52 protein-coding genes, 1 tRNA gene and 2 riboswitches (2 of these 55 cut by a window edge) are annotated in these 57,671 nt (G+C 62.3%); of the genes, 43 read left to right on the top strand and 10 right to left on the bottom strand.

What is annotated here, in order from left to right:
* From AC6CHO_RS12395 to AC6CHO_RS12375, 5 genes are all read left to right on the top strand, one after another.
* Positions 1 to 421, top strand: the final stretch of a protein-coding gene (locus tag AC6CHO_RS12395) for a LysR family transcriptional regulator (protein WP_498215288.1). Its footprint begins 521 nt before the window's first position; 421 of the gene's 942 nt are visible here — the last part of the coding sequence; its start codon lies off the left edge, out of view; the stop codon is at positions 419 to 421.
* Between the two features lie 232 nt (positions 422 to 653).
* Positions 654 to 744: riboswitch (SAM riboswitch) on the top strand.
* A gap of 87 nt (positions 745 to 831) precedes the next feature.
* The gene (locus tag AC6CHO_RS12390; protein WP_498215287.1) at positions 832 to 2,133 is read left to right on the top strand and encodes an O-acetylhomoserine aminocarboxypropyltransferase/cysteine synthase family protein; all 1,302 of its coding nucleotides are present in this window, start codon (positions 832 to 834) and stop codon (positions 2,131 to 2,133) included.
* 1 nt (position 2,134) lies between these two features.
* Positions 2,135 to 3,349: a cystathionine gamma-synthase gene (locus tag AC6CHO_RS12385; protein WP_498215285.1), complete on the top strand. Its 1,215-nt coding sequence runs from the start codon at positions 2,135 to 2,137 to the stop codon at positions 3,347 to 3,349.
* Between the two features lie 71 nt (positions 3,350 to 3,420).
* Positions 3,421 to 4,290: an AraC family transcriptional regulator gene (locus AC6CHO_RS12380; RefSeq protein ID WP_498215283.1), complete on the top strand. Its 870-nt coding sequence runs from the start codon at positions 3,421 to 3,423 to the stop codon at positions 4,288 to 4,290.
* A 63-nt stretch (positions 4,291 to 4,353) separates the two neighbouring features.
* A complete protein-coding gene (locus tag AC6CHO_RS12375) occupies positions 4,354 to 6,003 on the top strand; it encodes an HNH endonuclease signature motif containing protein (protein WP_498215282.1) in 1,650 nt (549 codons plus the stop codon).
* On the opposite strand, the gene AC6CHO_RS12370 is transcribed toward AC6CHO_RS12375, so the two are convergent.
* Complete coding sequence (locus AC6CHO_RS12370; protein ID WP_498215281.1) at positions 6,000 to 6,518, bottom strand: gamma carbonic anhydrase family protein; 519 nt, start codon at positions 6,516 to 6,518, stop codon at positions 6,000 to 6,002. The genes AC6CHO_RS12375 and AC6CHO_RS12370 overlap by 4 nt on opposite strands.
* A gap of 37 nt (positions 6,519 to 6,555) precedes the next feature.
* On the bottom strand, positions 6,556 to 7,398 hold the full coding sequence (gene purU / locus AC6CHO_RS12365; protein ID WP_498215280.1) for a formyltetrahydrofolate deformylase: 843 nt from the start codon (positions 7,396 to 7,398) through the stop codon (positions 6,556 to 6,558).
* A gap of 216 nt (positions 7,399 to 7,614) precedes the next feature.
* Between purU and AC6CHO_RS12360 the strand changes: the two genes are divergently transcribed.
* Positions 7,615 to 9,471 carry a hypothetical protein gene (locus tag AC6CHO_RS12360; RefSeq protein WP_498215279.1) on the top strand — a complete coding sequence of 619 codons (1,857 nt, stop codon included), beginning with the start codon at positions 7,615 to 7,617 and terminating at the stop codon, positions 9,469 to 9,471.
* A gap of 9 nt (positions 9,472 to 9,480) precedes the next feature.
* Here the strand turns inward: AC6CHO_RS12360 and AC6CHO_RS12355 are convergent, their stop codons facing one another.
* Positions 9,481 to 10,515, bottom strand: coding sequence for an FAD-dependent oxidoreductase (locus AC6CHO_RS12355; protein ID WP_498215278.1), 1,035 nt, complete (start codon positions 10,513 to 10,515; stop codon positions 9,481 to 9,483).
* A 53-nt stretch (positions 10,516 to 10,568) separates the two neighbouring features.
* Positions 10,569 to 10,645: riboswitch (ZMP/ZTP riboswitch) on the top strand.
* Positions 10,646 to 10,685: 40 nt separating this feature from the next.
* Here AC6CHO_RS12355 and AC6CHO_RS12350 point away from each other — a divergent pair.
* From AC6CHO_RS12350 to AC6CHO_RS12330, 5 genes are all read left to right on the top strand, one after another.
* Positions 10,686 to 11,549, top strand: coding sequence for a bifunctional methylenetetrahydrofolate dehydrogenase/methenyltetrahydrofolate cyclohydrolase (locus tag AC6CHO_RS12350; protein ID WP_498215277.1), 864 nt, complete (start codon positions 10,686 to 10,688; stop codon positions 11,547 to 11,549).
* 121 nt (positions 11,550 to 11,670) lie between these two features.
* Positions 11,671 to 12,774 (top strand): sensor histidine kinase, encoded by a 1,104-nt coding sequence (locus AC6CHO_RS12345; RefSeq protein ID WP_498215276.1) that lies wholly within the window; start codon positions 11,671 to 11,673, stop codon positions 12,772 to 12,774.
* A 10-nt stretch (positions 12,775 to 12,784) separates the two neighbouring features.
* Positions 12,785 to 13,441, top strand: coding sequence for a response regulator (locus AC6CHO_RS12340; protein ID WP_498215491.1), 657 nt, complete (start codon positions 12,785 to 12,787; stop codon positions 13,439 to 13,441).
* Between the two features lie 94 nt (positions 13,442 to 13,535).
* Positions 13,536 to 13,874, top strand: coding sequence for a TM2 domain-containing protein (locus AC6CHO_RS12335; RefSeq protein ID WP_084793125.1), 339 nt, complete (start codon positions 13,536 to 13,538; stop codon positions 13,872 to 13,874).
* A 136-nt stretch (positions 13,875 to 14,010) separates the two neighbouring features.
* Positions 14,011 to 14,244 carry an SHOCT domain-containing protein gene (locus AC6CHO_RS12330; protein WP_498215274.1) on the top strand — a complete coding sequence of 78 codons (234 nt, stop codon included), beginning with the start codon at positions 14,011 to 14,013 and terminating at the stop codon, positions 14,242 to 14,244.
* Positions 14,245 to 14,293: 49 nt separating this feature from the next.
* Here the strand turns inward: AC6CHO_RS12330 and AC6CHO_RS12325 are convergent, their stop codons facing one another.
* Positions 14,294 to 15,679 (bottom strand): MFS transporter, encoded by a 1,386-nt coding sequence (locus AC6CHO_RS12325; RefSeq protein WP_498215273.1) that lies wholly within the window; start codon positions 15,677 to 15,679, stop codon positions 14,294 to 14,296.
* A 123-nt stretch (positions 15,680 to 15,802) separates the two neighbouring features.
* Here AC6CHO_RS12325 and AC6CHO_RS12320 point away from each other — a divergent pair, with 123 nt between their 5' ends.
* Positions 15,803 to 16,702: a LysR substrate-binding domain-containing protein gene (locus AC6CHO_RS12320; protein WP_498215271.1), complete on the top strand. Its 900-nt coding sequence runs from the start codon at positions 15,803 to 15,805 to the stop codon at positions 16,700 to 16,702.
* Between the two features lie 32 nt (positions 16,703 to 16,734).
* Positions 16,735 to 17,091, top strand: a complete 357-nt coding sequence (locus tag AC6CHO_RS12315; protein ID WP_498215270.1) for a VOC family protein — start codon at positions 16,735 to 16,737, stop codon at positions 17,089 to 17,091.
* On the opposite strand, the gene AC6CHO_RS12310 is transcribed toward AC6CHO_RS12315, so the two are convergent.
* The gene (locus tag AC6CHO_RS12310; protein ID WP_498215268.1) at positions 17,039 to 17,704 is read right to left on the bottom strand and encodes a response regulator; all 666 of its coding nucleotides are present in this window, start codon (positions 17,702 to 17,704) and stop codon (positions 17,039 to 17,041) included. The two genes, AC6CHO_RS12315 and AC6CHO_RS12310, sit on opposite strands and share 53 nt — an antisense overlap.
* The gene (locus tag AC6CHO_RS12305; protein WP_498215266.1) at positions 17,701 to 18,867 is read right to left on the bottom strand and encodes a sensor histidine kinase; all 1,167 of its coding nucleotides are present in this window, start codon (positions 18,865 to 18,867) and stop codon (positions 17,701 to 17,703) included. Before AC6CHO_RS12305 ends, AC6CHO_RS12310 begins: the two co-directional genes overlap by 4 nt.
* Positions 18,868 to 18,890: 23 nt before the next feature.
* On the opposite strand from AC6CHO_RS12305, the gene AC6CHO_RS12300 reads away from it, so the two are divergent.
* The 5 genes from AC6CHO_RS12300 to AC6CHO_RS12280 all read left to right on the top strand — a co-directional run bounded on the left by AC6CHO_RS12300 (position 18,891) and on the right by AC6CHO_RS12280 (position 22,794).
* Positions 18,891 to 19,766: a GAP family protein gene (locus tag AC6CHO_RS12300; protein WP_498215264.1), complete on the top strand. Its 876-nt coding sequence runs from the start codon at positions 18,891 to 18,893 to the stop codon at positions 19,764 to 19,766.
* Positions 19,767 to 19,835: 69 nt separating this feature from the next.
* Entirely contained in the window at positions 19,836 to 20,333 is a 498-nt protein-coding gene (locus tag AC6CHO_RS12295) for a hypothetical protein (protein ID WP_060700817.1), read from the top strand.
* Positions 20,334 to 20,423: 90 nt separating this feature from the next.
* The gene (locus AC6CHO_RS12290; protein WP_498215262.1) at positions 20,424 to 21,263 is read left to right on the top strand and encodes an exodeoxyribonuclease III; all 840 of its coding nucleotides are present in this window, start codon (positions 20,424 to 20,426) and stop codon (positions 21,261 to 21,263) included.
* Between the two features lie 8 nt (positions 21,264 to 21,271).
* Positions 21,272 to 22,288: a tryptophan--tRNA ligase gene (trpS, locus tag AC6CHO_RS12285; RefSeq protein WP_498215260.1), complete on the top strand. Its 1,017-nt coding sequence runs from the start codon at positions 21,272 to 21,274 to the stop codon at positions 22,286 to 22,288.
* Positions 22,288 to 22,794 carry a 2'-5' RNA ligase family protein gene (locus AC6CHO_RS12280; RefSeq protein WP_498215259.1) on the top strand — a complete coding sequence of 169 codons (507 nt, stop codon included), beginning with the start codon at positions 22,288 to 22,290 and terminating at the stop codon, positions 22,792 to 22,794. The genes trpS and AC6CHO_RS12280 overlap by 1 nt, the downstream gene beginning before the upstream one ends.
* Before the next feature lie 102 nt (positions 22,795 to 22,896).
* On the opposite strand, the gene AC6CHO_RS12275 is transcribed toward AC6CHO_RS12280, so the two are convergent.
* The 4 genes from AC6CHO_RS12275 to sdhC are packed head-to-tail and all read right to left on the bottom strand — an operon-like array spanning position 22,897 to position 26,386.
* Entirely contained in the window at positions 22,897 to 23,679 is a 783-nt protein-coding gene (locus tag AC6CHO_RS12275; protein WP_060700823.1) for a succinate dehydrogenase iron-sulfur subunit, read from the bottom strand.
* Entirely contained in the window at positions 23,679 to 25,466 is a 1,788-nt protein-coding gene (sdhA, locus tag AC6CHO_RS12270; protein WP_060700824.1) for a succinate dehydrogenase flavoprotein subunit, read from the bottom strand. Before sdhA ends, AC6CHO_RS12275 begins: the two co-directional genes overlap by 1 nt.
* A gap of 56 nt (positions 25,467 to 25,522) precedes the next feature.
* Entirely contained in the window at positions 25,523 to 25,969 is a 447-nt protein-coding gene (locus tag AC6CHO_RS12265; RefSeq protein WP_060700825.1) for a succinate dehydrogenase hydrophobic membrane anchor subunit, read from the bottom strand.
* Between the two features lie 3 nt (positions 25,970 to 25,972).
* Positions 25,973 to 26,386: a succinate dehydrogenase, cytochrome b556 subunit gene (gene sdhC / locus AC6CHO_RS12260; RefSeq protein ID WP_498215257.1), complete on the bottom strand. Its 414-nt coding sequence runs from the start codon at positions 26,384 to 26,386 to the stop codon at positions 25,973 to 25,975.
* Between the two features lie 246 nt (positions 26,387 to 26,632).
* On the opposite strand from sdhC, the gene AC6CHO_RS12255 reads away from it, so the two are divergent.
* From AC6CHO_RS12255 to ilvA, 25 genes are all read left to right on the top strand, one after another.
* The gene (locus tag AC6CHO_RS12255; protein ID WP_498215255.1) at positions 26,633 to 27,748 is read left to right on the top strand and encodes a mannose-1-phosphate guanylyltransferase; all 1,116 of its coding nucleotides are present in this window, start codon (positions 26,633 to 26,635) and stop codon (positions 27,746 to 27,748) included.
* Positions 27,749 to 27,908: 160 nt separating this feature from the next.
* Positions 27,909 to 30,134: a choline BCCT transporter BetT gene (gene betT / locus AC6CHO_RS12250; RefSeq protein WP_498215253.1), complete on the top strand. Its 2,226-nt coding sequence runs from the start codon at positions 27,909 to 27,911 to the stop codon at positions 30,132 to 30,134.
* Entirely contained in the window at positions 30,127 to 31,677 is a 1,551-nt protein-coding gene (locus tag AC6CHO_RS12245) for an aldehyde dehydrogenase family protein (protein ID WP_498215251.1), read from the top strand. Before betT ends, AC6CHO_RS12245 begins: the two co-directional genes overlap by 8 nt.
* 16 nt (positions 31,678 to 31,693) lie before the next feature.
* Positions 31,694 to 33,265, top strand: a complete 1,572-nt coding sequence (locus AC6CHO_RS12240; RefSeq protein ID WP_498215249.1) for a GMC family oxidoreductase — start codon at positions 31,694 to 31,696, stop codon at positions 33,263 to 33,265.
* Positions 33,266 to 33,407: 142 nt separating this feature from the next.
* Complete coding sequence (locus AC6CHO_RS12235; RefSeq protein ID WP_498215248.1) at positions 33,408 to 34,604, top strand: amidohydrolase; 1,197 nt, start codon at positions 33,408 to 33,410, stop codon at positions 34,602 to 34,604.
* 286 nt (positions 34,605 to 34,890) lie between these two features.
* Positions 34,891 to 35,979 (top strand): BMP family lipoprotein, encoded by a 1,089-nt coding sequence (locus tag AC6CHO_RS12230; protein ID WP_498215247.1) that lies wholly within the window; start codon positions 34,891 to 34,893, stop codon positions 35,977 to 35,979.
* A 140-nt stretch (positions 35,980 to 36,119) separates the two neighbouring features.
* A complete protein-coding gene (locus AC6CHO_RS12225; RefSeq protein ID WP_444660687.1) occupies positions 36,120 to 37,721 on the top strand; it encodes an ABC transporter ATP-binding protein in 1,602 nt (533 codons plus the stop codon).
* Positions 37,718 to 38,929, top strand: a complete 1,212-nt coding sequence (locus AC6CHO_RS12220; RefSeq protein WP_498215245.1) for an ABC transporter permease — start codon at positions 37,718 to 37,720, stop codon at positions 38,927 to 38,929. The genes AC6CHO_RS12225 and AC6CHO_RS12220 overlap by 4 nt, the downstream gene beginning before the upstream one ends.
* Positions 38,930 to 38,952: 23 nt before the next feature.
* A complete protein-coding gene (locus tag AC6CHO_RS12215) occupies positions 38,953 to 40,197 on the top strand; it encodes an ABC transporter permease (protein ID WP_498215243.1) in 1,245 nt (414 codons plus the stop codon).
* Between the two features lie 9 nt (positions 40,198 to 40,206).
* Positions 40,207 to 40,617 (top strand): cytidine deaminase, encoded by a 411-nt coding sequence (locus tag AC6CHO_RS12210; protein WP_060700834.1) that lies wholly within the window; start codon positions 40,207 to 40,209, stop codon positions 40,615 to 40,617.
* Positions 40,618 to 40,660: 43 nt separating this feature from the next.
* Positions 40,661 to 41,974 (top strand): thymidine phosphorylase, encoded by a 1,314-nt coding sequence (locus AC6CHO_RS12205; RefSeq protein ID WP_498215241.1) that lies wholly within the window; start codon positions 40,661 to 40,663, stop codon positions 41,972 to 41,974.
* Positions 41,975 to 42,260: 286 nt separating this feature from the next.
* Positions 42,261 to 42,935 carry a DedA family protein gene (locus AC6CHO_RS12200; RefSeq protein ID WP_498215239.1) on the top strand — a complete coding sequence of 225 codons (675 nt, stop codon included), beginning with the start codon at positions 42,261 to 42,263 and terminating at the stop codon, positions 42,933 to 42,935.
* A gap of 91 nt (positions 42,936 to 43,026) precedes the next feature.
* Positions 43,027 to 44,229: an adenosine deaminase gene (locus AC6CHO_RS12195; protein WP_498215237.1), complete on the top strand. Its 1,203-nt coding sequence runs from the start codon at positions 43,027 to 43,029 to the stop codon at positions 44,227 to 44,229.
* 107 nt (positions 44,230 to 44,336) lie between these two features.
* A complete protein-coding gene (locus AC6CHO_RS12190) occupies positions 44,337 to 45,035 on the top strand; it encodes a MazG nucleotide pyrophosphohydrolase domain-containing protein (protein ID WP_498215235.1) in 699 nt (232 codons plus the stop codon).
* Positions 45,036 to 45,125: 90 nt separating this feature from the next.
* The gene (gene eno, locus AC6CHO_RS12185) at positions 45,126 to 46,406 is read left to right on the top strand and encodes a phosphopyruvate hydratase (RefSeq protein WP_146277811.1); all 1,281 of its coding nucleotides are present in this window, start codon (positions 45,126 to 45,128) and stop codon (positions 46,404 to 46,406) included.
* Positions 46,407 to 46,530: 124 nt separating this feature from the next.
* Complete coding sequence (locus AC6CHO_RS12180) at positions 46,531 to 47,370, top strand: FtsB family cell division protein (RefSeq protein ID WP_498215233.1); 840 nt, start codon at positions 46,531 to 46,533, stop codon at positions 47,368 to 47,370.
* Between the two features lie 30 nt (positions 47,371 to 47,400).
* Complete coding sequence (locus tag AC6CHO_RS12175; protein WP_498215231.1) at positions 47,401 to 48,102, top strand: DUF501 domain-containing protein; 702 nt, start codon at positions 47,401 to 47,403, stop codon at positions 48,100 to 48,102.
* Positions 48,102 to 49,040: a Ppx/GppA phosphatase family protein gene (locus AC6CHO_RS12170; RefSeq protein WP_498215229.1), complete on the top strand. Its 939-nt coding sequence runs from the start codon at positions 48,102 to 48,104 to the stop codon at positions 49,038 to 49,040. The genes AC6CHO_RS12175 and AC6CHO_RS12170 overlap by 1 nt, the downstream gene beginning before the upstream one ends.
* A 32-nt stretch (positions 49,041 to 49,072) precedes the next feature.
* Positions 49,073 to 50,605: a S8 family serine peptidase gene (locus AC6CHO_RS12165; protein ID WP_498215227.1), complete on the top strand. Its 1,533-nt coding sequence runs from the start codon at positions 49,073 to 49,075 to the stop codon at positions 50,603 to 50,605.
* Positions 50,606 to 50,796: 191 nt separating this feature from the next.
* Positions 50,797 to 52,164 carry an NAD(P)/FAD-dependent oxidoreductase gene (locus AC6CHO_RS12160; protein ID WP_444660676.1) on the top strand — a complete coding sequence of 456 codons (1,368 nt, stop codon included), beginning with the start codon at positions 50,797 to 50,799 and terminating at the stop codon, positions 52,162 to 52,164.
* A 117-nt stretch (positions 52,165 to 52,281) separates the two neighbouring features.
* Positions 52,282 to 52,366 (top strand) — tRNA-Leu (locus tag AC6CHO_RS12155).
* 261 nt (positions 52,367 to 52,627) lie between these two features.
* Positions 52,628 to 53,440, top strand: a complete 813-nt coding sequence (locus tag AC6CHO_RS12150; protein ID WP_498215225.1) for a Bax inhibitor-1/YccA family protein — start codon at positions 52,628 to 52,630, stop codon at positions 53,438 to 53,440.
* Between the two features lie 343 nt (positions 53,441 to 53,783).
* The gene (locus AC6CHO_RS12145) at positions 53,784 to 55,223 is read left to right on the top strand and encodes an APC family permease (protein WP_498215223.1); all 1,440 of its coding nucleotides are present in this window, start codon (positions 53,784 to 53,786) and stop codon (positions 55,221 to 55,223) included.
* A gap of 186 nt (positions 55,224 to 55,409) precedes the next feature.
* Entirely contained in the window at positions 55,410 to 56,717 is a 1,308-nt protein-coding gene (locus tag AC6CHO_RS12140; RefSeq protein WP_498215221.1) for an AI-2E family transporter, read from the top strand.
* Positions 56,718 to 56,720: 3 nt separating this feature from the next.
* Positions 56,721 to 57,671, top strand: partial view of a threonine ammonia-lyase gene (gene ilvA / locus AC6CHO_RS12135; protein ID WP_060700845.1) — the 5' portion only. 321 nt of this gene lie beyond the right edge of the window; the window shows 951 of its 1,272 coding nt (coding positions 1–951); the start codon lies at positions 56,721 to 56,723; its stop codon lies beyond the right edge, outside the window.

Here is a 57,671-nt window from a genome sequence, read left to right as displayed (position 1 = left end):
GCTGTTCCTGGCCGACCCGCACATCTTCATCTCGCGCAGCAACCCGCTGGCCACCCGAAGCCAGGTCACGCTCGAAGACCTCGAAGACCTGCCGCGGCTGACCTTCGACCAGGGAGCGAATAATTCCTTCTACTTCGCCGAGGAGGTGCTCTCCACCCGCTCCAGCCAACGCGAAATCCAGGTCTCGGACCGCGCCACGATCTTCAACCTCATGATCGGCCTGGGCGGGTACACGATTTCCACCGGCATCATCAGCGACGAGCTGGATCCCTCCATCGTCGCCATCCCGCTGGCGATCGAGGAGCGCATCGAGATCGGCTGGATCGGCCACGCCGCGATCCCGCTCACCGACCAGGCCCAGCGCTATCTGCAAGAAGTCCGCACCGTGGTCGCCAGCTTCGGCGTCGAGGTGCTCGGCTGAGCCGCCCCAGGCGTAACTCTCGGTCATCGAGCGCCGGTCCATCGTCACAAACTTCCAGCAGAACCCCTAAATCGCAACCAATCAGCCCAAAAGCTCGCGTCATAAAGTGATGCCAGCCACCGCGTCATCATGACAACGAGAAGTCATATGAAGCCTGGCGGCCTTGTATGAAGCGCAGGGCTGTTGGCCGCTTGCGCCGTCTGCGAGCCATGGTCAACCATGGAAGAACAACAAACCATCAAGAGCGACTAAGAGATCTGGCTCGTTGACGTCGCAGCAACCATCGGGAAACCGAAAGGTGCTAATGCCAGGAACGATGGAGCAGTTCCGAACGCGCTTTCGCGCTGTGCTTCGTGCCTTTGCACGATGCCTAATCGGTGCACTCCCTCGCAGAGAATCGAGGAGGAGCTATGAGCCAAGGAACCGACGCGGTCCACGCCGGATATCGCCCGAGCGGAGACTTCCGCCCGATGCTGCCGCCGCTGCACAATTCCGCAGCCTACCAATTCCAGTCGCATGCCGAGGCGATCGAGAAGTTCGCGCTGCGCCAGGCCGGTTTCACATACTCGCGCACCGGCAACCCCACCGTCTCGATTCTCGAGCAGCGCGTGGCCGCGCTGGAAGGCGGAGCCCAGGCGGTAGCCACCGCCACCGGCCAGTCCGCCGTGGCCTTGTCCCTGCTGGCTCTGACCCAGGGACCCAAGCACATCGTGGCCTCCTCCTCGCTCTACGGCGGCACCGTGGACCTGTTCACCGACACCTTTGCCGACTTCGGCATCCGCATCAGCTTTGTGGATCAGGCCGATCCCACCGCCTGGGCCGGCGCCATCGAAGAGGACACCCGCGCCTTCTTCCTGGAGTCCGTGTCCAACCCGCTGTGCACCGTGGCCGATCTGCCCGCCATCGCGGCGATCGCCCACGAGCACAACATCCCGGTGGTGGTCGACAACACCCTGGCCACCCCGCTGAATGTGCGGCCGCTGGACTTCGGCGCGGACATCGTGGTGCACTCGGCCACCAAGGGCCTGGCCGGACACGGTTCTGTTTTGGGCGGGATCGTCGTGGACTCGGGCAAATTCGACTTCTCCGACACCGCCCGCTGGCCGCAGATCGCCGCACCGCGGGTGCGGCTGAACAACACCTCGCTGCTCGAACGCCACGGATCCGCTGCCTACGCGATGCTGGTGCGCTCCAAATTCCTGCACGATTTGGGCCCGACCCTGGCCCCGGCCAGCGCCCAGGGGATCCTCGCCGGCATCGAAACCCTGCCGGTGCGCGCCGCCCATGTGCAGCGCAGCGTCACCACGCTGATCGGCGAACTCCTGGCGCACCCGGGCATTGTGGCCATCCACCACCCCTCGCTGTCCACCCACCCGAGCCACGAGCTGGCCAAGAAGATCACGCCCAAGGGCACCGGCTGCGTGCTGGCCATCGAGCTGGCCCACCCCACACTGGTCTCCCCGCTGATCGACGGGCTCAAGCTGATTTCGCTGGCCGCCAATGTGGGGGACACCCGCACCATGATTTCGCACCCGGCCACCATGACCCACTGCCGGCTCTCCGAGCAGCAGCTGGCCGCCGCCGGGCTGAACACTTCCACCCTGCGGCTCTCGGTCGGCCTGGAAGACCCCGCCGACCTGCTCGCAGATCTCACCGGGGCACTGGATCACGCCCTGGCCCAGGCCCTGGCCCCGCAAACCCAAGGAGCATGAGATGACCGGCTTCAACACCCAGGCCGTGCACGCCGGCCAGCCCAAGGACCCGCACACCGGCGCCGTGGTCCCGCCGATCTACCAGACCAGCACCTTCATCCAGGACGGCATCAACGTGCTGCGCTCCGGACACGAATACTCCCGCGGCTCGAATCCCACCCGCGACGGGTTCCAGGACCAGCTCACCGCGCTGGAAGGCGGGGCCGCCGGATTCGCCTTCGCCTCGGGCATCGCCGCCGAAGACGCGCTGCTGCGCGCGGTGCTCGAACCGGGCGACCACATCATCCTCGGGGCCGATGGCTACGGCGGCACCAACCGGCTGATCTCCAAGCTGCACAGCAAGTGGGGGATCACCTCCTCGGCGGTGGACATCACCAGCCTGGACTCGGTGCGCGCCGCGGTGCGCCCGAACACCGCTCTGCTCTGGGTGGAGACGCCCTCCAACCCGCTGCTGGGCATCGCCGACCTGGCCGGCTGGGCTGCCATCGCCCGCGAGCACGGCGCCCTGCTGGTGGTGGACAACACCTTCGCCACTCCTTATCTACAGCGCCCGCTGGATTTTGGCGCCCACGCGGTGGTCCACTCCACCACCAAATACATCGGCGGGCACTCCGATGTGCTCGGCGGAGCGGTCATCGTGGCCGACCACTTCTTCCGCGGGCAAACACTGGCCGAAGCGGTGGGCTACCAGCAGTTCGCCGGGGGAGCGGTGGCCGGCCCGCAGGATTCCTATCTGGCCGCCCGCGGGCTGAAAACCCTGGGCCTGCGCATGGAGCGCCACTGCGCCTCGGCCAGCACCCTGGCCCGCTGGCTCGATGCGCAGCCCGAGGTCACCCGGGTCTACTACCCGGGGCTGGAACACCACCCGGGCCATGCGCTGGCCGCACGCCAGCAGCGCGGATTTGGCGGGATCGTCTCGCTGGCCCTGGAAGATGAGGCCGCCGCCCGTGCCTTCGCCCAGTCCATGGAGTACTTCCAGCTTTCGGTCTCCTTGGGCGGGGTGGAATCCCTGGTCTGCTACCCGCGCGAAATGACCCACGCCTCGCTGATCGGCACCGAGCTGGAAATCCCGGCCAACCTGGTCCGCCTCTCGGTGGGCATCGAAGAGGTCGAGGATCTGATCGCCGACCTCGAACGTGGCCTGGCTGCTGCCCGGGAGGCCCGGCCTGCACGCCAACCTGCCACGGTGCGCGAGAAGGCCCTGGAAAACGCCTGATAACTTCGAACCGCAAAGATCGGGCGGCGCGCCCCTTCCCTGGAGAATAGTAGTTGGGGAAGGGTGGAATCATGATCGGAATTCTCAATCGGCTCGTCGAGCACATCGAGGCGAACCTGCGCGCCGAGATCAGCCTCGCGGATCTGCTGCGCAGCGAAGGCACGACCGAATACCACGTGCGGAGGATGTTCTCCGCGCTGGCCGGCATGCCGGTCTCCGAGTACATCCGCCGGCGCCGCATGACCCAGGCCGCAGCGGACCTGCTGGCCGGGGATGACCTCTTAGCTATCGCGATCCGCTACGGTTACGGTTCGGCCGAAGCTTTCGGCCGGGCCTTTCGGTCCGTGCATGGCGCGAGCGCGGGCGAGGTCCGCGAGAATGGTGGCCCCCTTCGAAGCCAGCCAATCATCAGGTTCAGCCTGAAAGTCGAAGGGAAACGCCCCATGGATGCACGAATAATTGAACGAGATAACTTCCAGCTCATCGGATACGCCGCACAAGTGCCGCTGATTCATCAGGGAGCAAACCCGCACATCCAAGCGCATATTGCTTCGATCCCAGTCACCGAGCACGCCCGGCTCAAGGAATTGTCGGCCGCCGAGCCCGGCGGGTTGCTGCAGGTCAGCGACCAGGTTGATGCGGACTATCAGGAAGGAACCGAGCTGACCTACCTGCACGGGGTCGCGGTGCCAGCCGATGCCACGGTGCCTGATGACCTGGATTCCATCCAAGTCCCCGCTGGCCACTGGGTGGTTTTCAGCGTGACCGGGCCTTACCCGGCGGCCTTGCAGGAGCTCTGGGCGGCCACCGCCACCTCGTGGTTCCCGTCCAACCCGTGGCGTTTGCGCCCCGGCCCGTCCATTGTCGCAGTGCTCGATCGGGCCGCGGATTTCAGCACCGCAACCTGCGAGCTTTGGCTGCCGGTGGAAGCCGACCGCTGAGCTTATCCACACACCGTCACTGCCTGCCCCGCGGATCAATTCCCGCGGGGCATGCTCGTGTCTATGGATACAGCGCAGGCACTGAAGAATCTGGCTGAGGCGAGCGAACTGATCGCCTCGGCCACGGCTGTGCTCTCCGGCGACCTGCCCGCCGGCCACGCCGCCTACTTCGCGCTGCTCACCGAGCACTTGGGCCAGCAGCAGGCCCGTGCGCAGATCGAAGCGGCCCACGCGGTGCGCCGCACCGGCGCGCACAAGCTCGACCGGGATTCCTTCCAAGCTATCTCCGATGCCGGCACCCATCCCACTCTCGAGCAGATCGAGGCAGCCCGCGGCCACAGCACCACCGGACGCACCCACTTTAATAGCGCCTCCGGGTTGCTGCAGGACTGGTTGGATATTCCACGGGCCACCGCTTCGTCCCGCCTGATCCAAGCCGACTGCTTGATTGGTGGGGTGAATGAGGCAGGTCAACCCATCGCCCCGTGGTTGCCTCAGCTCGCCGAACAATTCATGGATCCTGACGTCGACCCACGCCCGGTCGCTGCCACGGCCACGAAACTGCATTCAGCCCGCAAAGATCTGGGCGAGGGCAAAGCCGGGCGTAAAAAGAAAGAACAACTCCAAGCCGACGCACTGGCTTTCCTGCGCACCGAACCGAAGTCCGCACGCAAACACATTAACGCGCTCATAGCCGAGGTGAAATCCGGCGAACGCCCGATCAAGGCCCTGCTTGAGTGCATCGGTATTTTTAGACGCGGCATGCGCCAAGGCCTGGTCGAATATGTGCTGCGCTTACTTCCTTCGCAGGCGGCTTTTATCGAGGCCTACCTCGCCAAGATGGACAATCCGGCTACCGTGGCCGGTAACCGCGAGCACTTGAAGGACGCCGAAGCTCATTTCACCGGGGAACCGGGGAGCGATTGGGACGATGAGGAGTCGATGCCAGACTGGGCCAAGGGCGGGAACCGTTCCGGACCCGCCGAGCCGGAGCAATCAGCACCACCGGAAACATCGCAAAGTTCGCCGAGACCGGATGAACACAAACCATGGGAAGACATGAAGCCCGAACGCCGCCGGCTACTGGGACTGCTAACCCTGTTGATGGGAAGTTCTCCTACCGGTTCCGGTATATCAACACCGCCCGCAGCGCAGGTCAGCATCGTGTTGAACTGGGAAAAGATGCAACAGCAGCTCAAGGACTTTGCTGTCACTTCCAGCGGATTGCCCCTCACCCCCGGTGAAGCACGAGCCGCACTCTGTACCGCCGGCGTTTACCCGCTGGTACTCAATGGCACTTCTCTGCCCTTGGACCTTGGTCGAACCCAACGGCTTTTTTCCAAGGCCCAAGGTCGAGCCATCCGCGCCGCCTATCGAGGTTGCTCCTACCCGGGCTGCTCTATGCCTGCGCAACGTTGCGAACTGGACCACCTAGATCCGTGGGAGAAGGGCGGCCGTACCGACATCGCCTCAGCGGACCTGAACTGCCCGATCCACCACATCAGTCGGCACTGCGGACTCTTTAGGACCGTCAAGGTCTCCGGAAGTCGGCCCCTGGTACTACTATCTAGGGAGCTCGACCCGGAACAACGGCTAAGGATCAATACCTATTTCATGACCCCAGCTGAAGCGCTGGCCGCCGAAGCCCTGGCTGAGCGGATGACAACCCAATGGCGTTCGGGGCTGCTGGCCGTAGAGTTCGCTGCGGCTTAGGAGTTCGCAGCCAAATGCTTGGCCGCCAATTCGAGATAATGCTCGGCGTTGACGTTCAACCCTGCAACCTCTTCATCGCTGAGTTCACGGCGCACCTTGGCCGGAACGCCGGCCACCAGCGAGCGCGGTGGAACCTGGGTGTCTTCCAGCACCAGCGCACCGGCCGCCACGAGCGACTGCTCACCGATTACCGCACCATTCATGATGGTCGCGCTCATCCCGACAAGGCAGCCATCACCCACGGTGGCGCCATGCACTACTGCCGAGTGGCCGACCGACACTCCCGCGCCCAGAGTGCACGGGAAGCCGGCATCCGCGTGAAGCACCACGTTGTCCTGCAAATTGGTGCCTTCGCCCACGCGAATCGGAGCGGAATCCCCGCGCACGGAAACCCCGTAGAAGGCGCTGGAGTGGTCTGCGAGGGCGACATCCCCGCTCAACACTGCGGTGGGTGCGACAAAAACGCTCTCGCCGACCTGCGGGGTCGACCCGTCAATAGTAATAATGTGGCTCATGCCACCCACTCTAATTGCCGAGGGGGCACGGTGCGAGTCAGGAGAAGACGATGGTGCGCTGGCCATCGAGCATCACGCGATGCTCGGCATGCCACTGCACCGCACGGGTCAGCGTGCGGCCCTCCACGCTGCGTCCCAGCTCCACCAGCTGCTCGGCGGTGCGGGTGTGCGACACATGGGTGACTTCCTGGTCGATGATTGGGCCCTCATCCAGATCAGCGGTGACGTAGTGCGCGGTCGCGCCAATCAGCTTCACGCCGCGTGCGTAGGCCTGGTGGTACGGCTTGGCGCCCTTGAACGACGGAAGGAACGAATGGTGGATATTGATGACGCGGCCTTCCATCCGTTCGCACAGCGAGTCGGAGAGGATCTGCATATAGCGGGCCAGCACTACCAGCTCGATGTTGTAGTCCCCGGCAAGCTTGAGCAGCTCGGCTTCGGCCTGCGACTTGTTCTCCTTGGTCACTGGCAGGTGAACGAAGTCCACCCCGTAGAAGTCTGCCATCGGCTTGAGATCCAGGTGGTTAGAAACGATCACCGGCACCTCGATGGCCAGAGTCCCGGCACGCTGGGCGAAGAGCAGGTCGTTGAGCGCGTGCCCGGCCTTGGAGCACATGATCATGGTGCGCACCCGATCAGTTGCGTCGGCAACCTTCAGCGTCATCGCGAACTGGTCGCGAATCGGTGCCAGCGACGCGCGGGCTTGTTCCAGCGACTGTTCGGTCTCAACTTCGATACGCATGAAGAACGTGCCGGTCTCAGGCGAGAGGAACTGCTGGGACTCGGTGATATTGCAACCGGCACCCAACAGACCTCCGGAAATGGCGTGGACGATGCCGGGACGGTCGATGCAAGATAGGGTGACGATGAAATTGTTCATGCATTGAGATTAACCGGCTGGCGCGCTGCATGCACATTCGTCTCGGTGGAGTTACACAGTTAGGCGTCGAAGCTACTGGATCATCAGCAGGTTTCCGCACTCAGCCGAGAGGCTTTATGCGTCTTCGAAAATACCGTTCGAACTAATGATCAATACCTGGCAGAGCTATGGCATGATGGCTATGAATTCTGGCAAATTTACTCTCGGGGAAACAATATGAGGCTGCTGCACCGTTTTGCGTCGATGGCAGGCGTCACAGTCTTGGCAATTTCCGGGCTCGTGCCTCCGGCCCACGGTGCTATCAGCTCTGCAGACTGCTTCGAACACACGGATGAGACCGCCAGTGTCGTCGTGGGACTGTCCTGCAAAAATGTGACGTCATTGCGGGATCTGCCGATGACGAGCGATATTCAATGGATCGGCGTCGACACCCAGAAGGACCATTCGCTCGGTGGGTTGGAAGTCCTGGCTGCCAACCCCCAGTTGCAATCGGTTCGGATCAACGAGGTTCCGCAGGAGGTCATCCCGGAACTGGCGAAGCTGCCGGTGCTGGAGTCACTGTCTTTGACATTCTCCAAGGGGAAGCAGGTGCAACTGGCTGGGCTGGGCCAGTTATCGAGCCTGAAGGAACTTGAAGTGGTGGCCACGAGTTCGACGGATTACCGCTGGGCCAAGGACCTGATCAATCTCGAAGTACTGGATCTGGCCAGCTACACCAGGCCGCTCATCGAGCTGAAGGTCGGTGCCAGCACGGAAATTGAACCGGTGATCACGGTGGATGGCATGGTGCTCAGACCGTGGGAATACAGCAGCGAACGAATCCTGGGCCAGATCAGTCCCACCGGCTTCACCGCGAACAAAGCCGGGTACACGGGGTTGAGCGCCGAACTCACCGATTCTGAGGCAGTGATCCCGGGACAGGTGAACCTGAAGTCCGTCAGCTATGCCGCAGGCTGGCGCGTGGGTGTGCGAGATACCGTGAAGCTTGGCCGTATTTCACTGAACAGGAACCCGTCGCTGGAGGGACATGATGCGGCGGTCGTGGGAGATACTTTGCTGGCCCCGATAACCAAATACCCATACACGGCCCTGCAGTGGACCCGCGACGGGGCGCCGATTCCCGGAGCCGTGGGGGAGAGCTACCAGCTGGAGCGCGAGGACACCAATACGGTGATCGCGCTGAACTTTGAGACGAAAGCGGTTCGCCAGAACGGCGAGGTATGGGTCCCCTCGGCGCAGGGGACGATGAAGTACGGAGCGCCGATTGCCGCGACAGTGGGCTCGATCGCCAAGGCCACGATCAGCGGCAGCAAGATCGTGGGACAGAAGCTCACCGCTTCCCTCGACGCCGCATACTTCCCGGAGTTTACACGCCATTATCAGTGGCTAGTCGACGGTTTCGAGATTCCGCGGGCTACCGCGAAAGCCTATACCCCACCTCAGTCCTATGCCAACCGCAAGATCGCCGTGCGGGCAACTCTGCACGCGGCGGACGGAGAATCGGTATGGCTGCCGGCCAGCACCGCGGTCAAGGTCGTCAAGGGCACGATCACCGTTGCCAAGCCTCAGGTCTCCGGAACCGCAAAAGTCGGTTCGAAGCTCACCGCCAAGACCGCCACAGCGGCTCCCGCCGCCCAGTCCACTAAGTACCAGTGGTTGCGCAGCTGCCAGAAGATCAAGGGCGCCACGGCAACGACCTACACACTCAAACCGGCAGATCTGAACCAACGGATCTCGGTCTCGGTGACCTATGCCAAGACCAACTACACCACCAAGACCGTGACCAGCACTGCGACCGGGAAGATCGCAGCCGCCAAGCTGAAAGTCCTGAAGAAGCCGGTGATGACTGGCAAGAAATCCACGGGCAAGACTTTGAAAGCCACGGCAGGCAGCTACAGCACGAAAAACGTGAAGATCTCCTACCAGTGGATGCGCTCCGGGAAGAGCATTCCCAAGGCCACCAAGCCAAGCTACAAGGTCGTCAAAGCCGATGCCCGGAAGACCTTGAGCGTTCGGGTGACGGCATCGAAACCCGGCTACACCACCGTGGTCACCAAGGTGAGCAAGAAGTAACTCGGCAGGCTATACCGCCACCGAGGTCAGGAACTTGCTCGCCGCCAGCGCGGCCTTCCTCCCGGCCCGGGTAGCGCCCAAAGTTGAGGCCGACGCCCCGTAGCCGACAAAAAAGATCCCGGGCATCGCTGTCGCGGAGACCCCGTCCTCTTCCATCATGATGCCGCCGGCTTCGGTATGCAGTTTCAGATCGCGCAGGTGCCGGTGGGCATGGCGGAAACCGGTCGCCCAGAGGATCGCGTCGATCTTCTCCCGCGAACCGTCGGCAAAGACCACCGCGTCGGACTCCAGCCGGGCGATCTTCCCGCGCGAGACCAGCGCCCCGGAAGCGATCCCTGCGCGCATCTTCTCGTTGAGCAGCAGCCCGGTGGTTCCGACCACAGATTTGGGCGGCAATCCTGCCCGGGTGCGCTCGTTGACCTGGCGCTCCAAATCCAGACCCCACTCCGCCCCGGTGAACTCCCGCCAATCCGGCGCTCGCCGAGTGGACCAGAGGGTATCGACGCCGGCCTCGCGCATCTGCACGATGAATTGCGTGGCGCTGGCCCCGGCACCGACCACCAGTACCCGCTTCCCATCAAACTGCGAAGGCGAAACAAATCCGTTGGTATGCACCTGCGGGCCGTCAAAATGCCCGGGGTACACCGGCCAGAACGGATTGGTCCAGGTCCCGGTCGCGTTAATAATGGTGCGCGCGGTGTACAGCTGATCGGCGTGCACCTCGAAGTGATCCTCCACCCGCTGCACCGAGGTAACCGTGGCCGAATGCCGCACCGGCAACGCAAAGCGCCGCTCGTACTCGCCGTAGTACTCCTTGACCACGGACGAGGCAGGCCTCGTGGAGTCCTGGTCCTCCAGCGGGAAGCCGGGCAGCGGGTGGATATGGTGGGTTGCGCCCAGGGTCAGGGAGTCCCAGCGGTTCTGCCACGCGCCACCGGGTCCGGGGTTCGCATCGAGCACCAGGAAGTCCACGCCGCGCTTGGCCAGATGGTAGGCGGCTGAGAGCCCGGCCTGACCGGCGCCGATCACAATTGTCGAGTACACACTAAAGGTAACTCTGCGCACTACAAGATCATTCCTGAGGGCATTTTCGCTACACTGGAACGCGTGACTGGCGTTAGGTGGGTAACCACCGGGGAGCTAATTGTGCGAGCCGCGCGCCTGGGTCCGCACACCACCCGCCTTGGCAACGAGGCGCCTACGGAAGGATACGCGTGAGCGCACGCATTCTCGACGGCAAGGCCACCGCGGCCACCATCAAGCAGGAACTTGCTGAACGTGTGGCCAAGCTGAAGGCTGAAGGTCACAGCACCGGGTTGGGCACCATTTTGGTCGGCAACGATCCGGGCTCCGCCTGGTACGTGGGCGGCAAGCACAAGGACTGCGCCGAAGTCGGCATCGAGTCGATCCGCGTGGACCTACCCGAGGAAACCACTCAGGACGAGCTGCTCGCCAAGGTCCGCGAACTGAACGAGAACCCGGCCTGCACCGGCTACATCGTGCAGCTGCCCCTGCCAAAGCACATCGATCAGGATGTCATCCTGGAGGCGATGGATCCTGCCAAGGATGCCGACGGCCTGCACCCGATGAACCTCGGCCGACTGGTTGCCAACGTCAACCGCCCGATGTCATCTCCATTGCCATGCACCCCGCTCGGCTGTGTGGACCTGCTGGCCCGCCACGATATCGACCTGAACGGCAAGCACGTGCTGGTCCTGGGCCGCGGCGTGACCATCGGCCGCCCGGTCGGCCTGCTGCTCACCCGCCGCAGCGTGAACGCCACCGTCACCCTGGCGCACACCGGCACCACCAACCTTCCCGAACTGCTCGCCCAGGCCGATGTCATCATCGCTGCCGCCGGCGTTCCGCATATTGTGAAGGCCGACGCCATCAAGCCCGGCGCGATCGTGCTTGACGTGGGCGTTTCCCGCGTGGATGGCAAGGTCACCGGCGACGTGGATCCGGCTGCCGCCGAAGTGGCCTCCTGGATCTCCCCGAACCCGGGCGGCGTGGGCCCGATGACCCGCGCCATGCTGCTGAACAATGTTGTCGAGGCTGCCGAGCGCAACGCCCGCTAGCCCGCACGCCAAGCCCGCGTCTGCTCTGTGGACGCGGGCTTTGCCGTACTCCCGCGGGAGTATCGCCCTTGCCCCGCCGGCTGCATGTCCCGGCCCGGCCCGCCGGAGTATTCTCGGCTCTATGAGAAGACGACCGCTGTTCCTCCCCGTGGCCGTCGCCGTCATCCAGGTCGTGGGCACGCATATGGCTTCGTGGCGCCAGGGTGCAGAACTCAGTGCCGCGGCGGTGCTGCTGCTGCTGGCCGGGCCGGTGATCTTGATTTTCCGCCGGCGCGCGCCCGGGCTGACGGCGGCCGGATGTGCAGCGGTCGCCCTGGGCTACGTGGCCGCCGGTTTCCCGGCAGGCCCCTTCGCCATGTCGATGGCAATCGCCCTGGTGCTGGCCCTGGTTTCCGGGGCGCGGTGGTGGGCGTGGGGATCGGCCGCCGCCTTTGCCGCCGGAGTCGCCGGACTGATTTTGTGGCGAGGGTCCCCGCCGCTGTTCAGCTTGATCTGGCTGGTGGTGCTCCTGTTGGGTGCGGAGCTTGCCCGGGCCGGGAGGTTGCGCCGCATTGAGCGCCGCCGCGCCGAAGCCGAGCAGCTTAAGCACCAGGCCGATCAGGAACGTCTGGTGGTCGCCCGCGACATCCACGACGTGGTCGCACACTCGCTGTCGATGATCAACGTGCAGGCCTCGGTCGCCCTGCATTTGGCCGAAAAGGATCCCGATCCGGCCAAACTGCTTGAAGCCCTCACCAATATCAAGGCGGGGTCCGCGCAGTCGCTGAACGACGTGCGCGAGGTCCTCTCGGTGCTCCGCCAGGATGCCCCGCGCATCCCCAGCCAGCGCCTGGAACAGCTGCCGGATTTGCTCGCCCAGCTCACCGGCATCCAAACGCACTACTCACCGCCGCAGAGTGAACCTGGCTGGGTGGATGACGCAGTGGAGAACACCATTTACCGGGTGGTGCAGGAATCGCTGACCAACGTCGTGCGCCATGCCAAGGCCAGCCGGGTGGAGGTGGCCGTGCAGCTCACCGAAACGCGGGCGCAGGTGTGCGTGGCCGATGACGGGATTGGCTTGCGCGGTGCACAAGAAGGCAACGGCCTGCGCGGGGTGCGCGAGCGGGTTCAGGCCCTGGGCGGTACCGTTGAATTGGGCCCCGGAAACCTTCCCGGCTCCACCCCGGGAACCTGCATTACCGCCCTCATCCCGGCACCGCGGGCGTCCCAGGAGGCATCATGAGAATCGGGTACTGATCGTCGACGACCAGTCGCTGATTCGCGCCGGGTTCAGCGCGCTGCTGGAAGCCGAATCCGACATGTCGGTGCTGGGCACCGCCGGCAGCGGCACCGAGGCGGTGCAGCTGGCGCGCGCCACGAAGCCGGATATCGTGCTGATGGATATCCGCATGCCCCACGGTGACGGAATTTCCGCGACCGCACAGATCAAAGCCGAGCTGCCCACCCGCGTGATCATGCTGACCACCTTCGAGCTCGAGGACTACATCCTGGATTCGATCCGCGCCGGCGCCAGCGGATTCCTGGTCAAGGACACCGAGCCGGCGCAGCTGATCGAGGCGGTGCGCATTGTTGCGGCAGGCGATTCGCTGCTCTCGCCGAGCGTCACCCGCACGCTGCTGAGCCAGGTCGCCACGGGGATCCAGAGGAAGCTTCCCGACGATCCGCGCCTGGCCGAGCTGACCGCCCGGGAGCGCGAAGTGCTCGTGCAGATCGGCACTGGGAAAACCAACGCGGAGATCGCGGCGGAACTTTTTATCACCCCGCTGACTGCCAAGACCCATGTTTCGCGGATCATCGGCAAGCTCGGGGTGCGCGATCGCACCTCGCTGGTGGTGCTGGCCTACGAGTCCGGCCTGATTACCCCCGGCGAAGCGCTGGGCAACACGTAACCCACTCCGGATTGGGACGCAATTCTCAAGTCGTCGGATAAAGTGGTGGTGAATGCATCATCGCACGCAGCACAGAGAATTTAGCGAGGTACCCATGACGGAAAATACCGGCGGCCAGCCGCAACGCCCCTACGAGCAGCAGCCCATCCAGATCAACAACCACATCGTGATCGTGAACCAGAAGAGCACCCTGCTGGCCTATGTGCTGTGGTTCTTCCTCGGCCAGCTGGGCATCCACAAGTTCTACCTCGGCCAGGTAGTGGCGGGCATCGTGTACCTGGCGCTGGGCGTCATCGGCTGGGCCACGACCTTCATCCTGATCGGCTGGGTGCCTTTGGGCGTGCTGTGGATCTTGCTGATTATTGACCTGTTCACCATCCCGGGCACGGTGCAACGCATCAACCAGCGCGGCACCACCCGATACATGGCATAGCGTACCGGCAGTCTGCCCGGGGGAGTACGCCGCTCGATCAAAGTGTCTTCCCCGAGCGGATGTGCCCAAGGGGCCGGGAGCGGGAGAGTGGATGCATGGGACGCGACGTCCCGCACATCTACCAAGGAGTTCCACATTGATCCCGACCCTGGCAATAGCAGCGCACGCCTGGGGCTACGGCCCCGGCCCGTTCTGGTTCTTCCCGATTTTCTGGATCCTGGTGATCGGCTTGCTGATCTTCACCTTCAAGCGCCGCCGGCATCAAGGGCCGGCCAGCGCGGAGGGCGTCCTGCGCGAGCGCTACGCCCGCGGGGAGATCGACGACACCGAGTACCGGCAGCGCCTTGAGGTCTTGCGCACCAGGAAATAGCCGTCAAAAAAGCCAGGGCCCGCTCGCGCGGGCCCTGGCTGTTTGCGTATCAGGCGTCCTGGGTGGTTTTGGCCGCTTCCGCGCCGCGCTTGTCGAAGACCAGCGCGCCCACTTCCTGTTCGGCCTGGTTGCGGAAGGACAAGTCGATGCCGGAGCGATCGCGAATCAGGCTGACCGCGATGAAGGACACTGCCACGACGATCAGCAGGTACACGGCCACCGCGGTGGTGCCGCCGGTGGCCTGCACCAGCGCCTGGGCAATGGTCGGGGCGAAAGCGCCGCCGACAATCGCGCCGATCGCGTAGGAGATCGAGACCCCGGAGAAGCGCACCGAGGCGGGGAAGAGCTCGGAGTACAGGGCCGCCTGCGGGCCGTAGGTCAGGCCCAGGCCGATGGAGAACAGGCCGAAGGCCACGTAGAGCAGGCCCAGCGAGCCGGAGTTCACCAGGGCGAACACCGGGAACAGCGAGAGCGCCAGGATGATGAAGCCCAGCTGGTAGGTGCGCTTTCGGCCGATCTTGTCCGCCAGCAGCCCGGCAACCAGCGTCATGGCCAGCCAGATGGCCGCGCCGAAGGCGACCGCGACCAGCACGTCGGTGCGTTCCAGGCCGACCGGGCCCTCGGGGTTGGTGGTGTAGGACTGGAAGAACCCGCCGGTGGTCATGTACCCGGCGGCATTGTTGCCGGCGAACACCAGGGCCGCGACGATCACCAGCGGCCAGTGCTTCTTGAACAGCACCAGGATCGGCACATTGGTCTGCGCCTTGTGCTCGGCGATCTCCTCGAAAACCGGGGACTCGTCCACGGAGCGGCGGACAAAGTAGCCGACCAGGATCAGCACGATCGAGACGAGGAATGGCACGCGCCAGCCCCAGGCCATGAAGGCCTCGCCGGGGGAGACCACGCCGGTCATCAGCGCCATGGTGCCCGAGGCGAGCAGCATGCCCAGCGGCACGCCCACCTGCGGGTAGGAGCCGGCGCGGCCGCGGTGGCCTTCGGGTGCGTGCTCGACGGCCATCAGCACGGCGCCGCCCCATTCGCCGCCGGCCGAAATGCCCTGCAGGATGCGCAGCAGCAGAAGCAGCACCGGCGCCCACAGTCCGGCGGTTTCATAGGTCGGCAGCACGCCGATCAGGGTGGTGGAGGCGCCCATCAGGGCCAGGGTGAGCACCAGCATGGCCCGGCGGCCGATCTTGTCGCCAAAGTGCCCGGCCAAAAACGCGCCGAGCGGGCGGAAGAGGAAGGACAGGCCCACCGAGGCGAAGGAAATCAGCAGCGCGATCTCCTGGCCGGCGGGCTCGAAGAAGAGCTTGGAAAAGACCAGGCCGGCGGCGGTGGCATAGATGAAGAAGTCGTACCACTCCACGGTGGTGCCGATGACGGTGGCGAAGGCGACGCGTCGTTGGTTCGCCTTGGCGGCGTGTGCTGTTCTCATGAAGCTTCCCTTGCGAGCGGGGCTCAGCTGCCGCTCGCCCCTGGGTTGTGGATCACTTCAGTGTGACAGCCGATACAGGTAAGGTAAACTTCAAATATCTGCAGAACTTCTGAAGGCAGGCTTATGTATTCGATGCGCCATCTGGAAATCATGGCCGAGCTGCCCGGGCACAGCACGCTCGGCTCGGCCGCCAGCGAATTGCGGATCTCCGAATCGGCCCTGTCGCAGGCGATTACGGCGATCGAGCGCCTCGCCGGAGAGAGCCTCTGCCTGCGCCGCAAGGCCCACGGCTTTTCCCTCACCGCCTCGGGGCATCACTTCGCGCAGATGGCCCGGAAAATCCTGGTCGACGTGGGGGAACTGAGCGCCACCTTCCCGCAGGCCGGCGGCAGCCTGCGCGGGCCGGTGCGCTTCGGATGTTTTGCCTCGCTCTCCCCGCACCTGATCCCGGCCACACTTGAGGGTTTCAACCATCCCGAAGTGCAGCTCGAAGTGCGCGTGGGCACCCATGACGAGCTGCTGCCCGCCCTGCGCAACGGAGAGCTGGACGTCGCCTTTGTCTACGATCTCTCGCTGCCCGCGGACCTGGACAAGCAGCAGGTCTACCGCACCGAAATGCAGGTGGTGCTGCACCCCGAACACCGGCTGGCCAAGCTGAAGCGGCCGCTGGAACTGGCGGACCTCGCGCCAGAACCGCTGATCATGTACGAGTCGGAGCCGAGCACCGATCACCAGATGCAGCTTTTCGCCTCCCAGGGCCTGGCCCCCAGAATCGCCGCGGCCGTCCCGCAGATGATCCTGGTTTCCGCCATGGTCGGGCGCGGGCTGGGCTACGGGCTGCTGATGCGCCGGCCGAATAACGCCGCGGTCTCCGTGGAGGGCCGGCCGCTGGCCTACCGGGACCTGAAAGCGCCGAACTATTCCAACGCGGTGGTGGCCATCACCCCGCGCTCGGTGCGCATTCCCGCCCGGGTGCAGGCGCTGATCGACCACTGTATCTGCGCAATGGCTGAGTCCTGGTAGACGCGGGCGGAACCCGAGCGCATAATGGGGCCATGATTGGCACATGGCAGGCCATGGTCTTCGACTGCGAGGACCCCGATGCACTGGCCGAATTCTACGAACAGCTCCTTGGGATGGTACGCATCGACAACGAGCCGGACTGGGTGTCGATCGGCGACGCCCCGGACCACCCGGCGCTCGCATTCCAAGCCGTCAGCCCCTATGTCGCGCCGCAATGGCCCGGGCACATCCACCCGCAGCAGGCCCATATCGACGTGAAAGTCGCCGACCTGGACCTGGCCGAGGAGCAGGTGCTGCACCTGGGGGCGAAGGCCACCGGCGAGGGCACCAAGACCTTCAGGGTCTACCTGGATCCGCAGGATCATCCCTTCTGCCTGGTGAGCTGGTAGCGCCGGCCGCGAAGGCGATTCTTGCCGCCTGAAGCCGGGTGGACACCCCGAGCTTGGCCAGCACCTGCGAAACGTGCGTCTTCACCGTGCTGTGCCCGATGCCCAGGCGCCGGGCCAGCTGCGGGTTGCTCAATCCCTGAGCCAACCCGTCGAGAACTTCGCGTTCGCGCGCCGTCAGTCCCTCGGGTAGCGCCTCGGCGGGTTCCGGGGCCAGGGCGCGGGCCAAAATCCGGGAGGTCACCTGGGGATCCAGCACCGATTCGCCCCGGCCGGCCGCGCGCACGGCCATGATGATCGCCTGCGGCTGCGCGCTTTTGAGCAAAAATCCGTGGGCTCCGGCCTGCAGCGCGCCGAAAAGATACTCATCGTCGTCGAAGGTCGTCAGCACCACCACGGCGCAGGACCCATGTAGCGCCTTCGTTGCCTCGATGCCATCGAGCACCGGCATGCGCAGGTCCATCAGGATGACGTCGGGGGACAGGGCCTTGGCCATGGAGATGGCCGATCGCCCATCGGCCGCCTCGCCGATCACTTCCAGGTCCTCCGCGGCCTGCAAAACCAGCCGGATGCCCATGCGGACGGTGGCATGGTCGTCAACGATCAGGACCTTCATGGCTTCGCCGCTCCTCGCGCGATCTCGGGGAATTCGACCCGCGCTTCAAACACGTCGCCGGTGCGCAGCGCAAACCGCCCATCCAGGGCTGCCACGCGGGTGCGGATATTGCGAAGCCCGATCCCGGCCCCCGGCGCATCCGAGTGCGGCGCACCGGGCATCCTGTTCCTGGCCACGATGCTCAACCCGTGATGCTGCACGATGCTCAGTTCCAAGAGGGTATCGGGGGCATGCTTGGCATGATTGACCAGCAGCTCGGACACCGTGCGGTGCGCGGCGGTATGCACCGCCGGGCTGAAGCGCTGCGGATCCTCGACCCGGTACTCCCAGCGCACCGGCTCGCCGAAGCCCGCAGCCACTGCGGGCAGATCCTCGATGCGCGCCTGCAATGCCTGGCCGCCTTGATGCAGCATGCGCACCATGCCCGCCATGTCCTCAAGGCCTGAAACCGACTCGTCGCGGATGCTCTGCAAGGGGCCTCGCGCGCTGTGGGAGGCGGCGGGCAAGAGCGCCCCGGAAAGCAAGGCAATGGAAGAGAACCTGGCCGAAAGCACATCGTGCATCTCGCGGGCCAAGGCGGTGCGTTCTTCGATCCGTGCAGCATGATGCTCGGCCACCAGGCGGTCTTCACGCGACGTGGCCGCGGTTTGCAGGGCGTGCGCCCGCTGGGTTTCAGCTCTGGCCAGTTCCTTGGCGGTGCGCACATTTTCGGCCCAGAGCATCGGGATGAACAGAACGAAGCCGGCCATGAACAGGCTCAGCACCACCTCCTGCAGGTTCTGCGTCGCCAGCCAGCTGGCGATCGCCAGCCCCAGGGCCACTACTGCCAAGACGAAGAACATCACGGTTCGGACCCGGGCCGACCCGAGGAGGAACGACCCGAAAATGCATTCAAAGATCAGGAAATAGCCGCCGATGCTTCCCACCCCGAGCATCCCCAGCCCGCACAGCGCCAAGGCCACCGTGCTGGGCAGCAGCCAGCGGCGGCGAATGAGGATCGCGCCCGCGCCAAGCAGCAGCAAAAGGATCCATTCAACGCCGCTGGCCGGGATCAACGGCGAATTGGCCACGCCGGCCAGATGCAGGATGACGACCAGAACCAGGTAGGTGCCGGCGACCTCCGGTTCCTTGTCGCCGCTGCCCATCCGCCGAATGAAGTTCATGCTTTCAAGCATCCCCGATCCCCATGCCTCCGGGTATCCCCCTTAAGGCGGAGAAGACCGAGCCTGCTGGCCGATACCGCGAGGCACTCGGCTGCGGAACAGTGGAAGCCATGGACATCATGACGGGCAATCCCGAACTTTCCCTGGTCATCCTGGCGCTGATCGACTCGACCAGCATCGGCACCCTGGTCATTCCGCTGTGGCTGCTGCTGCGCGGGCGGCGCGAGGCCATCATCAAGGTGCTGGTCTATCTGGGGGTGATAGCGGTCTTCTACTGGGTCATCGGGGTGCTGCTGCGCAGCGGGCTGCTGCTGGTCGATCCGGGGATCTTCGAGCACCGGTTCTTCAAAGCCGCCGGGGTTCTCGCCGGCGTGCTCATGATCCTCTGGGCCTTGAGCTACCGCACCGACGCGCAGAAGGCGGCCAGCGCACGGAAGAAAACGCAGAGCACCGCGGGATTCGCCGGGGCCCATGAGGCTTCAGAGGCAGCCGGCGCGGTGGCCACCGAGCAGGTGCCGCGCCGCTTGCGCAGCCGGGTGGGCGCAGCGCTGGATACCCGCACCGGGTTGATCGCCCTGGCTCTGTTCGCGGGCCTCTTGGAACTTCCCACGATGCTGCCCTACCTGGCAGCGGTGGGCGTCATGCAGGGCACCGGCTGGAGCGCCGGCCTGCAGCTGGTGGCGCTGGCTGGCTACTGCCTGGTCATGATCGTCCCGGCGTTGCTGCTGGTGGCCGCCCGCGCGCTGGCCGACGCACGGATCGAGATCTGGATGCAAAAGTTCGGGGACAAAGCAGGTGCCTACGTCCAGGAAACCCTGGGCTGGGTGGTGGGCATCGGCGGTTTCTTGCTGATTCGCGCATCCCTTGCCGGGCTGGACCTGCATAGCTTGTTCGGCTAGCCACGCTGTGGGCGAAAGCGCGGGCCGCCAATTGGCTTGCGGTGGGCAGGTGGTGCGAGAATTGGTGCTATGGAACCTCTAGGCAGCAGCGCGAAGCAGGGCAAAAAAGTCACCCTCAACGCCTCAACTTTGGCAATGTCCGTCATGGTCATCGTTCTTCTGGTGGCGGTAGTTTTCGCTGCCAACTCCAATGAGATCGTCGGCTGGTTTGTCGTCGTCATCTCCGCCGGTTGGCTGCTGCTGGCCGCATTCATGATGTTCGGCCTGAAGCGCGGGGCCGAGAAGATCAACAACTCGCTGCGCGAGGCGACCGCCGCGGCCACCCCGCGGGCGCAGTCCGGCACCGTGGTGGTCGATGAATCCACTAGCCAGCGCGATATGAAGCTGGACCACTCGTTCAAGATCGTGCAGGTCCAGGCCAGGGTGGTCTCCGAGCAGCGCGAGGCCAAGGGACCCGAGTCCGAGGCGATGATCGATCGGGCGCTGGAGACAATCCAGATGACCGCGGCCAACGCGCGCGACATGATCAAGCCGGCCACGCCGATGGATGGCGAAATCATCGACTAGCTTCAAGGGCAACGCACATGCGTTGCCCTTTTTGCTTGCCCCGGGACTGATCAGCGCGTAATCGGGCGCAGAGTTTTGTAAGCTGGAGGGGTGATACCTACCAGCGTGGAAATTCTGAGCAAGGACGCCGGCGCACTGCGCGTCGCGTCGGTCAACGTCAACGGCATTCGCGCCGCCTACAAGCGCAATATGGCCGACTGGATCGCCGCCCGCGACGTGGACATCCTCTGCCTGCAGGAGGTCCGCGCACCGGATGCGATCCTGCGCGAGCTGATCGGCGAGGGCTGGCATATCCTGCATGCCGAGGCCAAGGACAAGGGCCGCGCCGGGGTGGCCGTGCTCTCGCGCACGCAGCCGGTGGCCGTGCGCGAAAATATCGGCGAGGACTACTTCGCCGATGCCGGACGCTGGGTGGAAGCGGACTTCGATATCAACGGCGAGATCTTCACCGTGGTCTCCGCCTATGTGCACTCCGGCGAACTGGGCACCCAGAAGCAGGAAGACAAGTACCGCTTCCTGCAGCGCATGAACGTGCGCCTGGTCGAGCTGAAGAACGAGAAGGACCATGTGCTGGTGGTGGGCGACCTGAACGTGGTGCACACCGAGAAGGACATCAAGAACTGGAAGCCGAACCACAATAAGCGCGCCGGCGTGATGGACGAGGAGATCGCCTACTTCGACGGCTTCTTCGGCCCGGAAATCGGCTACAAGGATGTGGCGCGCGAACTGGCTGGCGACGCCCAGGGCCCCTACACCTGGTGGTCATTCCGCGGGCAGGCCTTCGACAACGATGCCGGTTGGCGCATTGACTACCATATGGCCACCCCCGCCCTTGCCGGCAAGGCCATCAAGTCCCACGTAGACCGCGCCTCGGCCTACGATTTGCGCTTCTCCGACCACGCACCGCTGGTCGTCGATTACCAGTTCTAAGGAAATCCATGGAAAATTCCCGTCCCCGCGTCCTGTCCGGCATGCAGCCTTCGGGCGATTCGCTGCACCTTGGCAACTACCTGGGCGCACTGGTCAACTGGGTCAAGACCCAGGACGAGTACGACGCGTTCTTCTTCATCCCCGACATGCACGCGATCACGGTCACGCAGGACCCCGATGACCTGCGGGCACGCACCCGCGTCACCGCCGCGCAGTACATCGCCGGCGGCATCGACGTCCAGAAGTCCACTCTGTTCGTCCAGTCGCAGGTGCCCGAGCACGCGCAGCTGGCCTGGGTGCTCAACTGCATCACCGGTTTCGGCGAAGCCAGCCGCATGACCCAGTTCAAGGACAAGTCCTCCAAGGGCGGCGCGGATGCCGCCAGCGTCGGGCTGTTCACCTACCCGATCCTGATGGCCGCGGACATCTTGCTCTACCAGCCGCAGGGCGTGCCGGTGGGCGATGACCAGCGCCAGCATGTGGAGCTGGCGCGCGACCTGGCCAAGCGATTCAACCACCGCTTCGGCGAAACCTTCGTGGTGCCCGAGGCCTTCATCCCCAAGGAGGGCGCGCGGATCTACGACCTGCAGAACCCGACCTCGAAGATGTCCAAGTCCGCCGAATCCCCGGCAGGCCTGATCAACGTGCTTGACGAGCCGAAGCTGATTGCCAAGCGCATCAAGTCCGCGGTCACCGATGCCGGGTCCGTGGTGGCCTACGACAAGGCCGAGAAGCCGGGCGTTTCGAATCTGCTCGATATCCTGGCTGCCGTGACCGGCAAGCATGTGCCTGAACTGGTCAACGAGTTCGAAGGCAAGATGTACGGGCACTTGAAAGTGGCTGTGGCCGATGCCGTGGTCGAGCGGCTGACCCCGATCCGCACCCGCACCCTTGAGCTGCTCGATGACCCGGCGGAGCTTGACCGCCTGCTGCTGGCCGGTGCGGCCAAGGCACGGGAAGTGGCCTCGAAGACCGTGGCCGATGTCTACCAGAAGGTCGGTTTCCTGCCGCCGCTGGGAATCTGATGGAATACACCCTGGGCGTAGTGATCCCGGTGCCGCAGCCGCACCGGGATGCTTTGCGCGCGTGGCGCCAGGAATTCGGGGGAGCGGCCACCGAGCCGATCGCCCCGCATATCACCCTGGTCTCCGGGTCCTACCTCAATACCTGGGAGAAGGCCGCCGCGCAGGTGCGCCAGGTGGCTTCGGGCATGAAGCCGTTCACCATCGAGCTGGGCGCGGCGCGCACTTTCCGCCCGGCCAGCGACGTGGTGTACTTGCCATTGCTCTCCGGGGCCGATCAATGCTGGGCACTGCATCGGCAGCTGCTCGGCGATGCGCTGCGCCACGAATCGGGTTTCGCCTACCATCCGCACCTTACCATCGCGCAGAACGTGCCAGCGCAGCAGCTGGATGCCGCGCAAGCTGCATTGGCCCAGGTGCAGCTGGCCTTCGAGGCCGACCAGGTGCAGCTTTTTGATACGCGCGGCGGCGAATGGAACCTCAGCGAGGACATCGCCTTGGGCGCCTAGAAGCGCAAGAATTTCGCCGTCTCGAAAGGGACGGCGAAACTCTTAGGCCCAAAAAGCAAGGCCCGAACCAGTTGAACTGGTTCGGGCCTTAGCTCTGCGTTCCTAGATGGTGCGCGAGAGGATTGCCTGCTTGACCTCGGCGATGGCCTTGGTCACCTGGATGCCGCGTGGGCATGCTTCGGAGCAGTTGAAGGTGGTGCGGCAGCGCCACACGCCTTCCTTGTCGTTCAGGATCTCCAGGCGCATGTCGCCGGCATCATCGCGGGAGTCGAAGATGAAGCGGTGCGCGTTCACGATCGCAGCCGGGCCGAAGTACTGGCCATCGGTCCAGAACACCGGGCAGGAGCTGGTGCACGCGGCGCACAGGATGCACTTGGTGGTGTCGTCGAAGCGCTCGCGGTCCTCTGCGGACTGGTAGCGCTCCTTGGTTGGCTCGTGGTCCTTGGAGATCAGGAATGGCATGATCTCGCGGTAGGACTGGAAGAACGGTTCCATGTCGACGATGAGGTCCTTTTCAAGGGGCAGGCCCTTGATGGCTTCAACGGTGATCGGCTTGGAGGTGTCCAGGTCCTTGAGCAGGGTCTTGCAAGCCAGGCGGTTGCGGCCGTTGATGCGCATGGCATCGGAGCCGCAGACGCCGTGGGCGCAGGAGCGGCGGAAGGACAGCGTGCCATCCTGCTCCCACTTGACCTTGTGCAGGGCGTCGAGCACGCGGTCGGTGCCGTACATGGTCAGCTTGAAGTCTTCCCAGTAGGCATCCGCGGTGGCCTCTGGCAGATAGCGGCGAACGCGCAGGGTGATGTCGAAGCTTGGGATTTCTCCGCCGCCGCCAACACCTGGCTTCAGCTCGATCTTTGACGCTGGTTCTGGCAGTTCGGTGCTCATTAGTACTTACGCTCCATTGGCTGGTAACGGGTAAAGACCACTGGCTTGGTCTCCATGCGGATGCCCTTGATGTCCTCGGTGACGGCTTCGCCATCGCGGTAGGACATCGAGTGCTTCATGAAGTTCTCGTCGTCGCGGTCCGGGAAGTCTTCGCGGTAGTGGCCGCCGCGGGATTCCTTGCGGTGCAGAGCAGCAACGGTGATGACCTCGGCCAAGTCGAGCAGGAAGCCCAGTTCGATGGCTTCGAGCAGATCCAGGTTGAAGCGCTTGCCCTTGTCCTGGACGCTGATGTTCTTGTAGCGGCGGCGCAGATCCTCGATCACGTCGCGTGCTTCCTTCAGCGAACGCTCGTCGCGGAACACCTGGACGTTGGCGTCCATGGTCTCCTGCAGGGTCGAGCGCAGGTCGGAGACGCGCTCGGTGCCGTTGCCGGTGAGCACTCCTTCGATCTGGTCGATGACAAATGCTTCCGGGTTCTCCGGCAGCTCGACGAAGTCGGCGGTCTTGGAGTACTCGGCAGCTGCCACACCGGCGCGCTTGCCGAACACGTTGATGTCCAGCAGCGAGTTGGTGCCCAGGCGGTTGGAGCCGTGCACCGAAACGCAGGCAACCTCGCCGGCAGCGAACAGGCCTGGAACGACGGTGTCGTTGTCCTGCAGCACCTCGGTGTTGATGTTGGTTGGCACGCCGCCCATGGCGTAGTGAGCGGTGGGGTACACCGGCACTGGATCGGTGAATGGCTCCACACCCAGGTAGGTGCGGGCGAATTCGGTGATGTCAGGCAGCTTGGATTCGATGTGCTCTGGTTCCAAGTGGGTCAGGTCAAGGAGCACATAGTCCTTGTTTGGACCGCAACCGCGGCCTTCGCGGACCTCGTTGGCCATGGCGCGGGCCACGATGTCGCGAGGTGCGAGGTCCTTGATGGTTGGAGCGTAGCGCTCCATGAAGCGCTCGCCATCCGAGTTGCGCAGGATGGCGCCTTCGCCACGTGCACCTTCGGTGAGCAGAATGCCCAGGCCCGCAAGGCCTGTTGGGTGGAACTGGAAGAATTCCATGTCCTCCAGCGGCAGGCCCGAACGGAAGGCAATGGACATGCCGTCGCCGGTCAGGGTGTGCGCGTTGGAGGTGGTCTTGAAGACCTTGCCGGCGCCGCCCGAGGCGAAGACCACGGACTTGGCCTGGAAGACGTGCAGCTCGCCGGTGGCCAGGTCGTAGGAGACCACGCCGGCGACGCGCTTCTGCTTGTAGGCGGTGCCGTCCTCGCGGTAGGCATCCTCTTCAACCATCAGCAGGTCCAGCACGTAGTACTCGTTGTAGAACTCGACGTTGTGCTTGACGCAGTTTTGGTACAGGGTCTGCAGGATCATGTGGCCGGTGCGGTCGGCGGCGTAGCAGGCGCGGCGCACGGCGGCCTTGCCGTGGTCGCGGGTGTGGCCACCGAAACGGCGCTGGTCGATCTTGCCTTCTGGGGTGCGGTTGAACGGCAGACCCATCTTTTCCAGGTCGAGCACGGCGTCGATGGCTTCCTTGGCCATGACCTCGGCTGCGTCCTGGTCAACCAGGTAGTCGCCACCCTTGATGGTGTCGAAGGTGTGCCATTCCCAGTTGTCTTCCTCGACGTTGGCAAGTGCTGCGCACATGCCGCCCTGGGCTGCACCGGTGTGCGAGCGGGTTGGGTAAAGCTTGGTTAGCACTGCGGTGCGTGCGCGCTGACCGGATTCGATCGCTGCACGCATGCCTGCACCACCGGCACCGACGATGACTACGTCGTACTTATGTACCTGCATTCTTGATGCTCTCTTTTCTAAAAATCTATCTGGCTATCGGCTGAAACGGGGGAGTTTCACAAGCACTGCTGCAGCTGGCTGCCAGCTACGCAAGGATCGAAGGTGAAGATCACCAGGGAACCGAGCACGATGATGAAGATCGTTGCGACGTACAGGATGCCCTTGAGCCAAGCGCGGGTTGCGTGCTTTTCTGCGTAGTCGTTGATGATGGTGCGCACGCCGTTAGTGCCGTGCAGCATGGCCAGCCACAGCAGGGCCAGATCCCAGAACTGCCAGATTGGCGAAGCCCACTTGCCGGCGACGAAGCCGAAGCTGATGCCGGAGATGCCTTCTCCGACCATGAGGTTTGCGAAGAGGTGGCCGAAGATCAGGACGATCAGCACAACACCGGACAGGCGCATGAACAGCCATGCCAGCATTTCGAAGCTGCCGCGGGACTTGGGGCCGCGGTTGTACTTAGGATCAATGCGCTGGCTGCGCGGAGCAGGAATAGAAACGCTCATGGCTTAGTGGCTCCCAAATGCGATCGACAGGTGGCGGATGGCGAAGCCCGCGAAGACGACAACCCAGAGGATCAATACGCCCCAGAGCATCTGGCGCTGGTACTTGGTGCCCTGCTTCCAGAAGTCGACCAGGATCAAGCGCAGGCCGTTGAATGCGTGGAAGAGGATTGCTGCAACCAGACCGGTTTCACCCAATGCCATCCACGGGGTCTGATAGGTGCTGATGATGGCGTTGTATGCGTTGGCATCAACGCGGACCATCGCCGTGTCCAGCACGTGCACCAGCAGATAGAGAAAAATAACGACACCGGTGACTCGGTGTCCCACCCAGGACCACATGCCTTCATGGCCGCGGTATAGGGTGCCTGACGAAGTCTTCGACACTGAACTAAACCTCCAAGGCTCGCAACGGCGCATGTGTATATTGCACACAATGAGATTTGACGCACTTGTGCGAGCGTTCCTTGTGCGAGTCTAAACCACTTGGCGCACTGCAATCTATTTCGTGTCGAGCTCCTGTGAGGAGGTTCACCGAATAGTAGTGAAAAAGCGCTGAAAGGCTGAATTTTCGCCCGTAATACCGCATGGATTCCTTCCCTATTTCCACTGGTTGTCCAATTTCAATGGAACAGATTATCCACCGGATGAATTAGTCTGGAATGCGTGAATGCAGACCTATTATCCAGATTCCACGGCGTGATCCCCGCCGGAGGCGTCGGTACCCGATTGTGGCCCCTGTCCAGGGCATCCGCTCCCAAGTTTTTGCACGATCTGACCGGGTCCGGCTCAACCCTGATCCGTGCCACCTATGACCGGCTGGTGCCGCTGGCAGGCGAGCGCATCATGGTGGTCACCGGACGCGCCCACCGCGGAGCGGTGGTGAGCCAGCTTCCGGAACTGTGCGACGAGGACCTGGTGCTCGAGCCGGAGCCCCGCGACTCGGCCGCCGCCATCGGCTTGGCCGCCGCCATCCTCTACCGCCGCGATCCCAATATCATCATGGGGTCCTTCGCCGCCGACCAGGTGATCGAGCCGGTGGAAGTGTTCCAGGCTGCGCTGAGCGAAGCGATTCATACTGCCGCTACCGGCAAGATCGTCACCATCGGCATTCACCCCACCCATCCGTCCACCGGGTTCGGCTACATCCGCACCGGTGAACCGCTGGACGTGCCCAATGCGCCGACCGCGCGCGGCGTGGTGGAGTTCGTGGAGAAGCCCGACGAGGATACCGCGCGCAAGTACCTGGCCTCCGGGGGCTTCTTCTGGAATGCCGGCATGTTTGTGGCCCCGGTCAGCCTGATGCTCAAGCACCTCGAATCCAATGAGCCGGAGCTTTACGCGGGCCTGTCGAAGATTGCTGACGCGTGGGAGACCGGGCGCCGCGATCAGGTCATGCGCGAAGTCTGGCCAGGGCTGCCGAAAATCGCGATCGACTACGCGGTGGCGGAGCCTGCCGCGGCTGCCGGCGATGTAGCAGTGATCCCCGGTGTCTTCAACTGGGATGACGTGGGAGATTTCGCCGCGATCGGCCGCCTGAACAAGGCCAGCGCCGAGGAGGGCATTATCAACCTCGGCGACAAGCAGGTGCGCGTTTATGCCGATAACGCCACCGGCGTGGTCTACTCGGACCGGCCGCGGGTCATTGCCCTGGTGGGGATCGAGGACGTGGTGGTGGTGGATACCGCTGACGCGCTGCTGGTGACCACCAAAGAGCACGCGCAGCGGGTGAAACAGACGGTCGAAAGGCTTAAAGAACAGGGTCGCGAAGACGTTTTGTAGAAATTTTCTTCCGGGATCCGCCAAAGCCCTCCGATAGCTAATGCCCATTTGACCTGTTATTTTTCTATTTTGAAAAATGATGGCTGTAAATGAAGCACATATTTTATTGATATATCAATACCTTGAATGTGATCTGTTGTCGTTGCTAGGGTCAAGCGGCATGACAGTCAAACACGAGTCAAGCGATCGCAATGGACCGACGCTGGGGAGTTCGTCGGATGAAGTCGAACCTCGCACGCGGATCAACAAGGTAGTTTTCTATGGCTCGGCGGCCGGCGTGCTGGCCATCGCCATGTGGGCCATACTCGACAAGGAATCGGCCGATCTGGCGATCAACGCCCTGGTCGGATGGGTCGGAAAGAATCTGGGCTGGTTCTATACCCTGGTCGTCGTTTCGGTCCTGGTTTTTGTCATTTTCGTAGCCATCAGCAAGGTCGGCAAGACGCGATTGGGACCGGACCACGCCCGCCCGACCTTCAGCTTCTTCACCTGGGCTTCGATGCTCTTTGCCGCCGGCATCGGCATCGACCTGATGTTCTTCTCCGTTTCCGAACCAGTGACCCAGTACCTGGCTCCGCCACGCGGTGACGGAGCCACTGCCGAGGCCGCCCGCCAGGCGCTCGTATGGACGCTGTTCCACTACGGGCTCATCGGCTGGGGACTGTACGCGCTGGTTGGAATGGCGCTCGGATATTTCGCCTACCGCCACAACATGCCGCTGAGCATCCGCTCGGCCCTGTATCCGATCTTCGGGAAAAAGATCAACGGCGCCATCGGCCACGGCGTGGACATCGCAGCGGTCATGGGAACGATCTTCGGCATCGCCACCTCGCTGGGCATTGGCGTCGCCCAGCTGAACTACGGCTTGCACTTCATCTTCGGCATTCCGGAGAGCAACGCTTGGAAGTTCGCCCTGATCGGCCTGTCGGTGGTCATGGCCACCATCTCGGTGCTCACCGGCGTTGAAAAGGGCATCCGGCGGCTCTCCGAATTGAACGTGGTCCTGTGCATCATCCTGCTGGGCTACATCCTGGTGACCGGGAATACCGCATTCCTGATGGACGCGCTGGTGGGCAACGTGGGAGACATGCTCGCCCAGTTCCCGTTCATGGCGCTCGATACCTTCGCCTATGACCGCCCTGATGCCTGGCTGAACAGCTGGACACTGTTCTTCTGGGCCTGGTGGATCGCCTGGGCGCCTTTTGTCGGCCTGTTCCTTGCCCGCATTTCCCGCGGACGCACCATCCGCCAGTTCGTCACCGGCGTGCTGGTAGTGCCGATGGCCTTCATCCTGATCTGGATCTCCATCTTCGGCAACAGCGCGCTGGCGCTGATCATCAACGGCAACACCGAATTCGGCGAAATCGCCATGAACACCCCGGAACGCGCCTTCTACGCGCTGCTCGAGCAGTATCCCGCCGTGCCGCTGGTGGCCGGCATCGCAACTTTCACCGGCCTGCTGTTCTATGTCACCAGCGCCGACTCGGGCGCGCTGGTGATGGCGAACTTCACCTCGCATCTGAAGGATTCCGAGGCAGATGGCTCCAAGCCGGTCCGGCTGTTCTGGTCCCTGGCCATCGGCATCCTGACGCTGGCCATGCTGCTGGTCGGCGGAGTGCCCACCTTGCAAGGCGCCACGGTGATCATGGGGCTGCCGTTCTCCGTGGTCCTGATATTCGTGATGCTGGGCCTGTACAAATCGCTGAGGGTCGAGACCGCCTTGGCCGACAGCTACGACAAGTCGCTGCACGCGATGCTCACCAGCCGCAGCAGCTCGGCAGGGGACAGGCGCAACTGGCGCCAGCGCCTGTCGCGCACGATGGTCTATCCAGGACGCCGGCAGACCGCCCGCTACATCCAGGAAGTGATCGAGCCGGCCCTGCGAGATGTCCATGACGAATTCGCCGCCCAGGGTGTTGAGGTCGAATTGGAGATCAAGCCGGTGGGCGGGCTGCAGCTCAATTCCATCGACCTGGTCGCCGTGACCCATGCCGACCAGCGCCCGTTCAAGTACCAGGTCTATCCGGTGCGCATGGATCTGCCCACCTATTCCCGCGTCTCCAGCAGCGCCGACGTCTACTTCCGGCTCGAAGCCTTCAACCAGGAAGGCAGCCACGGGTTCGACCTGATGTCGTTGTCCCAGGAACAGGTCATCGCCGATGTGCTGGACCAGTACGAGACGCATATGGAATTCATCCATCACCAGAATCTGCACGATTCCAAGAGCCAGATCAACGATGACGGATGCGCGAAGACCGACTGGGAACGCGATTTTGACACCGGCATGCTGCCACGGATCCAGCCTCGATCGGATTCCGATGAGCTGGACAAGGAACTAGAAGCAATCGAAGACGACGAAAAAATCAAGGAGAACCTCAATGACTAATACTCTCGATTCGGGCTCGGTGCAGCTCAAGGGCAGCCCCAACCCGCAATTGCTGGCCAGCGGGGAGACTATTTTCATCGGTGGCAGCTTCGGCCCGTCGGCTTCCGGGGGCACCCGGGCCATCCATTGCCCGGCCAACGGCGAGCAGGTTGCCTTGGCCTCCGAGGGGACCGAGGAGGATTCCATCCGGGCCATCAAGGCGGCGCGCGAATCCTTCGACTCGGGAGTGTGGAGCTCGGTGCAGGCACCGGAACGCGGACGCTTCCTGCTGCGTGTCGCGGCCCGTCTGGCCGAGCGCAAGGAGGAGTTCGCCCTCGCCGAAACCCTGGATAGCGGAAAGCGGATTATCGAGTCCAGGATCGACATGGACGACATCATCGCGTGCTTCGAGTATTTCGGAAGGCTCGCAGGGCAGGATGCCGGGCGGATCGTCGACGCGGATGACGCCAATGTGCTCAGCCGCATCGTCTACGAGCCGGTGGGTGTCGCGACCATGATCACCCCGTGGAACTACCCGCTGCTGCAGGCAGCCTGGAAGATCGCCCCGGCACTGGCCGCTGGCTGCTCCTTCGTGCTCAAGCCTGCCGAGCTGACCCCGTCCACCGCGGTGCTCATGATGGATGTGCTGCGCCAGGAAGGCCTGCCCGACGGTGTGGCCAACCTGGTCACCGGTGCGGGATCCACCGCTGGCGCAGTGCTTTCGGAGCACCCGGAGGTGGATCTGGTGTCCTTTACCGGCGGGCTGGTGACTGGCCGGAAGATCGCCGCGGCGGCCGCCGGGACGGTCAAGAAGGTGGCCCTGGAACTGGGCGGCAAGAACCCGAACGTGATCTTCGCCGATGCGGACTTCGACGCTGCCGTGGACAACGCCCTGAACGGCGCGTTTGTCCATTCAGGCCAGGTCTGCTCGGCAGGTTCCCGCTTGCTGGTCGAAGCAAGCATTGCCGAAAAGTTCGTGGATGCGCTGGTGCGCAAGGCCGAGCAGATCACCTTGGGCGGCCCGTTCGACGAGCAAGCCGAAACCGGTCCGCTGATTTCCGCCGAGCACCTGGCCAAGGTTGACGCCTACGTGCAGGCCGGCATCGCAGAGGGCGCCCGGGTACGCTGCGGCGGGCGCAAGGCCACCGAGGAGGACGGCTCGGGCCTGGGCACCGGCCACTTCTACCTGCCGACCGTGATCGACCAGGTCACCGGCTCCATGAGCGTGGCCCAGGACGAGGCCTTCGGCCCGACCGTGACGGTGGAAACCTTCACCACCGAAGAAGAGGCCATCAAGATTGCCAACGACACCGTCTACGGCTTGGCCGGCGCGGTATGGAGCCAGGACGCCGGCAAGGCCCAGCGCGTCGCCAATCGCCTGCGCCACGGCACCATCTGGATCAACGACTACCACCCGTACCTGCCGCAGGCGGAATGGGGAGGTTTTGGCCAGTCCGGCAACGGCCGCGAGCTTGGCCCTACCGGGCTTGGCGAGTACCAGGAAGCAAAGCACATCTACCAGAATCTGAACCCGCAGGTTACCGGCTGGTTTGCCGAGAAATAACGGGAAAGGGAGAAAAATGAGCATTGACAAAAAAGACTTCGATTACATTATTGTTGGCGGCGGTTCAGCAGGCGCCGCGGTCGCATCGCGATTGAGCGAAGATCCCGCCGTTTCCGTTGCGCTGGTCGAGGCCGGTCCCGATGACCGCGGCTATGACGAGGTGCTGCAGCTTGACCGCTGGATGGAGCTGCTCGAATCGGGGCTTGACTGGGACTACCCGATCGAGCCGCAGGAAAACGGCAACTCCTTCATGCGCCACGCCCGGGCCAAGGTCATGGGCGGCTGCTCCAGCCACAACTCGTGCATCGCCTTCTGGGCTCCGCGCGAGGACATCGACGAGTGGGAGTCGAAATTCGGCGCCACCGGCTGGAACGCCGAGATGGCCTACCGCCTGTACAAGAAGCTGGAAACCAATGAGGACGCAGGGCCGGCGGCGCCGCACCACGGCGATTCGGGTCCGGTCAAGCTGATGAACGTTCCGGCCAATGACCCTTGCGGCGTGGCGATCCTGGATGCCGCGCAGCAGGCGGGCATCCCGCGTGCCAAGTTCAACAACAACGAGACGGTCATCAACGGCGCGAACTTCTTCCAGATCAACCGCCTGCCAGATGGCACCCGTTCCTCTTCCTCGGTGTCCTACATCCACCCGATCGAGGGCCGGGAGAACTTCTTCCTACTCACCGGGCTGCAGGCGCGCAAGCTGAACTTCGATGCGTCCAAGCGCTGCACCGGCGTCGACGTGGTGGATGGCGCTTTCGGCCGCACCGTGACCCTGAATGCCGCCAAGGAGGTCATCGTTTCGGCCGGCGCCATCGATTCGCCGAAGCTGCTGATGCTTTCGGGCATCGGCCCGGCCGAGCACCTGAAGGAGGTCGGCGTCGAGGTGCTGGTCGATTCCCCGGGCGTGGGCGAGCACCTGCAGGACCATCCGGAAGGCGTGATCCAGTGGGAGGCGAAGCAGCCAATGGTGGAATCTTCCACCCAGTGGTGGGAGATCGGCATCTTCACCCCCACCGAGGAAGGGCTGGATCGCCCGGATCTGATGATGCATTACGGTTCGGTGCCTTTCGACATGCATACCCTGCGCCAGGGCTACCCGACCAGCGAGAACACCTTCTGCCTGACTCCGAACGTCACGCATGCGAAGTCGCGGGGCACCGTGCGCTTGCGCAGCTGCGACTTCCGCGACAAGCCGAAGGTCGACCCGCGCTACTTCACCGATCCAGAGGGCCACGACGCCCGGGTGATGACCTTCGGCATCCGCAAGGCCCGCGAGATCGTCGCCCAGTCCCCGATGGCCGATTGGGCCGGCGTTGAGCAGTTCCCTGGCCAGGATGTGCAGAGCGATGAGGAGATCTTCGACTACCTCAGGCGCACCCACAACACCGTCTACCACCCGGCAGGGTCGGTGCGCATGGGCGCCGAGGATGATGTGATGAGCCCGCTGGATCCGCAGCTGCGGGTCAAGGGCGTCAGTGGCTTGCGCGTTGCCGATGCGTCGGTGATGCCGGAGCTGGTCACCGTGAACCCGAATATCACGGTCATGATGATCGGCGAGCGTTGTGCCGAGCTGATCCGCGAAAACTAGGGCGCAAGACAAAGGTGGTGGCCATCGGGAAACCGGTGGCCACCACCGGTTGCGTGGTCCGAACTGTTTCGCGCTGTGGCCAAACATTACGAAGAACTGTTATCTGCAGCTGTTGGACGAGTATCTTCGAAAGGTGTCCACCGTGAATGATTATGACAATGTTGCCTCCGTCAGCGACTTCACCGAGCCGTTAATCGATCAGCTGATCGACTTTCGGCGCGAGCTGCACCGGAACCCGGAACTGTCCTTTGCGGAACACCAGACAACTCAACGCATCCTCGAAACGCTGCAGGCCGCTGGGCTCTCGCCGCAGAAGATGACCAACACCGGCGCCTTCGTCGATATCGGGCAGGGGCCGATCCGGATTGCCTTCCGCGCCGATATTGATGCGCTGCCGGTCATCGAGGAAACCGACCTGGAGTACTGCTCGATGGTTGAGGGAGTGGCGCACGCTTGCGGCCACGACATCCACACCACGGTGATGCTGGGAGTTGCCCTGTCGCTGGGCAGGTTCAACGAGGCTGGCCTGCTCAACGGCCGGGTACGCGTCATCTTCCAGCCAGCCGAGGAGAAGCTCCCTGGCGGAGCGCTCTCGGTCATCGAGCAGGGACTGCTCGATGAGGTGCCACGGGTATTGGCCCTTCACTGCGACCCGCGGATCGATGCAGGGCATATCGGCACCCGTATCGGTGCCATCACTTCTGCCAGCGATACCATCCGCATCGAGGTCAACGGCCACGGCGGGCATACCTCCCGACCGCACCTGACCGAAGATATCGTTTTTGCGATGAGCCAGATCGCCACCCAGGTGCCCGCAGTGCTCGGCCGCAAGGTCGACGTTCGCTCGGCGGTCTCCGTGGTGTGGGGCCAGATTCATGCCGGCAGCGCCCCGAACGCGATCCCTGCCACTGGATATCTCGCCGGAACCATGCGTTGCCTGGATGGGGATATCTGGTACGAGGCCGGTGAGCTTCTGGACAACGTGGTGCGCCAGATTGCCGCTCCGTACGGCGTGGAAATCAAGTTGCAGCACACCCGCGGCGTTCCACCGGTCGTGAATGCGCCCGCAGAGACGGCGCTGATTGAGGATGCCGCACGTCGTGAGTTCGGCGCGGACGCGATTGAACTGACCCCGCAGTCCATGGGCGGGGAGGATTTTGCCTGGATGACCCAGAAGGTCCCCGGGGCCATGTTGCGCTTGGGCACGCGAACTCCGGGCGGGAAGACTTACGACCTGCATCGCGGGGATTACATGCCTGATGAATCCTGCATTGGCATCGGTGTGCGTATTATGACCGCGGCCGCCATGCAGGCCGTTCGCGAAGCAAGCGCCAAATAGCGTGTTGGTCACAGTAGACTCAAAACTTTTTAACTAGTCTTTGACACTTTCTCAATTCTTTGAGTGACTTGGGCTTTGACGTTAAGCGCTTGCCGTTTTGAAGCCGCTTAGTTATCTGTTTGTAATCTTTATCGTCTTTACCTGTGACATATCTCCGATAGGCTATGGAAACGATGGGGAAGCTACGACTTTAGGTGCGCTCGCGTAAGGCCAAGGCAACGATGCTTTACAGGGGTGGCTGGTGTCTGAACTCCCACATGATCTCGCACGACTTTTGGAGGAATAGATGCGCTTCGTATCGCGCAAGACCGGTGTGGCCGCGGCCATGCTCGGCATCTCGGCTTTGGCTTTGAGCGCCTGCGGCGCTGCACCGGAAGAGTCCAGCTCAGCTGGCAAATACCCCGATTACGTTGGCTGCATCGTTTCCGACTCAGGTGGATTCGACGACCAGTCCTTCAATGAGTCTTCCTACCGTGGCCTGAAGAATGCGGAAAAGGACCTGGGCATCAAGATTCGCGAAGCAGAGTCGAAGTCCAATGCGGACTTCGCTACCAACCTCCAGGGCATGACGTCCGCTGGCTGCAACCTCACCGTCACCGTGGGTTACTTGCTAGGCGATGCGACCGCCGATGCCGCAGCCAAGAACCCAGATAGCAACTTCGCGATTGTGGACTTCCAGCACAAGGAGCCCATCAAGAACGTCAAGCCGATCATTTACAACACCGCCCAAGCAGCCTACCTCGCCGGCTATGCAGCGGCAGCTGCTTCCGAGACCGGCACCGTTGCCACCTTCGGCGGCATCAAGATCCCTACCGTCACCATCTTCATGGACGGCTTCGCCGACGGCGTTGCCAAGTTCAACGAAGACAAGGGCGAGAACGTGAAGCTGCTGGGCTGGGACAAGAAGAAGCAGGACGGCACCTTCTCCGGCGATTTCGAGAAGCAGGACAAAGGCAAGCAGATCACCAAGAACTTCATCTCTTCAGGAGCTGACGTGATCATGCCGGTCGCTGGTCCAGTGGGCAAGGGCGCTGGCGCTGCGGTAGCCGAAGCCAACAAGGGCGGCGAAAAGGCCAAGCTCATCTGGGTCGACTCCGATGGCTACCTGACCGCACCTGACTACAAGGAATACATGCTGACCTCGGTCGTCAAGACCATGGACAAGGCTGTAGAAGACGTCATCAAGTCTGATGCCGAAGACAAGTTCGACGCCACTCCTTATGTCGGTACCTTGGAAAACGAAGGTGTCGCGCTGGCACCGTTCCACGATTTCGACTCGGCCATCGGCGAGGACACCAAGAAGGAGATCGAAGCCCTGAAGGCCCAGATCATCTCCGGTGACCTGAAGGTCGAATCGGCAGCAAGCCCAAAGTAGGCTTTGGCACCTAATTTATTCAGCGCGTCACCGCCTGCCGTCATCCGGTGGGTCGGTGACGCGCTTTATGAATGCCTAGAGGCCAAAGCGGCTATCGGGCTAAACTACCTCGCACAACGAACTATGAAGATGGTGGAATCGTGAAACTCGAACTACGGGGAATCTCGAAAGCCTTCGGTTCTTTCTACGCCAATAAAAATATTGACCTGCTGGTTGATGACGCCCAGATCCACTGTCTGCTCGGCGAAAACGGTGCTGGAAAATCCACGCTTATGAACGTGCTCTACGGTCTATATCAGCCGACCGAGGGCGAAATCCTGCTTGATGGAAACCCCGTCGAGTTCTCCGGTCCGGGCGACGCCATGGCCGCCGGCATTGGCATGGTGCACCAGCACTTCATGCTGGTCCCGGTCTTCACCGTGGCAGAAAATATTGCCCTCGGCGCTGAAACCACCAAGGCCGGCGGCGTCCTGGACCTCCAGGTCACGCGCAAGAAAATCCGCGAAATCTCGGACCGCTACGGGTTTGACGTGGATCCGGACGCCATTGTCGAAGACCTGCCGGTCGGCGTGCAGCAGCGTGTTGAAATCATCAAGGCCCTGGTGCGCGAAGCCAAGATCCTGATTCTGGATGAGCCAACCGCCGTGCTGACCCCGCAGGAGACCGACGAGCTGCTCGAAATCATGCGCCAGCTCAAGGCCAACGGCACCTCCATCGTCTTCATCTCGCACAAGCTGCGCGAGGTGCGCGCCGTCTCCGACGTGATCACCGTGATCCGCCGCGGCGAAGTCATCGACTCGGTCTCCCCGGAATCCTCCACCACCGAGCTGGCCAACCTGATGGTGGGCCGCGCCGTGGAACTGAATCTGAACAAGGCCCCAGCCACACCGGGCGAGGCAGTGCTCCAGGTCAAGGACCTGACGGTCGTTGACCATGCAGGCACGACCACGCTGAACTCGGTCACCTTCGATATCCACGAAGGCGAGATCCTGGCCGTGGCCGGCGTGCAGGGCAACGGGCAGACCGAACTGACCGAAGCCATCCTGGGCACCCAGGCCGTGACCGGCGGCTCGGTTAAGCTGGCCGGCGAAGAACTGGTGGGCAAATCCGTCAAGCAGGTGCTGCGCACCGGCGTCGGCTTTGTTCCCGAAGACCGCTCGGTGCACGGACTGGTCACCGAATTCTCCATTGAGGAGAACCTGGTCTTGGATCTCTACGACCGCGCGCCCTTCGGCAAGGGCATCTCGATGAATCTGGATGCCATCAAGAAGAACGCGGCCGTGCAGATCAAGGACTTTGACGTGCGCACCGGCAATGCGCTGAATCCGGCCTCCAGCCTCTCTGGCGGCAACCAGCAGAAGGTCGTCATGGCCCGCGAGCTGAGCCGCGAGCTGAAGCTGTTCATCGCTTCGCAGCCAACGCGCGGGGTGGATGTGGGGTCCATCGAATTCCTGCACCGCCGCATCGTCGCCGAACGCGACAAGGGCACCCCGGTGATGATCGTTTCCACCGAGCTCGATGAAGTCATGGAGCTGGCCGACCGCATCGCCGTGCTCTACAAGGGCAGGATCAACGGGATCGTGCCGGGGGATACCTCGCGCGAAGTCCTCGGGTTGATGATGGCCGGCGTTTCAGCCGAAGAAGCCGCGGAACAAGCGGAATTTACCAAGTCAGATAACGAGCCCGTGGAAGCAGCACCGGCTGGCGAGCGCAGCGAAAACCAGGAAGGAGAAGGCCAGTGAGCGAGAAAAAATCACCGGTCATTCCCGACCCCGGCAAACCGGGCAACGACCTCTTCAAGCAAATCACCCAGGGACCGGGACTGGTCTCGGTGCTCGGCGTGATCGTGGCACTGGTGATCGGCGGATTGCTCATTGCCATCACCGACGAAAAAGTCGCCGAAACCGCCGGCTACTTCTTCGCCCGTCCAGCCGACTTCCTCTCCGAGCTTTGGCGCGCGGCGACCGAAAGCTATGTGGCGCTGTTCAACGGCGCCATCTACAACTCGGCCCAGGGTTTTAAGCCCTTCCTGGAAACCCTGACGGTCTCCACCCCGCTGATCTGCGCAGGCCTCGGTGTGGCCGTCGCCTTCCGCGCGGGCCTGTTCAATATCGGTGCCCAGGGCCAGATCATCATCGGTTCGGTACTGGCCGCCTACGTGGGCTTCGCCTGGCACCTGCCATTGGGACTGCACCTGCTGCTGGTGATCGTCTTCGGCCTGATCGGCGGCGCCATCTGGGGCGGGCTGGTCGGGCTGCTCAAGGCGAAGACCGGAGCCCATGAAGTGATCCTGACGATCATGTTCAACTACGTGGCCGTGTACTTCATCGACTTCCTGATGAACACCCAGGCCTTCCGCCGTCCGGGCGAAACCAACCCGATTTCCCCGATCCTGGACTCGACGGCAGTTTTCCCCTCCTTCCCCGGATCCCGTCTGCACCTGGGCTTCGTGATGGCCGTCCTGCTGGTCATCCTGGTCTCCTGGATGTTCAAGCGCTCCACCGTGGGCTTTGAATTCCGCGCCGTGGGGCATAACCCCGACGCCGCGCAGACCGCTGGCATCAACGTCGCCCGCAGTACCATCATCGCCATGGCCCTGGCTGGCGCCTTGGCCGGCGCCGCCGGTGTCGCCCAGGTGGCCGGCACCGAGAAGGTGCTGACCAGCGGCATCGCCGGTTCCCTTGGCTTTGACGCGATTACCGTGGCGCTGCTGGGCCGTTCCACTCCATGGGGAACCTTCTTTGCCGGCTTGCTCTTTGGCGCATTCCAGGCCGGTGCGGTGAACATGCAGATCACCACCGGCACCCCGATCGACATCGTTTCGGTGGTGCAGTCGCTGATCGTCCTGTTCATCGCCGCGCCACCACTGGTCAAAGCGATCTTCGGCATGAACCGCAAGAAGAAAAAGCGCAGCCCCAAGCTAGAAACTACCCAGGCAGGTGCCAAGTGACCTCTTCCACCTTGCAACCGGCAATGAGCGTATTGCCTAGCAAGAAGACCTCGATCATCCTCTCGGCGATCGCCGTCATCGTCTTCTTGTGTTTCGGCCTGCTGGGCAACAGCGAAAGCGCGCACTTCCAGCTGAACAGCTCCGGCGATGCTTTTGAGCTGCCGGAACTGGTGTTCCCGGGCAGAGCCAGCAACATCGTGATCGGGCTGCTGCTCGTGGGCATCGCTGCCTACTCCTGGATGCAGCGCAAAAAGGGCCACACCCTGGCGACCTGGATGGTTGCCATCGCCGCAGTCCTCTTTGTGCTCTCCTTCTTGATCTGGGTGGTCTCCGGCGCTGATATCAGCACCATTTCGCTGGCCAGCCTGCTGGCTGGTGCCGTGGTGCTGGCTGTCCCTCTGGTGTTCGGCTCCCTGTCGGGCGTGCTCTGCGAACGAGCCGGCGTGGTCAACATCGCCATCGAAGGCCAGCTGCTGGGCGGCGCGTTCACCGCGGCACTGGTTTCCTCCTTGACCAAGAACGCGTTCCTGGGCCTGATCGCCGCCGGCATTGCCGGCGCCCTGGTCTCCCTGGTGCTGGCGCTGTTCTCCATCAAGTACGTGGTCAACCAGATCATTGTCGGTGTGGTGCTCAATGTACTGGTCTCCGGAATCACCGGATTCCTGTTCACCACCGTGATGCAGGAAGATCCCGAGCTCTTCAACTCGCCGGTGCACCTGCCGGTTATCGAGATTCCCCTGCTCTCAGCCATTCCGGTGATCGGGCCGATCCTGTTCAAGCAGTCGGTCATCGGCTACCTGATGTACCTGGCGGTGTTTATCGTCTGGTTCGGGCTGTTCAAGACCAAGTGGGGCCTGCGGGTTCGTGCCGTGGGCGAGCACCCCAAGGCTGCCGACACCCTGGGCATCAAGGTCAACCGCACCCGCTTCTGGAATGTCACCCTCGGTGGCATCGTGGCAGGCATCGGCGGCTCCTTCTTCACCCTGGTGGCCATCGACTCCTTCACCAAGGAGATCTCCGGCGGCCGCGGCTTCATCGCCTTGGCCGCGGTGATCTTCGGGCGTTGGAACCCGATCGGCGCCTTCCTGGCTGCCCTGCTCTTCGGCTTTGCCGATAACCTGCAGGTCATCCTGACCATCATCGGCACCCCCGTGCCGAGCCAGTTCATGGCCATGATGCCGTACCTGGTGACCATCTTCGCGGTGGCTGGACTCGTGGGGCGCTCCCGCGGGCCGGCAGCTGCGGGCGAACCCTACGTGAAGGAATAACCGGTACAGATGACTGCCAACACCGCGCCGTGGTCGCAGCTTGAAGCTGCGGCCGCGGCCGCGCTGTCTCAGGCCTACGCCCCCTACTCGACGTTCCGTGTAGGGTCTGCAGCCCAGACCAGCGACGGCCGCATGATTTCCGGCTGCAATGTCGAAAACGCCGCCTACGGCGTCACCCTCTGCGCCGAATGCTCCATGATCGGCCAGCTTTTCGCCACCGGCGGCGGAACCCTGGAGTACTTCCTGTGCTTCGGCCAGCTTGCCGAGGGTGAACTGGAACTGATCACCCCGTGCGGGCGCTGCCGCCAGATCCTCTTCGAGCACCGCGGAGCCAACCTGCTGATCAAGACTGCCCGTGGAATCGTTGGCATCGAAGATCTTTTGCCTGACGCTTTCGGGCCGCAAAACCTTAACGCCTAGTGCCGGCGACCACCGGCCACAAGCAGAACGGATGGTGCCGCTAATGGCTACCGAACAATTCAGTGCCGTGGAAGTCATCCGCGCCAAGCGCGATGGCGCCGAGCTGAGCAACGAGATGATCGATTGGACCATCGACGCCTATACCCGCGGAGTCATTGCCGAAGAGCAGATGTCCGCGCTGAATATGGCGATCTACTTCCAGGGCATGAACCGCAGCGAGATTTCGCGGTGGACCACCGCGATGATCAATTCCGGCGAACGCATGGACTTCTCCACTCTGGCCAACCCGTCGGGCCAGAAGCTGGCGACCACCGATAAGCATTCCACCGGAGGCGTGGGGGACAAGATCACCTTGCCGCTGGCCCCGCTGGTGGCCAGTTTCGGTGTTGCTGTGCCACAGCTGTCCGGTCGCGGCTTGGGCCACACCGGCGGCACCTTGGACAAGCTGGAAGCCATCCCCGGATGGCGGGCCAACCTGTCCAACGAAGAACTCTTCTCGCAGCTCTCCTCGGTTGGCGCGGTCATCTGCGCGGCCGGTGCCGGGCTGGCACCCGCAGACAAGAAGCTCTATGCGCTGCGCGATGTCACCGCCACGGTGGAGGCCATCCCGCTGATTGCCTCCTCGATCATGAGCAAGAAGATTGCCGAAGGCACCGGCAGCCTGGTGCTTGACGTGAAGGTGGGATCTGGAGCGTTCATGAAGGACGAAGCCATGGCGAGGGAACTGGCCGAGACCATGGTAAACCTCGGCACCGATGCCGGGGTGAACACCGTCGCCCTGCTGACCAATATGGAAACGCCACTGGGCCTGACCGCTGGCAACGCCATCGAAGTCGAGGAATCGGTGGAGGTCCTTGCCGGCGGCGGGCCCGAGGACGTAGTCGACCTGACCGTGGCCCTGGCCATTGAAATGCTGGCTGGCGCTGGCGTTCACGGCGTCGATGTGCGTGCAGCGCTGAAGAACGGCCGGGCCATGGACAGCTGGCGGGCCATGATCGCCGCCCAGGGCGGCGACCCGGATGCCAAGCTGCCGGTGGCCAAGGAGTCGCACACCGTGGTGGCTGAAGCTGAAGGCGTGCTGATCAAGCTGGATGCCATGGATATCGGCCTGGCGGCCTGGACCCTGGGAGCAGGACGAGCCCGCAAGGAAGACAGCGTCCAGGCCGGAGCCGGCGTGCGCCTGCACGTCAAGCCGGGCGCCTTGGTGCGCCGAGGCCAACCGATCGCCACCTTGCTGACCGATACCCCGGACAAGCTGCCGCGCGCCATCGAACTGGCAGAGCGGGCCATCATGATCGGCTCCGAGCACGACCGCCCGGACATGCGCCTGATCCTCGATCGCATCGCCGCTTCATAATTGATGTTCCAGGGAAGAACCGGGAATCACCACTGGTGACCCCGGTTCTTTTCATGTTTCCTGCCCTTGAAAGCCAAGAGAACCGGACAAGCAACAAGGTCCGCAGGACAAGCCCCGGGAACCATCTGGCCTGGTTCAATCGTTGGAAGATTGGCTCCTACCTAGGTCGGGGTAGAAAGAAGTCCACATTGCCACATCAGTAGGATGCGCCCCTGCAGCTGCTCGAGCGAAAATAGTTGGACAGGCAGCGCGCTACGCGCTTTGGGGAAAGAAGATGCAAGTCCACATGGAACTAGTTAACGAGGCCATTACGCAGGCAGCCAGCGCATGGTGGGTGCTGCCGCTCTTGTTCCTGTTTTGCCTGATTGACGCATTTTTCCCGATCGTGCCCAGCGAATCCTTCCTGGTTTCCCTGGCCGCAGTAGGCATCCATTCCGGTTCCCCGAACCTCTTCCTGGTCGGCGCCCTCGGTGCCGCCGGAGCGCTGCTGGGGGACCAGATCACCTACGCCATTGGCCGGAGCATCGGTTCGCACGGATTCAAGTGGATGCGCGGCAAACGGGCGCAACGAGTACTGCACTACGCAGAAAAGAAGCTTGAAACCTCCGGCGCGCTGCTGATTTTCACCGCGCGCTACATTCCGATCGGCCGCGTCGCGGTGAACCTCACCGCCGGCGCCACCGGATTCAGCCACAAGCGCTTCACGCTCTTCGACACCATCGGAGTGCTGACGTGGGCCGCCTATTCGGTGAGCATCGGCGCTTTGGCCGGCAACTGGATGCATGACAACAAGCTGCTGGGCATTGGCCTGTCGATTGTGATCGCCGTGGTGCTCGGATTCATCATTGACCGAATCGTCAGCTGGGCGCTGAATCGCTACCACCTGCGCGTTGAGAAGGCTGCACAGCGCGCTGCGCAAGCAGCACGCGCAACGGTGCCGCCAGGCACCGACGAGAGTTAACCCGCGGTATTGAGCAGGGTCACATTGTGGCTCGCAGATCTTTACCTCCTGGAGCTGTCCGTTCCGCGGGATTGCGACTAGGCTCAGTGGTGTGACTGAAGAATTGATTCATCCTGACTACGATCCCGAGTTCGACTTCCGGGATCTGCCTAAAGTTTCGCTACATGACCACCTTGACGGTGGACTGCGCCCTCAAACGATCATCGAACTGGCAGCCGAAATTGGCCACGAGCTGCCCGAGACCGAAGCCGAAGCTTTGGGCGACTGGTTCCGTGAATCTGCAGATTCAGGCTCATTGCCACGCTACCTGGAAACTTTTGAGCACACCCTCGCGGTGATGCAAACCCGCGAAGCGCTGATCCGCGTGGCCCGCGAATTTGTCGAGGACCTCGCTGAAGACGGCGTGATCTACGGTGAAGTCCGCTACGCCCCGGAGCAGCATCGCCGTGAAGGCTTGAGCCTGGACGACGTCGTTGACGCAGTCCAGGAGGGCCTGGACCAGGCCTGCGAGCAGCTGAACAGCGAAGGCCATCCAATGCAGGTCGGCCAGGTGCTCAGCGCCATGCGCCAATCCGATCAGGGCGTGGAAATCGCCAAGCTGGCATTGCGCCACCGCGGCCACGGCGTCGTAGCTTTCGACATTGCCGGACCGGAAGATGGCTTCCCGCCATCGAATATGAAGGAAGCCTTCGACCTTCTGGCCGAAAACCTCTTCCCGACAACTGTCCACGCCGGCGAGGCCGCGGGACTGGCATCGATCAAGGACGCAATCCTGGTTGGCCGTGCCCAGCGCCTGGGCCACGGCGTGCGTGTTGCCGAAGATATCGAGATCGAGTTCGGCGCCATCGACGAAAACGGCGAAGAACTCAGCGACGACACCGGTTTGGTTTCCCTGGGCCCAGTGGCCAACTGGGTGCGCGAACGCGGTATCCCGCTGGAAGTCTGCCCGTCCTCCAACTTGCAGACCGGTGCCACCGCCAAATTTGGCGAAGGCATCCGCAATCACCCGATTGACCTGCTGGTCCAGACCGGATTCAACGTCACGATTTCGCCAGATAATCGGTTGATGTCCGGCACCAGCCTGTCCGAGGAATTCGAGTTGCTGGTCGAAGCTTTCGACTATGACCTGGAAGATTTGCTGGACCTGACGCTGAACGCTGCTGAAGCCGCTTTCGTTCCGCTGGAAATGCGCGAGCTGCTTGTTGAATACATCAACGACTATTACGACAACCTGCTCGACGATGACGACGACGAGGACTACGAAGAAGACGAATACGAAAACGTCGCCGACTAGTTCTCCGCGCAGCCAGGCTGCAAGCAACTGAAGGCCGGTTCCCGTTGGGGAACCGGCCTTCAGTTGCTTATGCGCAGAGGCTGGCCCAGCTTCGCTAGCATGGGAGCATGGCGCAGAACCCAACGCAGACCCAGCAGCTGATCACTACGGTGAGGATCCTGCGTGATAAATGCGCCTGGACCCAGGCCCTGACCCATGAATCCCTGCGGACCTACCTGATCGAGGAAAGCTATGAGGTTCTGGACGCGATCTCCGAACAGAATCCCCAGCTGCTCAAGGAAGAACTCGGGGACCTGTACTTCCAAATCCTGCTGCACGCGCTGATTGCAGCCGAGCAGGGACACTTCGATCTCGACGATGTTTCGCAGACGCTGAATGAAAAGCTGCTGAGGCGAAACCGGCACATTTTTGACGAACAAGGCGTGGTGCGCGAAGAGATCATCACGGACGTTGAGGAAATTATCCGGGTCTGGGATGCGGCCAAGCAGGCCGAGCGCCAAGGCAAGCCGCAGCCACGCAAAAATGCCGGGCTGCCTGCAGGCCTGCCGGCCCTGGCCTTGGCCCAGAAGCTGCTGGACCGCCACACCAGAGCCGGCTCTGATAAGGCCGGGAGACATCAAGTTTCCGAGGCAACCCGTACGAAAATTACCGATGAACATAGTTTGGCTGCTGCCCTCTTGGAGGTCTCTGCACGGGCAGAAGAGCTGGGATTAGATGCAGAATCTGTTTTGCGCGCAACCTTGTCGAAACAGTACGGCTCGGAATTCACTGCCACGATATCGCCTAAATCACCTTCGAAGCGCTAGGCTAGAGACTGGCAAAGGCGCCGACGGTCTTTTCAGCACCGCTGGCGGACCTTCCCCTAGACCACCCCTTTCTACAAGGAGTCCATACTCATGGCATTGATTGACGCCATTCACGCGCGCGAAATTCTTGATTCCCGCGGTAACCCAACCGTTGAGGTTGAGGTCCTGCTATCTGACGGATCGCACGGCCGTGCAGCAGTTCCATCCGGTGCTTCCACCGGCCAGTTCGAAGCAGTTGAGCGTCGCGACGGCGACAAGGACCGTTACCTTGGCAAGGGTGTGCTTGGAGCCGTGGAGTCCGTGATCGACGAGATCGCCGACGAGCTCGAAGGCCTGGACGCTACCGACCAGCGCGCTATCGACCAGGCCATGCTTGACCTGGACGGCACCAGCAACAAGTCCAAGCTGGGCGCAAACGCCATCCTCGGTGTTTCGCTGGCCGTGGCCAACGCTGCAGCCGTGAGCTCCAACCTGCCGCTGTACAAGTACCTGGGCGGCCCGAACGCCCACGTGCTGCCAGTGCCGCTGATGAACATCCTCAACGGCGGCTCGCACGCCGACTCGGATGTCGACATCCAGGAATTCATGATCGTGCCACTGGGCGCCGAGACCTTCTCCGAGGGCCTGCGCTGGGGTGTTGAGGTGTACCACAACCTCAAGTCCGTGCTGAAGGAAAAGGGCCTGTCCACCGGCCTGGGCGACGAGGGCGGCTTCGCTCCAAACCTGCCGAGCAACCGTGCAGCACTGGAACTGATCACCGAAGCCATCAAGCGCGCTGGCTACACCCCGGGTGAAGACATCGCACTGGCTCTGGACGTTGCTTCCTCGGAATTCTTCGAGAACGGCGCATACCAGTTCGAAGGCAAGGCACTGTCCGCCCAGGAAATGAGCGACTACTACGCTGCCCTGGTTGCCGACTTCCCGCTGGTCTCCATCGAGGATCCACTGGATGAGAACGACTGGGATGGCTGGAAGACCCTGACCGACGCCATCGGCGACAAGGTCCAGCTGGTCGGCGACGACCTGTTCGTGACCAACCCGGAGCGCCTGGCCGACGGCATCGCCAAGGGCACCGCCAACTCGCTGCTGGTGAAGGTCAACCAGATCGGTTCGCTGACCGAGACCATCGACGCTGTGACCATGGCCCAGCGCGCTGGCTACACCACCATCACCTCGCACCGTTCGGGTGAAACTGAAGATGTCACCATTGCCGACATCTGCGTGGCAACCAACGCTGGCCAGATCAAGACCGGTGCTCCAGCTCGCTCCGAGCGCGTAGCCAAGTACAACCAGCTGCTGCGCATCGAGGAAGACCTGGGCGCTTCGGCGGTTTACGCTGGTCGCGACGCTTTCCCGCGTTTCAACAGCTAATTACCAGTTGTAGCGAATAAGCTCGTCGGTAGTGGATACCGGCGAGCTTTTCGTTATTTAATGGACATATGCGCCGTTTCCACGGCAGCACAGCGCGTAGAGCTTTATGGGGAATTGGGGGAGTATGGCACAGCGACCACCACGCATGCCTCGGCGTAATACTCCGGATCCGGAAGAACTGACTCAGAATAACCCTGTTGACCAGTCTGAATACACTGATCCAGGAACAATTGCAGATCCGCCCACCGACGCATTGCACGTAGTGGCACCGCAACCCCGAGCTAAAAAGGCTCCTTCATTGCCGCGCCCCAAGCCTGCCGGCAGCGCGCGGAAAACTGCGCCGCGCACCGCGCCGGGACCCTCAGCGCAGGCACGCCGAGCGTCAGATTCGTCACGTGAGCCAAAAAAATTTGCAGGAAATTATGCTGCCAAGCCCAAGGTGCCGCTGCGCGAGCGGGCCAAGGAAAAGCAGAGCGAACGCCGCCGTGATGACCGGATGAAATTCTCCGCTGCCGTACGCCGCAAGCCAGGGGAAAAACCGGTTGAGAGCAAGCCGACGCCCGAGGGCGAACCGGTAGCGGCACACCGTTTTTCCGGCCGCATTGCCGCGCTGATCGTGGTGCTCGCATTCTTCGCCGTGATGCTGGTGCCAACGGTGAATTACTACCGGACCCAGATGGCCGAACTCAACGAGCTCAACGCCTCCATCGATTCCCTGGAAGCGCAGCGCGACGATTTGAAGGCCGAGATTGCCCGCTGGGATGACCCGCTCTACATCAAGCAGCAAGCGCGCGAGCGGATAAACTTGGTCATGCCTGGCGAAAAGCTATACATGGTCGTCGGCGACCGGCCGAAAGAAAATGAGGCGGACACCGAAGCCAATGGCAGCACCTTCGAGGTGCGCCAAGAGCTTCCATGGGTCGACGCATTGCTTGACTCGGTCCGGCGTTCCGCCACTGACTAACCACTTCGAACATGAAGAGAACCAATACCCGTGACTGAACAGCCAATCCGCGAAGCCCTTGACGCTGCCGGACGAGTACCAAGCGAAGCCGACCTTGACACCCTGTCCCGCCAGCTGAACCGACCAGTGCGCGATGTGGTGGAAATCGGTGCACGCTGCGTCTGCGGAAATCCGCTGGTGGCCACCACCGCGCCACGGCTTTCCTCGGGAATTCCATTCCCGACCACGTATTACCTGGCCCACCCGGTGATCACCGCCGCTGTCTCGCGCCTTGAAGCGGCCGGGCTGATGAACGAGATGAACGATCGCCTGGGCGGCGATTCCGTCTTGGCCCAGGCCTATGTGGCGGCCCACGAGTCGTACCTCGCCAACCGCGATGCCATCGGTGCGCGTTCTGGCACCGGGGCGGTGCCTGAAATTGATGGCGTGTCCGCTGGCGGCATGCCAACCCGCGTGAAATGCCTGCACGTGCTGGTCGGCCATTCGCTGGCTGCTGGTGAAGGCGTGAACCCGTTGGGCGATGAGGCCCTGGAAGCAATTGCCGAGTGGTGGACCAAGGACAAGTGCTACTGCGTAGGGGCTTGGGATACGGAATCGGAAGCTCCTAGCCGCGACCGTTCACGTCACGTGAAGACCCAGGAACTGCAAGACCCCGCGGCCAAGCGAGCCGAGCGTGCAGCCAAGCGCGCAGCCCGTGAAGCCCAAGAACGAGCAGCCCAGGATGATGCCTAATGCGCGTCGCCGGAATTGACTGCGGAACGAACTCCATTCGCCTGTTGATCGCTGATGTGCAACAGGATGGGAACGGGACTCGGCTTGTCGATGTCCTGCGCACCATGCGCGTCGTTCGCCTGGGACAGGGCGTTGATGCAACCGGTGCCTTTGCTCCGGAAGCGCTGGAGCGGACCTTTGCGGCCGCCCGCGAGTACCGGGCACTGTGCGACGAGCATCAGGTGGAGGCCATCCGCTTTGTGGCAACGTCAGCGGCCCGCGACGTATCCAACCGCGAGGTTTTTGCCGAAGAAATCACCAAGATCATCGGTGTTGCACCGGAAGTCATCAGTGGTGACGAGGAAGCATCGCTGTCCTTCAACGGTGCCGCTTCAGTGCGTGCCGGGCAGCCTGGCCGAAGCTTGGTAATCGATCTGGGCGGCGGCTCCACGGAGTTTGTCCTGGGCGATGCTTCAGGCCCGGTGGCCGCCAAGAGCCTTGACATGGGTTGCGTGCGCGTTACCGAACGCTTCGAACAGCAGGGCCTGGAATCGCCGGAAGCCGTTGCGTTCATGGACAGCATGTTGCAGTCCTTGGATGGCGCCGTTGACGTCTCGGAAGTTGACGCGGTGATCCTGGTGGCAGGAACTTTCACCACGCTCACTGCACAAGCGCTGGGCTTGGAGAAATACGAGTCCGAGAAGATCCACGGCGCGCAGTTGAGCTTCGACCAGCTGCGCGAAGCTACCAGCGCCATGCTCTCCTACTCGCGTGAAGAGCGGGCGGCATTGGGCTTCATGCACCCTGGCAGGGTTGATGTCATTCGCGCCGGCGCAGCGATCGTCCAGCGCATTCTCCACTATCTGGAGGCGGCAAGCGGCCAGCGCCCGATGCGGCTAATTGCATCGGAACACGATATTCTCGACGGAATCGCTGCTACGGCAGCCGCCAACGCCTAGTCCGTTGATTTGGAACCGACCAAGGAGATCTCTTGAGCACAGCTCTGCGCGCTAAGAAAGCGATGGGCCTGAAACAGTACGGCTCATTGCTTGTCGTTGCGATCCTCGCGCTGGCTATGCTCAGCGTGGTCACCCCGGCGCATGCTGACAACATGCGCGAGTCGGAGTACTGGCTGGATTCATTGGGAATAACCCAGGCGCACCAGAGCACCAAGGGCGAAGGCGTTAAAGTCGCGATCATTGATACCGGCATTGATACCTCGCACCCTGATCTGAAGGGTGCCGTTGTTGGCGGTGCGGACATGTCCGGTGCCGGCGAAACCGGCGGCAATAAGCCCATTGGCGTCATGAGCGAACACGGCACCTTGGTGGCTACCCTGTTGGCTGGCCGCGGCAACAACAAGGGCGAGATCAATCGGGTTAAATCCGAAAACGAACGGCTCAAGGCCGCGTGGGAAAAGGCCAAGTCTGAAGCCGAGGAAGAAAACGAAAAGCAGAAGGACGACGACAAGGACGTTGAAGTCCCCAAGGAACCTGAATACGAGGAAGTCCCCAAGCTTTCCGCTGGCAGCGACGGAGTGCTCGGCGTAGCCCCGGCCGCGCAGCTGCTTTCCGTCTCGCTGTGGATGGGCGAAGGCAATCCCGCCAACATCCCAGTGGAAGAACAGATTCCCCGCGCCGTGAAGTGGGCCGTGGATTCCGGTGCCAAGGTGATCAACATGTCCTTGGGCTCGACCAGCCCTGCATGGCCCGAAAGCTGGGACGACGCATTCAAGTACGCGGAAAATCATGATGTCGTAATCGTGGCTGCCGCCGGCAACCGTTCTGGTGGCATGAGCCAGGTCGGTGCCCCGGCTACCATCCCCGGCGTGCTCACCGTGGCAGGTGTTGATGAAAGCGGCAAGGCCTCGCAGGACTCGTCCACCGAGGGCATTTCCATAGGCGTTGCCGCGCCAGCCGAACAGCTGGTTGGCGGGCTGCCGGATAACGGTTACGCGCGCTGGTCCGGAACTTCGGGAGCCGCGCCATTGGTTGCCGGCGTGGCTGCGCTGATTCGTTCCAAGTACCCGGATATGAAGGCTCCCGATGTCATCAACCGGATCCTGCAGACTGCACGCGACACCGGTGCTGCCGGTGTTGACAACCTCTATGGCTACGGAATCATCAATGCCAATGCCGCGGTGAACAACAACGTGCCATCGGTCTCCGAAAACCCGCTGGGAACCATCGAAGAATGGATTCGGGTGCACCGACGGAACAATGCCAAATCCACCGAGGCCCCGGCTCCGGGCGTCTCGATGGAAAAATCGGACCTCAAGCAGGTGGCAGCTCCTGAACCCATCCAGCCTGATCAGTCGACTCCAGCGCTACAGCCGCTGCTGGTCATTGGGGCCGGGGTGCTATTGCTGCTGGTCATTGCTGCCGGAAGTGCCCAGACCCTGATGCGCCGCCGGCGTGAGCGGCTGACGCAGAGCGTGGCGTCGGCATCGTTGAGTTCGCTGAAGGTCGGCAAGGCCGCGGGCAAACATGATCTCTTCGATGACATTCCCGAAGAAGACAGATAATTCATCTCCAGGCTGGGGCGAAACCTACGGGTTTCGCCCCAGTTTTTGTTGTGCCCGCCAACCGCGAAGCGATGCGGTCATAGCCGGTATTCACACCCGAAAACCGGCCGGTTAGCTCCACGTGACACATCTGACGTAAATAGTTAGTGAATGTTTTCACTAACTCGGAAAATCCGCGTAGAATCAAGAGTATGTCGATCATTGAATCCTCCCAGAAGCGTCCGCGCATTCTTATCGTTGGCGGTGGCTATGTTGGCCTGTACGTCGCGATGAAGTTGCAGAAGAAGGTCAAGGCACACGGCGGCATCGTCACCGTTGTCGACCCGAACCCATACATGACTTACCAGCCATTCCTGCCAGAAGTTGCAGGTGGCCAGATTGAACCACGCCACGTAGTGGTTTCCCACCGCCAGCACCTGAAGCACTCCGAACTGGTTAACGGCCGCGTGTTGAGCATCGACCACGCCAACAAGAAGGCTGTCGTCGCTCCAGAGAACGGCGAGCAGTTCGAGCTGGAATACACCGACATTGTCATGTCGGCTGGTGCGATCACCCGTACCTTCCCAATCACCGGCCTGGCTGAAACCGGCATTGGCCTGAAGACCATCGAAGAGGCTGTCGCCCTGCGCAACAAGGTTGCCGAGCGCATCGAGTCCGCTTCGAATATGACCGACCCAGTAGCTCGCAAGCGCGCACTGACCTTCGTGGTTGTCGGTGGCGGCTTCGCCGGTATCGAAACCATTGCCGAGCTTGAAGACATGGCTCGCCACCTGATCAAGCTCAACGACCGCATCGATGAGAAGGAAGCTCGCTTCGTTCTTGTTGAAGCTATGGGCCGCATCATGCCAGAAGTTACCGAGCAGCAGGCCGAGTGGGTCGTTGAGCACCTGCGCAGCCGCGGCGTAGAGGTTCTGCTGAACACCTCGCTCAATAGCGCAGTGGATGGCAACCTCGAGCTGATCAACATGGCTGACAAGTCCTCAGCGGGCGAGTTCGGCGCAGACACCCTGATCTGGTGTGCCGGTGTTATGGCTAACCCAATGGTTCGCTCCACCGATTTCCCAATTGAGCAGCGCGGCCGTATCGAGACCCGCACCGACCTGCGCATCAAGGACGCCAACGGCGAACCGCTGGAAGGCGCTTGGGCTGCCGGCGATATCTCGGCCGTCAAGGACGTTACCGGTGGCTTGCCAGACGGTACCTGCGTTCCAAACGCCCAGCACGCTGTGCGCCAGGCAAAGCTGTTGGCAAAGAACCTTTACGCTGCCCGCTACGGTGTTGGCACGATCAAGGAATACAAGCACGCAAACCTCGGCGCAGTTGCCGGCTTTGGCCGCAACAAGGGTGTAGCCAAGGTTGTTGGCATCAAGCTCAAGGGCTGGCCAGCATGGATGGCACACCGCGGTTACCACGGTATGGCCATGCCAACCTTCGAGCGCAAGTTCCGCGTTGTCGGCGACTGGCTGGTTGCGCTGTTCTTCAAGCGCGATGCACTGCAGCTGAACAACCTCGAAGCACCACGCACTGCTTTCGAAGAGTCGGCAAAGCCGAAGAAGTAGGCGCAAGGCTTAGGTGATCGACTAAATGGCGAGGGGCTGAGCTAATCAGCCCCTCGCACACTTGCGTAGAGCGGATTTTTTATTTGCTTTCACGATCACGTAAGATTTGAGAGTCTTGCCCCCATGGTGGAATTGGCATACACGGCTGACTTAAAATCAGCTGCCGCAAGGCTTGTGGGTTCGAGTCCCACTGGGGGTACCAATATTCAGGCTCCTGCTGTCCCGATTGCCGGGGAGCAGGGGCCTAGTTTTTTCTGGAGACTCCGCGTAACGGGACCAAAGACAGCCATTGCCGCCCCATGTTCGGTAGAATTTTCAAGAATATCGCTCAGAGAGTAGTTTTTCCCCGGAGAATCGGCCAATATCATCCTTCCGACTGAGTGAATTCACAGGCATGCTCAATAGGATTAACAGCAACGAACTCTCGCGAGCCGCGAGCTGCACAATCGCAATCTATGGGGGAATGACGTTGAGCAACCCGATTTTTGGTTCCAACAGCCAATCAGAGGTTTGGGGGACCAAGCCCGGAAGTCCTGTTGGATTCCGTGACAACGCCAATATGAGCTCTGACCAATTGCAGCACATGTACCAGCAGCCTGCTGCTACCGGTGCCGACATGGGTCGCATGACCATTGGCGACACGATTAATAAGACCGTGTTCTGCCTCGCCCTCGTTGTGATCGGTGCAGCAGCCGGTTGGATCATGCCAGCCTTGATGCTCCCAGGAGCATTGGTCGGTTTTGTCCTCGGCTTGGTCAACGTCTTCAAGAAGCGCCCATCGCCAGCGCTGATTCTGCTGTATTCCGCAGCCCAGGGCCTCTTCCTCGGAGGTCTGTCCGGTTTCCTGGAATCGCGCCAGGGAATGCAGGGCATCGCTATCCAGGCCGTACTGGCAACCTTCTGTGTTGCCGGTGTAACACTGGCGCTGTACCGCTCGGGCAAGTACCGGATGACTCCGAAGCTGAACAAGATCTTCATGATCGGCATGATCGGCCTGGTCGTCTTCTCGCTTCTGAACATGGTCCTGATGATGACCGGCGTCATCGACGGAATGTTCGGCATGCGCGGCGGGGTACTTGGCCTGGTTATCGGTGTTGTAGCGGTCTTGCTGGCCACCTACGCATTGGTCTCCGATTTCACGATGATCGAGGAACTCTCCAACCAGGGTGCTCCTGCCATCATGGCGTGGCGCGGTGCCTTCGGCCTGACCATGACTTTGATCTGGCTGTACACCGAGATCCTGCGCATCCTGGCCATCCTGCGTGGCGACGACTAATAACTGAAAACTGACAAGGACCAGCACCTGCGGGTGCTGGTCCTTTTTAGTGCCTCAAAGTGGATTCAGGCCAGTAGCAGCGACCGGCGGAGATCTCCCTATCGTCAACAAACGCACATGAAAATAGGACGGGGACTGCGACGGCGCCGTAACAATTCCGCATGCCATGGTGATGTGAATCATCGGATATTCAGGAAATGGGCTGGCATTCCGCCGACGTGTGATGTCCCAGACGGCGACTCATGGACTGAAGAACGCCTGAATTTCTGCAAATTTGGCCCCAAAGAGCATCCAGACTCATTATGATTCTCCACATCACACGCATTTCGACGAGGGAGAGATTATGAGCACCAGTCATGCACCAAACAGCTCACCTGGCCTGGTTAAAACGCTAGGCAATATTGACGCTTTGGCTCTCGGGTTTGGCGCGATGATCGGCTTCGGCTGGGTCGTCCTGACCGGCGGTTGGCTAGAAAATGCGGGCACCATGGGAGCAGTTGTCGCCATGATTGTCGGTGGCGGCATCATGGGTGTTGTCGGGCTAGCCTACGCAGAACTTACCGCGGCGATGCCCAAGGCCGGTGGCGAGCACAACTTCATTCTTCGTGCATTGGGGCCCCGGCCATCATTCCTTGGATCTTGGGCTATCACCGGCGGATACGTCACTATTGTGGCCTTCGAAGCCGTGGCATTTCCCCGCACTGTGGAGTACATCTTGCCCGGGATTTCGCAGATCCCGTTGTGGACGGTCGCCGGATTCGAAGTTAATCTCACCTGGGCGCTGGTTGGCGTGCTTGCTGCCATCGTGATTACGTGGATCAATATCCGAGGCGTCAAGCACGCTGGAGCATTGCAAACCTTTGTGGTGATCTTCCTGTTGGCCATCGGCGCCCTGCTGATCGCTGGATCCTTTGTCGGAGGCGAAGTGCAGAATATGCAGCCGCTATTCAGCAACGGAATGAGCGGGTTCTTCGCCGTATTGGTGGCAGTCCCGTTCCTGTTCATCGGCTTCGACGTCATTCCCCAGTCGGCGGAAGAAGTGAATATCCCTGCCAAGCAAATTGGCAAGCTCGTGGTCTTCTCCGTCGTACTTGCCACCATCTGGTACGTCATGGTCGTGCTGACTACCTCCTCCGCCATGCCGGCTGATCAATTGTCCGGTGTCGATATTGCCACGGCGGACGCATTTGGTGCTCTGTTCGGTTCAGACTTCATGGCCAAGGTGCTCATCGCCGGTGGCGTCGCAGGCATCCTGACCTCGTGGAATTCATTGCTTCTCGGGGCCTCTCGTCTGGTGTATTCATTGGCGCGAAGCGGCATGTTGCCAGAGTGGTTCGGCCAGCTGCACCCGAAGTATCGCACCCCGGCCAATGCACTGATTTTTATCGGCGGCATTTCGATGATCGCACCATTCTTCGGCGCTGAGATGCTCGGATGGCTGGTGGATTCCGGCGCCCCGAGCATTATCGTGGCCTACCTGCTGGTGTCGGTAACCTTCCTGGTTTTGCGGAGGAAGGAACCGCAGATGGACCGGCCGCTGAGGGTGGGCGGCAATGGCCAGGGCGGGTTGGTCATTGGCTGGGCGTCGGTCATCCTCACGGCAGCACTGTTTAGTCTCTATATGCCGGGAATGCCCGCTTCGCTGAGCTGGGAACCATGGGTTATTTTTGCCGTGTGGTGGGTACTTGGCGCAGTGTTCTTCTTCAAGGTTCCTGGGGGTATCGCCCCGGGCATCGATGCCGAAGAGCAGGTGCTCATGGCCGTGCGAGCACGGCGGAAATAGCAGACGAGCACCGCAGGAACAATCGACGGTACCGGGATGAACAATCTGGCCATTTCTGGGGTTGTCGATAAACATATTGAACTAGAAAACAGGGAGTAGTGCCCAAATCGGGCACTGCTCCTTGTTTTTTGTCACATTTCCGACATGGATCAAGTAGCAAGGAATCAAACGCGGTAGCGTAGTTGCATGAAGAGTAGCCGGTTGGAACGTTTGCGACGTATTCGCGTCTCCCTTCCGGGCAAGTCCGCAGAAAAACCAGCAGAGCCGCGCGCCGAAGTTGTCGACTTCAAAAGCGCCGAAGACATGCCCTATGCCATGCGCCTCGCGGCCAGCTGGGCGTGGCGATTCCTGATCATCGTAGCCGCCCTGGGCGTGCTGGTTTGGGCCCTGTCCAAGGTATCCCTCCTGGTGATTCCGGTACTTGTTGCAGCGTTGCTGTCCGGACTTCTTTCTCCCGTGGTCAATGCCTTGAATCGCAAGCTGGCGGTACCCCGCGGCCTTGCCGTGGGCATTACGCTCATCGGCTTTCTGGTGTTGGTCATTGCCGGACTGTCGCTTGCTGGCCAACGCTTGTCAGCGGGGTTTACCGCCTTGTGGAGCCAAGCACTCTTTGGCATCGAACAGGTCCAGGACTGGCTGTTCAACGGTCCGCTGAAGCTCACCAACGATGACCTGCAGGGCGTTTTGGATGATGCCCTGGCCCAGCTGCGAGGCAACGCCACCAACATCCTGAGCGAAGCCATCAGCTGGACCTCGTTCATTGGCCAGTTCCTCACCGGAACTTTGCTGGCCCTCTTTGTCTTGATCTTCCTGCTGCTCGACGGGCGGAAAATTGGGCTATTCCTGGTGAACCTCCTGCCACGCCGGGCCCGACCAGCAATGGACGGAGCACTCACCCGTGGATGGGCCTCATTGGTCAGCTACGTGCGAGTGCAGATGCTTGTCGCCTTCATCGATGCCATTGGCATTGGATTTGGCGCCTTCTTCCTCGGTGTCCCGCTGGCCATGCCGTTGGGCGTTTTGGTTTTCATCGGCTCCTTCATCCCTGTGGTGGGTGCATTGATTACCGGCGCCTTGGCCGTCCTGCTCGCCTTGGTGGCCAACGGATGGGTCAATGCGTTGATCATGCTGGCCGTTGTGCTCCTTGTCCAGCAGGCGGAATCCAATATTCTCCAGCCGCTGATCATGGGCAAGGCCGTCAGCCTGCATCCGCTGGCCGTCGTGCTGGCCGTCGCGGGCGGAACCATGCTCGCCGGAATCCCCGGCGCGCTCTTTGCAGTGCCGCTGCTGGCGGTGCTCAACGCGGTGGTCAAATACCTCTCCGGCAGGGCCTGGGAGAGCGACGAATTCGTGCTCAAGCATTACGGCATCCAGCTGCCCCCGGAACAACCAGCAAAAACCGTGGCGGCGCAAACGCCGGCCAGCCCGGGCGCCCCTGAAACCCACACCTCGCCGGAGAACCGGCAACCTGAGACAACAGCAGATGAGGAATAACCCATGACCACAGAAACTACGTTGCCGGTCACCCTGGCAGATATCGAGTCAGCTGCACAGGTCTTGAAACCCGTTATTGCGTTGACTCCAGTGGAGCATTCACGAGTACTCTCCCAGCACATTGGTGCCGAGGTCTTCCTGAAGTGCGAAAATATGCAGCGTGCCGGCTCCTTCAAGGTCCGCGGAGCCTATGTGCGCATGTCCAAGCTCAGCGCTGAAGAGAAGGCACGCGGCGTGGTCGCGGCCTCAGCGGGCAACCACGCCCAGGGCGTCGCACAAGCTTCCAGCCAGTTGGGGATCAAAGCGCGCATCTACATGCCGCGTGGCGTCGCACTTCCCAAGCTCACCGCGACCCGCGACCACGGTGCAGAGGTAGTGCTCTTCGGGGATACCGTTGACGAGGCCTTGGCCGAAGCCCAGCGCTACGCCGACGAAACCGGTGCCGTGTTTGTGCATCCCTTCGACCACCCGGACATCATTGCCGGACAGGGCACCATCGGCCTGGAACTTCTGGAGCAGCTTCCAGAAGTGGAGACAGTGCTGATGGGCGTGGGCGGCGGCGGACTGCTTGCAGGCGTGGCCATAGCCCTGAAAGAAAAGGCCCGCGAGCTGGGCCGCGAAATCAAGGTCATTGGCGTGCAGGCTGAAAACGCCGCGGCCTACCCTCCATCCCTGGCTGCCGATGCCCTGGTGCCACTGGACACCGTGCACACCATCGCTGACGGCATCGCTGTCGGCAAGCCAGGCCAGTTGCCATTTACCATCATCAAGGAGCTCGTTGACGACGTGGTGACCGTTTCCGAAGATGCCCTGGCCCGCGCGCTGGTGGTGCTCTTGGAACGCAACAAGCTGGTAGTTGAACCGGCCGGCGCAGTGGGCGTCGCCGCCCTCCTGGAAAACCGGCTGGAAGAGCACGGCATCAACCCGGCAACCACCGCGGTGATCCTATCGGGC

The sequence above is a fragment of the Glutamicibacter sp. GQ173 genome, from assembly GCF_059759215.1.
Note: the sequence above shows the minus strand (reverse complement) of the source record. Positions and strands in the feature narration are given on the sequence as shown.

Excerpts from the sequence above, each read along its gene's own strand:
- AC6CHO_RS12390 (WP_498215287.1), top strand. The coding sequence starts at position 832 with ATGAGCCAAGGAACCGACGCGGTCCACGCCGGATATCGCCCGAGCGGA.
- AC6CHO_RS12385 (WP_498215285.1), top strand. The coding sequence starts at position 2,135 with ATGACCGGCTTCAACACCCAGGCCGTGCACGCCGGCCAGCCCAAGGAC.
- AC6CHO_RS12380 (WP_498215283.1), top strand. The coding sequence starts at position 3,421 with ATGATCGGAATTCTCAATCGGCTCGTCGAGCACATCGAGGCGAACCTG.
- AC6CHO_RS12375 (WP_498215282.1), top strand. The coding sequence starts at position 4,354 with ATGGATACAGCGCAGGCACTGAAGAATCTGGCTGAGGCGAGCGAACTG.
- AC6CHO_RS12370 (WP_498215281.1), bottom strand. The coding sequence starts at position 6,518 with ATGAGCCACATTATTACTATTGACGGGTCGACCCCGCAGGTCGGCGAG.
- purU (WP_498215280.1), bottom strand. The coding sequence starts at position 7,398 with ATGAACAATTTCATCGTCACCCTATCTTGCATCGACCGTCCCGGCATC.
- AC6CHO_RS12360 (WP_498215279.1), top strand. The coding sequence starts at position 7,615 with ATGAGGCTGCTGCACCGTTTTGCGTCGATGGCAGGCGTCACAGTCTTG.
- AC6CHO_RS12345 (WP_498215276.1), top strand. The coding sequence starts at position 11,671 with ATGAGAAGACGACCGCTGTTCCTCCCCGTGGCCGTCGCCGTCATCCAG.
- AC6CHO_RS12335 (WP_084793125.1), top strand. The coding sequence starts at position 13,536 with ATGACGGAAAATACCGGCGGCCAGCCGCAACGCCCCTACGAGCAGCAG.
- AC6CHO_RS12325 (WP_498215273.1), bottom strand. The coding sequence starts at position 15,679 with ATGAGAACAGCACACGCCGCCAAGGCGAACCAACGACGCGTCGCCTTC.
- AC6CHO_RS12320 (WP_498215271.1), top strand. The coding sequence starts at position 15,803 with ATGTATTCGATGCGCCATCTGGAAATCATGGCCGAGCTGCCCGGGCAC.
- AC6CHO_RS12315 (WP_498215270.1), top strand. The coding sequence starts at position 16,735 with ATGATTGGCACATGGCAGGCCATGGTCTTCGACTGCGAGGACCCCGAT.
- AC6CHO_RS12310 (WP_498215268.1), bottom strand. The coding sequence starts at position 17,704 with ATGAAGGTCCTGATCGTTGACGACCATGCCACCGTCCGCATGGGCATC.
- AC6CHO_RS12305 (WP_498215266.1), bottom strand. The coding sequence starts at position 18,867 with ATGAACTTCATTCGGCGGATGGGCAGCGGCGACAAGGAACCGGAGGTC.
- AC6CHO_RS12300 (WP_498215264.1), top strand. The coding sequence starts at position 18,891 with ATGCCTCCGGGTATCCCCCTTAAGGCGGAGAAGACCGAGCCTGCTGGC.
- AC6CHO_RS12295 (WP_060700817.1), top strand. The coding sequence starts at position 19,836 with ATGGAACCTCTAGGCAGCAGCGCGAAGCAGGGCAAAAAAGTCACCCTC.
- trpS (WP_498215260.1), top strand. The coding sequence starts at position 21,272 with ATGGAAAATTCCCGTCCCCGCGTCCTGTCCGGCATGCAGCCTTCGGGC.
- AC6CHO_RS12280 (WP_498215259.1), top strand. The coding sequence starts at position 22,288 with ATGGAATACACCCTGGGCGTAGTGATCCCGGTGCCGCAGCCGCACCGG.
- AC6CHO_RS12275 (WP_060700823.1), bottom strand. The coding sequence starts at position 23,679 with ATGAGCACCGAACTGCCAGAACCAGCGTCAAAGATCGAGCTGAAGCCA.
- sdhA (WP_060700824.1), bottom strand. The coding sequence starts at position 25,466 with ATGCAGGTACATAAGTACGACGTAGTCATCGTCGGTGCCGGTGGTGCA.
- AC6CHO_RS12265 (WP_060700825.1), bottom strand. The coding sequence starts at position 25,969 with ATGAGCGTTTCTATTCCTGCTCCGCGCAGCCAGCGCATTGATCCTAAG.
- sdhC (WP_498215257.1), bottom strand. The coding sequence starts at position 26,386 with ATGCGCCGTTGCGAGCCTTGGAGGTTTAGTTCAGTGTCGAAGACTTCG.
- betT (WP_498215253.1), top strand. The coding sequence starts at position 27,909 with ATGACAGTCAAACACGAGTCAAGCGATCGCAATGGACCGACGCTGGGG.
- AC6CHO_RS12245 (WP_498215251.1), top strand. The coding sequence starts at position 30,127 with ATGACTAATACTCTCGATTCGGGCTCGGTGCAGCTCAAGGGCAGCCCC.
- AC6CHO_RS12240 (WP_498215249.1), top strand. The coding sequence starts at position 31,694 with ATGAGCATTGACAAAAAAGACTTCGATTACATTATTGTTGGCGGCGGT.
- AC6CHO_RS12230 (WP_498215247.1), top strand. The coding sequence starts at position 34,891 with ATGCGCTTCGTATCGCGCAAGACCGGTGTGGCCGCGGCCATGCTCGGC.
- AC6CHO_RS12215 (WP_498215243.1), top strand. The coding sequence starts at position 38,953 with ATGAGCGTATTGCCTAGCAAGAAGACCTCGATCATCCTCTCGGCGATC.
- AC6CHO_RS12210 (WP_060700834.1), top strand. The coding sequence starts at position 40,207 with ATGACTGCCAACACCGCGCCGTGGTCGCAGCTTGAAGCTGCGGCCGCG.
- AC6CHO_RS12205 (WP_498215241.1), top strand. The coding sequence starts at position 40,661 with ATGGCTACCGAACAATTCAGTGCCGTGGAAGTCATCCGCGCCAAGCGC.
- AC6CHO_RS12200 (WP_498215239.1), top strand. The coding sequence starts at position 42,261 with ATGGAACTAGTTAACGAGGCCATTACGCAGGCAGCCAGCGCATGGTGG.
- AC6CHO_RS12190 (WP_498215235.1), top strand. The coding sequence starts at position 44,337 with ATGGCGCAGAACCCAACGCAGACCCAGCAGCTGATCACTACGGTGAGG.
- eno (WP_146277811.1), top strand. The coding sequence starts at position 45,126 with ATGGCATTGATTGACGCCATTCACGCGCGCGAAATTCTTGATTCCCGC.
- AC6CHO_RS12180 (WP_498215233.1), top strand. The coding sequence starts at position 46,531 with ATGGCACAGCGACCACCACGCATGCCTCGGCGTAATACTCCGGATCCG.
- AC6CHO_RS12170 (WP_498215229.1), top strand. The coding sequence starts at position 48,102 with ATGCGCGTCGCCGGAATTGACTGCGGAACGAACTCCATTCGCCTGTTG.
- AC6CHO_RS12160 (WP_444660676.1), top strand. The coding sequence starts at position 50,797 with ATGTCGATCATTGAATCCTCCCAGAAGCGTCCGCGCATTCTTATCGTT.
- AC6CHO_RS12150 (WP_498215225.1), top strand. The coding sequence starts at position 52,628 with ATGACGTTGAGCAACCCGATTTTTGGTTCCAACAGCCAATCAGAGGTT.
- AC6CHO_RS12145 (WP_498215223.1), top strand. The coding sequence starts at position 53,784 with ATGAGCACCAGTCATGCACCAAACAGCTCACCTGGCCTGGTTAAAACG.
- AC6CHO_RS12140 (WP_498215221.1), top strand. The coding sequence starts at position 55,410 with ATGAAGAGTAGCCGGTTGGAACGTTTGCGACGTATTCGCGTCTCCCTT.